General features: G+C 50.9%; 53 protein-coding genes, 1 tRNA gene and 1 riboswitch (2 of these 55 running past the window's edge). Of the genes, 38 read left to right on the forward strand and 16 right to left on the reverse strand.

Going from position 1 to position 57,671, the window contains the following annotated elements; translation table 11 throughout:
• From GWC94_RS01830 to GWC94_RS01855, 6 genes are all read right to left on the reverse strand, one after another.
• Positions 1 to 693: the 5' portion of a serine hydrolase domain-containing protein gene (locus tag GWC94_RS01830; protein ID WP_161833292.1), read on the reverse strand. 501 nt of this gene lie to the left of the window's left edge; only the first 693 of its 1,194 coding nucleotides appear in the window; it begins with the start codon at positions 691 to 693; its stop codon lies off the left edge, out of view.
• Positions 694 to 803: 110 nt separating this feature from the next.
• The gene (locus tag GWC94_RS01835; protein ID WP_235918422.1) at positions 804 to 1,997 is read right to left on the reverse strand and encodes a carbamoyl phosphate synthase preATP-grasp domain-containing protein; all 1,194 of its coding nucleotides are present in this window, start codon (positions 1,995 to 1,997) and stop codon (positions 804 to 806) included.
• Between the two features lie 171 nt (positions 1,998 to 2,168).
• On the reverse strand, positions 2,169 to 2,384 hold the full coding sequence (locus GWC94_RS01840; RefSeq protein ID WP_161833293.1) for a hypothetical protein: 216 nt from the start codon (positions 2,382 to 2,384) through the stop codon (positions 2,169 to 2,171).
• A 144-nt stretch (positions 2,385 to 2,528) separates the two neighbouring features.
• Positions 2,529 to 2,891: a hypothetical protein gene (locus GWC94_RS01845; protein WP_202628603.1), complete on the reverse strand. Its 363-nt coding sequence runs from the start codon at positions 2,889 to 2,891 to the stop codon at positions 2,529 to 2,531.
• 10 nt (positions 2,892 to 2,901) lie between these two features.
• Complete coding sequence (locus tag GWC94_RS01850) at positions 2,902 to 3,471, reverse strand: RNA polymerase sigma factor (RefSeq protein ID WP_235918423.1); 570 nt, start codon at positions 3,469 to 3,471, stop codon at positions 2,902 to 2,904.
• A gap of 66 nt (positions 3,472 to 3,537) precedes the next feature.
• Positions 3,538 to 5,088 carry a sulfatase family protein gene (locus tag GWC94_RS01855; RefSeq protein ID WP_161833295.1) on the reverse strand — a complete coding sequence of 517 codons (1,551 nt, stop codon included), beginning with the start codon at positions 5,086 to 5,088 and terminating at the stop codon, positions 3,538 to 3,540.
• A gap of 200 nt (positions 5,089 to 5,288) precedes the next feature.
• On the opposite strand from GWC94_RS01855, the gene GWC94_RS01860 reads away from it, so the two are divergent.
• Positions 5,289 to 6,200 (forward strand): DUF72 domain-containing protein, encoded by a 912-nt coding sequence (locus tag GWC94_RS01860; protein WP_161833296.1) that lies wholly within the window; start codon positions 5,289 to 5,291, stop codon positions 6,198 to 6,200.
• 54 nt (positions 6,201 to 6,254) lie between these two features.
• On the opposite strand, the gene GWC94_RS01865 is transcribed toward GWC94_RS01860, so the two are convergent.
• Positions 6,255 to 6,653 (reverse strand): LexA family protein, encoded by a 399-nt coding sequence (locus tag GWC94_RS01865; RefSeq protein WP_161833297.1) that lies wholly within the window; start codon positions 6,651 to 6,653, stop codon positions 6,255 to 6,257.
• Positions 6,654 to 6,728: 75 nt separating this feature from the next.
• Between GWC94_RS01865 and GWC94_RS01870 the strand changes: the two genes are divergently transcribed.
• The 3 genes from GWC94_RS01870 to GWC94_RS01880 all read left to right on the forward strand — a co-directional run bounded on the left by GWC94_RS01870 (position 6,729) and on the right by GWC94_RS01880 (position 9,091).
• Positions 6,729 to 7,316: a 2'-5' RNA ligase family protein gene (locus GWC94_RS01870; protein WP_161833298.1), complete on the forward strand. Its 588-nt coding sequence runs from the start codon at positions 6,729 to 6,731 to the stop codon at positions 7,314 to 7,316.
• 33 nt (positions 7,317 to 7,349) lie between these two features.
• Entirely contained in the window at positions 7,350 to 7,934 is a 585-nt protein-coding gene (locus GWC94_RS01875; protein ID WP_235918424.1) for a 2'-5' RNA ligase family protein, read from the forward strand.
• 83 nt (positions 7,935 to 8,017) lie between these two features.
• Positions 8,018 to 9,091, forward strand: a complete 1,074-nt coding sequence (locus GWC94_RS01880) for a PA0069 family radical SAM protein (RefSeq protein WP_161833299.1) — start codon at positions 8,018 to 8,020, stop codon at positions 9,089 to 9,091.
• Positions 9,092 to 9,277: 186 nt separating this feature from the next.
• Here GWC94_RS01880 and GWC94_RS01885 read toward each other — a convergent pair whose 3' ends face one another.
• Positions 9,278 to 10,408 (reverse strand): phosphoglyceromutase, encoded by a 1,131-nt coding sequence (locus GWC94_RS01885; protein ID WP_161833300.1) that lies wholly within the window; start codon positions 10,406 to 10,408, stop codon positions 9,278 to 9,280.
• A 112-nt stretch (positions 10,409 to 10,520) separates the two neighbouring features.
• On the opposite strand from GWC94_RS01885, the gene GWC94_RS01890 reads away from it, so the two are divergent.
• The 4 genes from GWC94_RS01890 (at position 10,521) to GWC94_RS16975 (ending at position 14,802) form a co-directional block, all read left to right on the forward strand.
• The gene (locus tag GWC94_RS01890; RefSeq protein ID WP_161833301.1) at positions 10,521 to 11,948 is read left to right on the forward strand and encodes an APC family permease; all 1,428 of its coding nucleotides are present in this window, start codon (positions 10,521 to 10,523) and stop codon (positions 11,946 to 11,948) included.
• Positions 11,949 to 12,108: 160 nt separating this feature from the next.
• Positions 12,109 to 13,578: a RapZ C-terminal domain-containing protein gene (locus GWC94_RS01895; RefSeq protein ID WP_161833302.1), complete on the forward strand. Its 1,470-nt coding sequence runs from the start codon at positions 12,109 to 12,111 to the stop codon at positions 13,576 to 13,578.
• Positions 13,578 to 14,294: a nucleotidyltransferase family protein gene (locus GWC94_RS01900; RefSeq protein WP_161833303.1), complete on the forward strand. Its 717-nt coding sequence runs from the start codon at positions 13,578 to 13,580 to the stop codon at positions 14,292 to 14,294. Before GWC94_RS01895 ends, GWC94_RS01900 begins: the two co-directional genes overlap by 1 nt.
• A 31-nt stretch (positions 14,295 to 14,325) precedes the next feature.
• Positions 14,326 to 14,802, forward strand: a complete 477-nt coding sequence (locus GWC94_RS16975; protein WP_161833304.1) for an acyltransferase — start codon at positions 14,326 to 14,328, stop codon at positions 14,800 to 14,802.
• Between the two features lie 70 nt (positions 14,803 to 14,872).
• On the opposite strand, the gene GWC94_RS01910 is transcribed toward GWC94_RS16975, so the two are convergent.
• On the reverse strand, positions 14,873 to 16,024 hold the full coding sequence (locus tag GWC94_RS01910; RefSeq protein WP_161833305.1) for an acyltransferase family protein: 1,152 nt from the start codon (positions 16,022 to 16,024) through the stop codon (positions 14,873 to 14,875).
• Positions 16,025 to 16,174: 150 nt separating this feature from the next.
• Here GWC94_RS01910 and rfbB point away from each other — a divergent pair, with 150 nt between their 5' ends.
• From rfbB to GWC94_RS01980, 14 genes are all read left to right on the forward strand, one after another.
• Positions 16,175 to 17,230: a dTDP-glucose 4,6-dehydratase gene (gene rfbB, locus GWC94_RS01915; protein WP_161833306.1), complete on the forward strand. Its 1,056-nt coding sequence runs from the start codon at positions 16,175 to 16,177 to the stop codon at positions 17,228 to 17,230.
• A gap of 4 nt (positions 17,231 to 17,234) precedes the next feature.
• Positions 17,235 to 17,792 carry a dTDP-4-dehydrorhamnose 3,5-epimerase gene (rfbC, locus tag GWC94_RS01920; RefSeq protein WP_161833307.1) on the forward strand — a complete coding sequence of 186 codons (558 nt, stop codon included), beginning with the start codon at positions 17,235 to 17,237 and terminating at the stop codon, positions 17,790 to 17,792.
• A gap of 78 nt (positions 17,793 to 17,870) precedes the next feature.
• Entirely contained in the window at positions 17,871 to 18,731 is an 861-nt protein-coding gene (rfbA, locus tag GWC94_RS01925) for a glucose-1-phosphate thymidylyltransferase RfbA (RefSeq protein ID WP_161833308.1), read from the forward strand.
• 33 nt (positions 18,732 to 18,764) lie between these two features.
• Positions 18,765 to 19,643 carry a MerR family transcriptional regulator gene (locus tag GWC94_RS01930; protein ID WP_161833309.1) on the forward strand — a complete coding sequence of 293 codons (879 nt, stop codon included), beginning with the start codon at positions 18,765 to 18,767 and terminating at the stop codon, positions 19,641 to 19,643.
• Positions 19,644 to 19,731: 88 nt separating this feature from the next.
• The gene (locus GWC94_RS01935; RefSeq protein WP_161833310.1) at positions 19,732 to 20,229 is read left to right on the forward strand and encodes an RNA polymerase sigma factor; all 498 of its coding nucleotides are present in this window, start codon (positions 19,732 to 19,734) and stop codon (positions 20,227 to 20,229) included.
• Between the two features lie 25 nt (positions 20,230 to 20,254).
• Complete coding sequence (locus GWC94_RS01940) at positions 20,255 to 21,748, forward strand: phytoene desaturase family protein (protein ID WP_161833311.1); 1,494 nt, start codon at positions 20,255 to 20,257, stop codon at positions 21,746 to 21,748.
• Between the two features lie 46 nt (positions 21,749 to 21,794).
• A complete protein-coding gene (locus tag GWC94_RS01945) occupies positions 21,795 to 22,631 on the forward strand; it encodes a phytoene/squalene synthase family protein (protein WP_161833312.1) in 837 nt (278 codons plus the stop codon).
• A 138-nt stretch (positions 22,632 to 22,769) separates the two neighbouring features.
• Positions 22,770 to 23,297 (forward strand): isopentenyl-diphosphate Delta-isomerase, encoded by a 528-nt coding sequence (gene idi / locus GWC94_RS01950; RefSeq protein WP_161833313.1) that lies wholly within the window; start codon positions 22,770 to 22,772, stop codon positions 23,295 to 23,297.
• Positions 23,294 to 24,793 (forward strand): 1-hydroxycarotenoid 3,4-desaturase CrtD, encoded by a 1,500-nt coding sequence (gene crtD, locus GWC94_RS01955; RefSeq protein WP_161833314.1) that lies wholly within the window; start codon positions 23,294 to 23,296, stop codon positions 24,791 to 24,793. The genes idi and crtD overlap by 4 nt, the downstream gene beginning before the upstream one ends.
• Before the next feature lie 4 nt (positions 24,794 to 24,797).
• Positions 24,798 to 25,481, forward strand: a complete 684-nt coding sequence (locus GWC94_RS01960; protein WP_161833315.1) for a carotenoid biosynthesis protein — start codon at positions 24,798 to 24,800, stop codon at positions 25,479 to 25,481.
• A gap of 2 nt (positions 25,482 to 25,483) precedes the next feature.
• On the forward strand, positions 25,484 to 25,957 hold the full coding sequence (locus tag GWC94_RS01965) for a sterol desaturase family protein (RefSeq protein ID WP_202628604.1): 474 nt from the start codon (positions 25,484 to 25,486) through the stop codon (positions 25,955 to 25,957).
• Between the two features lie 3 nt (positions 25,958 to 25,960).
• Entirely contained in the window at positions 25,961 to 27,109 is a 1,149-nt protein-coding gene (locus GWC94_RS01970) for a lycopene cyclase family protein (RefSeq protein WP_161833316.1), read from the forward strand.
• Positions 27,106 to 28,035: a 1-phosphofructokinase family hexose kinase gene (locus tag GWC94_RS01975; protein WP_161833317.1), complete on the forward strand. Its 930-nt coding sequence runs from the start codon at positions 27,106 to 27,108 to the stop codon at positions 28,033 to 28,035. Before GWC94_RS01970 ends, GWC94_RS01975 begins: the two co-directional genes overlap by 4 nt.
• A gap of 29 nt (positions 28,036 to 28,064) precedes the next feature.
• Positions 28,065 to 28,136: transfer RNA gene (locus GWC94_RS01980), tRNA-Arg, on the forward strand.
• Positions 28,137 to 28,402: 266 nt separating this feature from the next.
• Here GWC94_RS01980 and GWC94_RS01985 read toward each other — a convergent pair.
• Positions 28,403 to 29,098: a FadR/GntR family transcriptional regulator gene (locus GWC94_RS01985; RefSeq protein WP_161833318.1), complete on the reverse strand. Its 696-nt coding sequence runs from the start codon at positions 29,096 to 29,098 to the stop codon at positions 28,403 to 28,405.
• A gap of 172 nt (positions 29,099 to 29,270) precedes the next feature.
• Here GWC94_RS01985 and GWC94_RS01990 point away from each other — a divergent pair, with 172 nt between their 5' ends.
• The 9 genes from GWC94_RS01990 (at position 29,271) to GWC94_RS02030 (ending at position 44,183) form a co-directional block, all read left to right on the forward strand.
• Positions 29,271 to 32,606: a SusC/RagA family TonB-linked outer membrane protein gene (locus GWC94_RS01990; protein ID WP_161833319.1), complete on the forward strand. Its 3,336-nt coding sequence runs from the start codon at positions 29,271 to 29,273 to the stop codon at positions 32,604 to 32,606.
• Positions 32,607 to 32,630: 24 nt separating this feature from the next.
• On the forward strand, positions 32,631 to 34,157 hold the full coding sequence (locus GWC94_RS01995) for a RagB/SusD family nutrient uptake outer membrane protein (protein ID WP_161833320.1): 1,527 nt from the start codon (positions 32,631 to 32,633) through the stop codon (positions 34,155 to 34,157).
• An 83-nt stretch (positions 34,158 to 34,240) separates the two neighbouring features.
• The gene (locus GWC94_RS02000; RefSeq protein ID WP_161833321.1) at positions 34,241 to 35,191 is read left to right on the forward strand and encodes a dihydrodipicolinate synthase family protein; all 951 of its coding nucleotides are present in this window, start codon (positions 34,241 to 34,243) and stop codon (positions 35,189 to 35,191) included.
• Between the two features lie 5 nt (positions 35,192 to 35,196).
• The gene (locus GWC94_RS02005) at positions 35,197 to 36,354 is read left to right on the forward strand and encodes a hypothetical protein (protein WP_161833322.1); all 1,158 of its coding nucleotides are present in this window, start codon (positions 35,197 to 35,199) and stop codon (positions 36,352 to 36,354) included.
• Positions 36,351 to 37,643 carry an MFS transporter gene (locus tag GWC94_RS02010; RefSeq protein ID WP_235918425.1) on the forward strand — a complete coding sequence of 431 codons (1,293 nt, stop codon included), beginning with the start codon at positions 36,351 to 36,353 and terminating at the stop codon, positions 37,641 to 37,643. The genes GWC94_RS02005 and GWC94_RS02010 overlap by 4 nt, the downstream gene beginning before the upstream one ends.
• Positions 37,640 to 38,800 carry a sialidase family protein gene (locus tag GWC94_RS02015; protein WP_161833323.1) on the forward strand — a complete coding sequence of 387 codons (1,161 nt, stop codon included), beginning with the start codon at positions 37,640 to 37,642 and terminating at the stop codon, positions 38,798 to 38,800. The genes GWC94_RS02010 and GWC94_RS02015 overlap by 4 nt, the downstream gene beginning before the upstream one ends.
• 4 nt (positions 38,801 to 38,804) lie before the next feature.
• Entirely contained in the window at positions 38,805 to 39,983 is a 1,179-nt protein-coding gene (locus GWC94_RS02020) for an AGE family epimerase/isomerase (protein WP_161833324.1), read from the forward strand.
• A 46-nt stretch (positions 39,984 to 40,029) separates the two neighbouring features.
• Entirely contained in the window at positions 40,030 to 41,577 is a 1,548-nt protein-coding gene (locus GWC94_RS02025) for a sialate O-acetylesterase (RefSeq protein ID WP_202628605.1), read from the forward strand.
• A gap of 47 nt (positions 41,578 to 41,624) precedes the next feature.
• Positions 41,625 to 44,183 (forward strand): family 20 glycosylhydrolase, encoded by a 2,559-nt coding sequence (locus GWC94_RS02030; protein ID WP_161833325.1) that lies wholly within the window; start codon positions 41,625 to 41,627, stop codon positions 44,181 to 44,183.
• 59 nt (positions 44,184 to 44,242) lie between these two features.
• Here the strand turns inward: GWC94_RS02030 and GWC94_RS02035 are convergent, their stop codons facing one another.
• From GWC94_RS02035 to GWC94_RS02055, 5 genes are all read right to left on the reverse strand, one after another.
• Positions 44,243 to 44,602: a TM2 domain-containing protein gene (locus tag GWC94_RS02035; protein ID WP_161833326.1), complete on the reverse strand. Its 360-nt coding sequence runs from the start codon at positions 44,600 to 44,602 to the stop codon at positions 44,243 to 44,245.
• Positions 44,583 to 44,885, reverse strand: coding sequence for a DUF2752 domain-containing protein (locus GWC94_RS17060; protein ID WP_161833327.1), 303 nt, complete (start codon positions 44,883 to 44,885; stop codon positions 44,583 to 44,585). Before GWC94_RS17060 ends, GWC94_RS02035 begins: the two co-directional genes overlap by 20 nt.
• 17 nt (positions 44,886 to 44,902) lie before the next feature.
• Positions 44,903 to 45,481 (reverse strand): MarC family protein, encoded by a 579-nt coding sequence (locus GWC94_RS02045; protein ID WP_161833328.1) that lies wholly within the window; start codon positions 45,479 to 45,481, stop codon positions 44,903 to 44,905.
• A gap of 103 nt (positions 45,482 to 45,584) precedes the next feature.
• Positions 45,585 to 45,803: a cysteine-rich CWC family protein gene (locus GWC94_RS02050; protein WP_161833329.1), complete on the reverse strand. Its 219-nt coding sequence runs from the start codon at positions 45,801 to 45,803 to the stop codon at positions 45,585 to 45,587.
• Positions 45,804 to 45,807: 4 nt separating this feature from the next.
• Entirely contained in the window at positions 45,808 to 47,730 is a 1,923-nt protein-coding gene (locus GWC94_RS02055) for a TonB-dependent receptor plug domain-containing protein (protein WP_161833330.1), read from the reverse strand.
• Positions 47,731 to 47,840: 110 nt separating this feature from the next.
• Positions 47,841 to 48,072, reverse strand: a riboswitch (cobalamin riboswitch).
• A gap of 195 nt (positions 48,073 to 48,267) precedes the next feature.
• On the opposite strand from GWC94_RS02055, the gene GWC94_RS02060 reads away from it, so the two are divergent.
• From GWC94_RS02060 to GWC94_RS02080, 5 genes are all read left to right on the forward strand, one after another.
• On the forward strand, positions 48,268 to 49,608 hold the full coding sequence (locus GWC94_RS02060; RefSeq protein WP_161833331.1) for an APC family permease: 1,341 nt from the start codon (positions 48,268 to 48,270) through the stop codon (positions 49,606 to 49,608).
• Positions 49,609 to 49,614: 6 nt separating this feature from the next.
• Positions 49,615 to 50,787, forward strand: a complete 1,173-nt coding sequence (locus GWC94_RS02065; protein ID WP_161833332.1) for a trans-sulfuration enzyme family protein — start codon at positions 49,615 to 49,617, stop codon at positions 50,785 to 50,787.
• Between the two features lie 85 nt (positions 50,788 to 50,872).
• On the forward strand, positions 50,873 to 52,336 hold the full coding sequence (locus GWC94_RS02070; protein WP_161833333.1) for a TolC family protein: 1,464 nt from the start codon (positions 50,873 to 50,875) through the stop codon (positions 52,334 to 52,336).
• Positions 52,337 to 52,381: 45 nt separating this feature from the next.
• A complete protein-coding gene (locus tag GWC94_RS02075) occupies positions 52,382 to 53,746 on the forward strand; it encodes an efflux RND transporter periplasmic adaptor subunit (protein WP_161833334.1) in 1,365 nt (454 codons plus the stop codon).
• A gap of 73 nt (positions 53,747 to 53,819) precedes the next feature.
• Positions 53,820 to 54,818: an NAD(P)H-dependent glycerol-3-phosphate dehydrogenase gene (locus tag GWC94_RS02080; protein ID WP_161833335.1), complete on the forward strand. Its 999-nt coding sequence runs from the start codon at positions 53,820 to 53,822 to the stop codon at positions 54,816 to 54,818.
• A gap of 124 nt (positions 54,819 to 54,942) precedes the next feature.
• On the opposite strand, the gene hemW is transcribed toward GWC94_RS02080, so the two are convergent.
• Positions 54,943 to 56,073, reverse strand: a complete 1,131-nt coding sequence (gene hemW, locus GWC94_RS02085) for a radical SAM family heme chaperone HemW (RefSeq protein ID WP_161833336.1) — start codon at positions 56,071 to 56,073, stop codon at positions 54,943 to 54,945.
• 184 nt (positions 56,074 to 56,257) lie between these two features.
• Here hemW and GWC94_RS02090 point away from each other — a divergent pair, with 184 nt between their 5' ends.
• Positions 56,258 to 57,289 (forward strand): DUF4271 domain-containing protein, encoded by a 1,032-nt coding sequence (locus GWC94_RS02090; protein WP_161833337.1) that lies wholly within the window; start codon positions 56,258 to 56,260, stop codon positions 57,287 to 57,289.
• Between the two features lie 24 nt (positions 57,290 to 57,313).
• Positions 57,314 to 57,671, forward strand: the beginning of a protein-coding gene (locus GWC94_RS02095; protein ID WP_161833338.1) for a uroporphyrinogen-III synthase. 434 nt of this gene lie beyond the right edge of the window; only the first 358 of its 792 coding nucleotides appear in the window; it begins with the start codon at positions 57,314 to 57,316; the stop codon falls past the right edge of the window.

Genomic DNA, 57,671 nt, shown 5'->3' on the forward strand with positions numbered 1-57,671 from the left:
CATACCCAGCGGCTGCCATATTTTCTGCACCAGGTAATCCTGTATTTTTTTACCCGTGGCTTTTTCAACGATCAGCGCCAGCAACTGTGTATTCACGCTTTTGTACTCGTGCTCGCCGGGCGCTTTTTCTACCCGCAGGTGTTTGAGCCTGCCCCAGATATTTTTTGTAAAGCCGAGCTTCAGCACATCGGAAAAAGGATCGCCGTAATTCTCCCTGCTCCTGATGCCGCTGCGCATATCGAGCAGGTGCTGCAGGGTGATGTTGGCAAATCGCGGATCGTTTTTCAGCAGGAAAGGAAGGTAGGCGGTGATGGGGTCCTGCAGGCTTTTGATGACGCCTTCTTCCTGGGCCATTTTCACGAGGGTGGCCACGAAAGATTTGGCAACAGAGAAAGAAGGCATCAGCGTTTTATCGGACAGGTTATCGAAATATTTTTCGTAGAGGATGCTGTCGTTCCTGATCACCAGAAAGGCATAGGTATAGGAATTGGTCAGATTGCTGTCGATAAAGGCGGTCATATCCGGAGAAAGCGCACCCTGTCTGAAATAAAAAGAAGAAGCCGGTGCGTTTAACGGAACCGCGTCAAATTTTTCCAGGTCTTTCAGGTAAAAATTGCGGTGCCGGTAGGCCCTTGTTACATAACAGGAAGAAAAGAACAGAAGTGATATAACGACAAACAGCATCCGCACCATTCCCGAATGTAGCGATGTTTTGGGACATGCCGGGACCGGCGGAAAAGCAAAAACCGCAGATCCGCAGCTGTATGGGTGCTGCGGATCTGCGGTTGAAGCGGTAAATTTTTCTATTTGCTCAGGTTCATGCTGCGCTCCTTATAGAGCGTACGGAAATAGGGATCGCGCAGGTCTTTGATAAAACGGATGGCTTCTCCGGTGCTTTTCATCTCCGGGCCAAGTTCCTTGTTTACACCGGGGAATTTATCAAAACTGAACACAGGTTCCTTGATCGCGTAACCTTCCAGTCTTTTTTCCATCGTAAACTCGGTGAGCTTTTTTGCGCCGAGCATTACTTTGGTAGCTATGTTGAGATAAGGTATCTGGTATGCTTTTGCAATAAAAGGCGTGGTACGCGATGCACGGGGATTGGCTTCGATCACATATACTTTGCCGTCCTTGATGGCGAACTGGATATTGATCAGTCCGCGGATATCCAGTGCGCGTGCGATCTTTTCGGAATAGTATTCCATCGTTTCCACCACCAGCGGAGAAAGATTGAAAGCCGGCAGTACGGCATTGCTGTCGCCGCTATGGATGCCTGCGGGTTCAATATGTTCCATCACGCCCATGATATGGAAGTTCTCGCCATCGAAAATGGCGTCTACCTCGGCTTCCTGACAGCGGTCAAGAAAATGATCGATCAGGATCTTGTTGCCCGGCAGGTGTTTCAGCAGGCTGATCACCGCTTTCTCCACTTCCTCATCGTTGATCACGATACGCATCCGCTGTCCACCCAGTACATAACTCGGACGAACCAGCACCGGGTAACCAACCTTATTGGCCACTTCTATCGCTTCTTCGGCGGAATAAGCGGTACCATATTGGGGATAGGGGATAGTCAGTTCTTTCAGCAGGTCGGAAAAACGGCCGCGGTCTTCGGCGATATCCATGTTATCGAACGAGGTGCCGATGATGGGGATGCCTTTTGCATGCAGGCGTTTGGCCAGCTTCAGCGCCGTCTGGCCGCCAAGCTGCACGATCACGCCCACCGGTTTTTCCAGTTCGATGATCTCCCACAGGTGCTCCCAGTTTACCGGCTCGAAATAGAGCTTATCGGCCATATCGAAGTCGGTAGACACGGTTTCGGGGTTGCAATTGACCATAATCGCCTCATAACCACATTCTTTTATGGCCAGCAGGCCATGCACGCAGCAGTAATCGAATTCGATACCCTGGCCAATACGGTTGGGGCCGCTGCCTAAAACGACGATTTTTTTCTTGCCTGAAGGAAGGGATTCGTTGGAACTAAGTGTAGGATTCATTTCTCGAAAGATTGCGCAAAATTAAGGGTATGGAAGTTTTCTGCGCCGATAAATTTCAGAAATGGGTGGCGGGAGGGAGATATTGTGAAACAGCTGTATTGTTAAACGGTTCAATTGTTAACAGTTGTAAGCATTTTGGCCTTTGCTGTTTTAACAGCGATGCCAATCACCTCAATCCTCCAGTTCCTCGCAAAAATAGCCAGCCTTTTGCAAAGCCTCTTCCACATTGCGCGGAGATACCTGCTCGGCTTCTATCCGTAAAATGAAATCTATATCGTGCATATCCACATTCCACCTGGAAACACCATGCATGGCATCCAGGTGCTCTCCCGCACGCTGCACGAGATCATGATTGAAAAGATTTGTCCTGAATACGAGGATGTCCATGGCACCGGGGTCGTGAGACGTCAGACCTGAAATATTTTTTTGGTTGTTTAGCTAATTTATATGTAATATGTAAGAACCTCCCGACTCACGATAACTCACGTCTGACCTCTCACGTCTGACGTCTCACGTCTGACGTCTTATGTCTCACGATTCCCCCTCCCCGTTCCCGGTATTTTTTCCGCGGCTCTTCCACATATTGCAGCGGTCGCGCCATTCCTGTTTCATTTTTTCGCGGTCTTCGGGACTCATATGCTGCCATTTTTCGCGCATTTCCCTGCCCCAGATATGTCTTGGTCCGCCACCGAATTTTCCTTTGATGCCGCCAAACAGGATCTTTGACAGCAGCAGTATGCCCAGCGCCTGCCAGAAGCTGATCAGGGAAACAGGGAGCACTTCTGCCAGCACATTGTTCCAGAGAGTCATTACCACCCAGCCCAGTAACGCCGCAAAGGCGAGTACGCAGATGGTGAAGCCGATGATCTTTTTGATCCAGAATTTCTTATTCATAATTTTTTGATTAGTCGTTAGTCAATAGCGCTTCTTTTAGTGAACCCAGCCTTTCACGCAGGTGCAGCACCGCATAGCGCTTGCGGCTTAATAATGTGTTGATGGTTTCTCCCGTTTGCTCGGCAATGATCTTAAATGGCACGCCTTCCAGTTCGTTGAGGATAAAAACCTGTTTTTGCGCTTCGGGCAATTCGTTCAATGCCTCATTCAGCGCTTCCCAGAACAGGCTGCGCAGGTATTCGGTCTCGGGGTTCTGCGATTTATCGGGCATCAGGTCGGACCAGTCAAAGCCCGATTCTTCATCGGATTCGGGATACAGGTCTTCCAATAACACCGGTTTCTGCTTGCGCTGTCTGTCTATGATCTTGTTACGCGTAACGGTAAACAGCCAACTGGTCAGTTGTTCTATCGGTTTGGTATTTCCTATGAATTGGTAGAAAACATCCTGCAGGATATCTTCCGCGTCAGCCTCGTTGTTAACCCGTTTTCGAATAAAACCCATCAGCCGCTTGCTGTAAGCGTTAACGACTTCGGTGATATTGTTCGTCCGGGCTTCGGGCATGTCAGTTGCTATCGTCATGACCTTCACCATTGGTGAGGTAGACGGTATGGGGAAAGGAATATTGTAAAACCGGAAAGATTTCTGCTACAGCGCGCCTATTTCCGGGTCATTATCCTCGTACTGCCGCTTCAGTTTTATCAGCTCTTTTTTCATATCGGCCAGCACATTCCGGTACCCGGGGTCATTGACCAGGTTCTTCAGCTCGCTGGGGTCTTTCTGCAGATCGATCAGCTGCCATTCTTTCACCGTATAAAAATAGATCAGCTTGTAGCGGTCGGTGCGCACACCGATATGCGGCAGCACCGAATGGTCCACGGGGTACTCATAGTAGTGGTAGTACAGGCTTTTTCGCGGCAGTTTGCTGCCGGAATGTTCCATGATGCCGGTGAGGGGAATGCCCTGCATAAACGAAGGAACGGCGATGCCCGCCGCCTTCAGCATGGTAGGCGCGATATCGATATTCTGCACCATTTCATCGGTCTGCGTACCCGCGCGGATATGCCCGGGCCATCTTGCCATCAGCGGCGTTCGCATAGACACATCGTACATCCACCGCTTGTCGAACCAGCCGTTCTGTCCCATATAAAATCCCTGGTCGGAAGTATACATAACAAGCGTGTTTTTGGCCAGACCCGACTGGTCGAGGTAATCCAGCACCCTGCCCACGTTCTCATCTACCGAGGCCACACAGGCCAGGTAGTCCTGCATATACCACTGGTACTTGTATTTCAGCAGGTCCTTGCCTTTGGGCTTTTCTTTCTGCAGCAATTCGCCCCGGCTCCTGTATAGTTCCAGCACCCGGGTCCTGTCTTTCTCGGGTATACGGTTCATCGAGAACCGGTAATTGCGGATATCCGCATCGCTGGGTTTCAGCCAGGGGATGTCCATGATATAAGCGGGATCAACTTTCAGATCGCTGCACAGGGTCATATCGTTGAGAATGCTCATGGTCTGCAAACGCCAGGCGCTGCCATGTCCTGCGGTATCCTCGTACAGCGTGGCAGGCTCGGGGAAGGTTTTGTTATGGTATTGTTCCAGGTATTTTATCGCCGGATAAAAATTCCTGTGCGGCGCTTTGTGGTGAAGGTATAAGGCAAAGGGTTTGGACGGATCGCGTTTTTCTTTCAGCCAGCCAAGCGCTTCGTCGGTGATCACATCGGTGGCATAGCCCGGTAGCACGGCGGTATCACGGTTCATACTGATCAGGCTGGGCTGGTAATATACGCCCTGGCCCGGCAGCACTTTCCAGTAATCGAATCCGGTGGGAAGCGTAACCAGGTGCCATTTGCCGATCATAGCGGTCTGGTACCCGGCCTGTCGCATGATCTTGGGTACGGTGGTCTTTGACGAATCAAACCTGCTGCGGTTATCGAGAAACCCGTTTTTGTGAGAGAACTGTCCCGTAAGAACGGTAGCCCTCGCCGGCCCGCAGATGGAATTGGCAACAAAAGCCCGGTTAAACCGGATGCCTTCCCTGGCTATCCTGTCAATATTGGGCGTCTGGATAAATGTTTTGTTATAGGCGCTGATGGCGTTGGCATCATGGTCATCGCTCATGATGTAGATGATATTGGGGCGCTGCTGGGCAGCCAGTGCAAATGGCGCAAACAATAACAGCCCGAAGACTTTTTTCATAGAAGGCGATTAGTCCCGTCTAAGGTATTGAATAGTTCCGTAATGGGGACAGGTCTCTGGCGGGGGTCTGCCGGTCATGTATAACCCTTCAGCCTTTCTACTTTACCCTCCTGATTTTGTGTTTTCAATTCTTCGGCAGGGTGATTGTTGTAAATTGGGCAGCCATTCAGCCGAGCATCCCTTCAAACAAAAATAATCCCATGGAATTTGGCCGTGTACCCGAATCGGAACTGGATCAGATCGATTTCAGTTTGCCCAGGGATCCTGCTTTCAATAAAGAAGTATTGAGCGGCAGCAGGGCAAAGCATCCGAAAGTATACCTGGGCTGCGCCAAGTGGGGACGCACAGAATGGGTGGGCAAGATCTATCCGCCGAAAACAAAGGAAAAAGATTTCCTGGATCACTACGTGAAGCATTACAACAGTATTGAGCTGAATGCCACGCATTATAAGCTATACGGCGCTGCGGGGATCAAAAAATGGGCGGATAAGGCCGGCGACCGCGATTTTACCTTCTGTCCTAAAATGTACCAGGGCATCACGCACCGCGGTAGCCTGCTTAACAAGGATTTTGCCGTTTCCGAATTTCTGCGGGGTATTGTTGCGTTCGAGGACAAACTGGGGCCGGTATTCGTGCAGCTGAGCGATGCGTTTTCTCCCAAACGGAAAGAGGAAGTGTATACTTTCCTGAAGTCGCTGCCCACTGATATCAACTTTTTCCTGGAAGTGCGGCACCCCGACTGGTTTGCCAAAAAAGACATATGGAGCGAACTGATGCAAACCCTGCAATCGCTCAATATGGGCATTGTGATCACCGATACCGCCGGTCGCCGCGACTGTGCGCATATGTACCTGACCATTCCCAAAACATTTATCCGGTATGTGGGCAACAGCCTGCACCCCACCGATTACCCGCGGGTGGATGCCTGGATATCGCGGATGAAAAAATGGCTCGACAAGGGCATGGAAGAACTCTATTTCTTTATGCACATGCACGATGAAGCAAAATCGCCGGAACTGACGGTGTATATGGTTGATAAGATGAACCAGGCATGCGGCCTGAACCTGATCAAACCGCAGTTTGTAACGAATACGCAACCCGGCTTGTTTTGATGGCAGACCGTCTCTGGCCGGTTGCGGACCGGTGCTTTAACCGGTCAGCCGTTTTCACACACTGTGTATCACATACGTCACCGTTCCCCATACCGCATAGCTGCTGAATTCTTCGAGATGGATATTGCCGTAACGTTTGTTCTCCGCCAGCAGGTCAATGCCCTTGATGCCCGTCTGTAACCTTCTTACCAGCAAATCGCCGTTCAGCACGGCCACGATGATCTTGCCGCTGACGGCCTTGATGCTTTTGTCCACGATCAGGATATCGCCGCTGCTGATGCCCGCGTCTGCCATGGCATCGCTGTTCATCCGGAAAAAGAAGGTGGCGGGCCTGTTGCGTACAAGCTGTTCGTTCAGATCAATGCTGCGCTCGCCATGATCGTCTGCGCCAAAGGCAACGGTATTGGTTGCAGAACCCTTGTGGGCGGCTCCATACCAGGGCTGACCATACATAGAAATAAATTTGAATTACTAAATATTTTAGTAAATTTATGCTAAAATATTTGACGCAAAAATTATTTTATGGATATGGGTTTACTGAATCAAGACACAATAACGGCACCGGTGGCCACCGGATTTTATGAATACCTGCTGGTGGCGCAGCCCGATCCGGAGGCTTACGCAAAACTGATGGCGGAAAAACAGTTTTTCTTTGAAAAATTTCAAACGCCGGTGGCCATCAAAACCAAGCCGCATATTACCGTAGCCGGTTTTCTTGCATTTGAGGCCATGGAAGAAACCATGATACGATGGATGGCAAGGGTGATCAGCGCCAAGCAACGTTTTTCCGTTACGCTCGACGGGTACGGGGCATTCAGGCCGCATACACTTTACCTGCATGTAAAAGACCACGAGCCCTTTCTGCAGTTGGCAAAAGAACTGAAAGTGGTTGACCAGTATATTCAGGGATATGGTTGTCCTGAAATGCAGCTTGTCAGCAACCCGCACCTGACAATTGCCCGGCGGCTTGACGCGGTTACCTATGCGCATGCGGTAGAAACCTATGCAGACAAAACCTTCGAAACAAGTTTTCATGTAAAAGAGCTGGTATTGCTCAGAAGGCGGGGCCGGTTCGATACCTGCCGGCAGGTGAATGTATTCGGTCTGCGTCCATAATATCGCCAGCTGTTTCCTAAAGCCATCCTTACCATGTTTCCCTCAGCACAATACCTTATCACCCTGCAGCCGCACGAAGCTTTGTGTGAACAGATACTCGCAGTAAAGAAAAAATTTGCGGAGGCATATGATTGTCCCGCTGCCGTGAAGGGAAAACCCGGTATCACCCTGGTGCGTTTTGAGCAATACGAAATGCAGGAACGCAAGCTGGTTCACCGGCTGGAACTGGTGGCCGCAGCGCAGCCAGGGTTCGGTGTGGAACTGCATGGCTTCGGCAGTTTTCCTACCCACAGCATTTTTCTGCAAGTGACAACACAGACCGGGTTTGCCGAGCTCGTAAAATCGCTGCGGCCCGTGCAGCAGCTGATGAAAATGGATAAGGATCACAAACCGCATTTCATTACCGAGCCCGGTATCCCCATCGCACGCAAACTCCTGCCCTGGCAGTACGAAAAAGGATGGCTGGAACTGAGCAATACCCATTTCTCAGGCCGTTTTGTGGCGGATCATATACTGCTGCTCAAAAAACGGGAGGGCGAAACCTATTATTCCACCGTCAGGAAATTCAGGCTGCTGAACAGGAAGGAAGAAGTGGTTGTGCAGGGTGCACTGTTTTGACATGAAGTTCACCGGGGGATAAGCGATGGATGGCCGCATTATTCAACCCGCTCACCGACTGCCATTCAACCAGACTTTATACCATGAACGAAGAAATAAACGACGCGGAGCAATACCTCAAAGGAAGGGGAGCGCAGTTCAATCCGAAAAACCGGTTTCTGAAGAACCAGCGTATCCGGGACCAGGTGGAAAGCATCGATGACTGGACGGAGCCCAATCCCGCTACCATCTACCTCGAGGACAATGCAAAAAGCATCGTTAATAAAGTAGACAGTCCGGATGTGGGTATGTGGTACAGCATGAATCCATACCAGGGCTGTGAGCATGGCTGCATCTACTGCTATGCCCGTAATGCGCATGAATATTGGGGATACAGCGCCGGACTGGATTTTGAGCGCAAGATCATCGTTAAGAAAAATGCACCGGAGCTGCTCCGGAAGTTCCTGATGAAAAAAGACTGGGAATGTCTTCCGATCGGCTTAAGCGGTAATACCGATTGTTACCAGCCCGCCGAAAAAAAGTTCAGGCTTACACGCGGCCTGCTCGAGGTATGCAATGAGTTCAACCAGCCGGTGGCTATTATCACCAAAAATGCAGGCATACTTCGCGATACGGCTTTGCTGCAGGAAATGGCAAAGAAACAACTCGTGAGTGTGCTGGTCAGTATCACTTCGTTTGAAGAGGACCTGCGGCGCGTGATGGAGCCCCGCACAACCACCGCCAAACAGCGTTTGCGTGTGATACGCGAACTCAGCGATGCCGGTGTGCGCACCGGCGTGATGCTTGGCCCGATGATACCCGGTTTGAACGACCACGAAATGCAGCGTATCATGGAAGCCGCGGGGGCCAGTGGCGCCAGGTTTTCTGCCTATACTTTTATCCGCCTCAACGGTGCGATCAAACTGATCTTTCACGACTGGCTGTACAAGAATTTTCCCGACAGGGCCGATAAGGTATGGCACCTGATCGAGAACGGCCATGGAGGCAAGGTAAACGACAGCAGGTGGGGTCAGCGGATGCGCGGCGAAGGCCCAATCGCAGAAATGGTACGCCAGCAGTTTCGCAAGTACAACAAATTATATAAGCTGGATGCCGAAAGACTGGATTTGGATGGCTCTCATTTCCGCCGGCCGGGCGAACAGGGCAGGTTGTTCTGAAGACCCGGCTAATGTTCCGTCTGGCTGAACCCGACTGTCTGCTTGAACAGAGGAACAAGGAGCAAGGAACGGACGATCGGATTTTGGGGCAACCCTCCCCGCATTCGATATTCATTACTCCATATTCGGTATTCAATACTCCCGCTCCTCTGTTCCTTGCTCCTTGTTCATCTGTTCTTCCTTTCTCTATCTGCCTGCGAATGACCGGATGATTTTTGCGGATTCGGCGGTAACTGTTTCGTGGGCGTTTGTTTGTATTGCGGTGACCGGAATAACCGGGTTATCGCTGCCGCGGAAGCTTTTGCCTAACAGGGCGGCGATCGTTCCTGCGATCTGTTTCTGGTAAGCCTGTTGCTGAATTTTGATCTCCCCCAGTGCCGCAATACCAGGGCCCAAAATGGCCTGCCATGTTTCGCCCGATCCTTTTACAAATAGATTGTGTGCGTACCAGGAAGTGGGCTTTTTGCCGCGGCCATGGTCGGTGGTGATATAGAGGTAAGTGTTGTTCCTGTAAAACGGGTCGGTCTGTATCATATACCAGAGTTCGGCGATCATCCGGTCGATGGCGTTGGCATGCTGCAGGTACATATCGTATTTCCGCTGGTGTGCGTACTCGTCCGTTTCGCCAAAGCCGATCATCGCCACTTTGGGATGGTGTTTCTGTATGTATTCCTTTGCCGCGAGATAGGTAAGCCTGTCGTACCGGCAATGCGACTCGTCGATATTTCCCTGCACCTGGTTAATATATCTATCGGTGCTGTCTGATTCTTCGATGGCTTCATAGCCGCTGTTCACCGGTATGCCGTTTCTTTTTTCGTTGATGATATAGGGAAAGATATTCCAGGAGCTGAACGCCACCACTTTTCCCGTGTATTCTTCTTCCTTATTCAGGTACTCAAGTATGTTGGTGTTGCGGTTGGGTGTGGGTGTGTTCAGCACAGGCCTGGGGTCGGCATATCCGGTCAGCAATTCGTTGTAACCCGGGTAGGAGATCTTGTAAAAATTACTGACGTTAACACGGTTGCCATAAGCCCGGTTGCCGGTAAGCTGGCCTTTCCGGGCGATCACGCTCCAGAAAAAAGGCAGCAGTTTCTGTCTGCGCAGTTCTGCGGTACTGTCGTCGTATAATTCTTTCAGCAGCGCGGTATCGTTTACAAATGCGGTATTATTTACCAGTTCGGGATCTGCGCCGTTGAACAGTTCCTGCCAGCGAAAGCCGTCGATGGTGATGATAAAGATGTTCTTTGGCTTTTCCTGGGCGCAAAGCGCAGATACGAGGCAAAAAGAAAGAAGCAGAACAGTGAGCGGCTGTTTCATCTGATAGGTTTGTCAAAAAAACGGCATCAGTGTTAACAATATGCGATGGGGTATATTAACTTACTGTTATTGAATCGTTGCGATAATATATCTTAGCAACAACACTGCACAGATGGCTTCATTCAAACGTAAACTCTCCCTGCAATCTGCCCTGGCGATCGTTGTAGGCGGTGTGATCGGCTCCGGAATTTTTATGAAACCTGCGGTGATGGCTTCGCAGCTGGGCTCTCCCTGGCTGCTGCTTAGTGTTTGGGTGGTGGCGGGTATCATCACTTTATTCGGCGCGTTATCCAATGCAGAGCTGGCTGCTTTGTTTCCCGAAACGGGCGGGCAGTATGTTTTCTTCCAAAAAATTTACGGCAACGGGTTTGCATTTATTTATGGATGGGCTGCTTTTGCCGTCTTTAACACCGGCGGAAATGCGTCCATCGCCTATGTGTGCGCCCAGTACATCAATTATTTTGTCCGGCTGCCAGAGTTCGACGCCGCAACAGCACATGCTTTGCGGTTGCATATACCGCTGACAGGCGATCTGTATCCCCTGGAAAATATCGGTACAAAATCGGTTACCATCTTTATCGTGCTGCTGCTTACCTGGATCAGTTACCGGAGTATTGCCTATGGCAGCGGTTTGCAAAGGGTATTTACATTTTTAAAGGCGCTGGCCATACTGATGCTTATCGCCGGCGTGATGGGTTCGTCGAAAGGAAGTCTGGCTAACATACATTCCACGCTGCCGGACGCCCCCGGCGGATGGTCGCTGGCGGGCGCCTATATGCTGGCGATCGCGGGTGCTTTCTGGGCCTATGACGGATGGAACAATATCACATTTGTTGCAGGAGAGATCAGGAACCCACAGCAGAATATTCCACGCAGTTTGTTTGTGGGGTTGTTGTTCTGTATTGTTACCTATCTGCTGATCAATCTGGCGTATAGCTATGTTCTGCCCGTAGACCGCCTGGCCGCTTCCCGGTTCGTTGCCTCGGACGCGGCAAATGCGGCCTGGGGAAAAACGGGCGGGATGGTGATCGCCCTGATCGTGGTCATTTCAACATTTGGCACAGCCAATGCCAATATACTTGCAACGGCGCGCGTAACGTTTGCGCTGGGCAGTACCAGTCGTTTTTTATCGGCAGCAGGAAAAGTGGAGCCGCGTTACCATACCCCCGGCAATGCACTCTGGCTGAATGCCGGCTGGACCATAGTGCTGATCGTATCTGGCTCATTCGATATGCTGACGGATATGCTGATCTTTGTCAGCTGGTTCTTTTACGGCATGAGTGCATTGGGTGTTCTGATGCTGCGAAAACGCATGAAAACAGCAGAACGACCCTATAAAGTCTGGGGATACCCCCTGGTGCCGCTGGTGTTTATCCTGTTCACGGCTTGTTTTCAGGTGATCACGCTGGTAACCGATATCAGTCAGTACCGCTCCGGTAAGACCCCCGTGATCAATACTTTGCTGGGCATGCTGATCACGCTTATGGGGTTACCGATCTATTTTTTGTTCGGGAGAAAACAAATGAAGCGAATGGGTTAAACAGCTAAATGGATTAATGGTTTTATTGTCAGAGACCCGGAGCGTAATCATCGAACAGGTAAACCATTAAGCCATACGACCATTCATCTATCCCATTCTCAACCCCCAAATTCTCACATCTTCAAATTCTTCCCCTTATTTTCGCTGCAAACGAAAGACCATGGAGTCAGTGATAGAGGCCATTTCGGCATTGTTTGCGAGGATCAGCCCGATAAAACCAGACAGGATCGAAAAGTTACCGCAGAGCGGAAGCGATCGCACCTATTTCAGGTTGTATTCGGGCGAAAACACGTTTATTGCCACCTATAACCTCAACCGGAAGGAGACGCAGACCTTTGTGTATTTCAGCCGTCATTTTGAAAAAGCCGGCCTGCCCGTTCCGCAGATACTGGCAGTGAATGAAGAGGATACCATTTACCTGCAGCAGGACCTGGGTACCGACTCCTTACTCAACAAACTTGAGCAGCACGGCCACCAGGCCTATGCCTACGGCCTGTTTCAGAAAAGCCTGGCGGCACTGGCCCGGCTGCAGGTGCTGGGAGATAGCGGGCTGGATTATAGCTGGTGTCTTACTGCGCGGGAATTTGGCAAACAGGCGATCCTGAGCGATCTCCTGTATTTTAAATATTATTTTCTCGATACCCTGCAGCTACCTTACGATAAACAGGCGATGCTGGATGATTTTGATGCGCTGAGCACCTACCTGACGCGCACCGAGTACAAGTATTTCATGATGCGCGATTTCCAGAGCCGCAATATTATTGTGAAGGATGATGAAGTGAGTTTTATCGATTACCAGGGCGGAATGAAAGGCGCCCTGCAATACGATGTGGCATCCATGCTCTGGCAGGCCAAGGCGGAGTTGAGCGAGGAATGGAAAGATTCGCTGCTCGAATATTATATGGACAGGGTGGACGAACTGCTGGGCAGAGAGATCGACCGGGTTACGTTTGTAAGCCAGTATAACGGGTATGTGCTGATCAGGCTGATGCAGGTGATGGGCGCATACGGTTTCCGCGGACTGTTTGAACGAAAAGCGCATTTTCTGGCAAGCATACCGCTGGCACTGCGTAACCTGAAATTTTTTATCGAACACAAACGCATCGGTATCGTTACCCCCGAGTTTGACCGTGTGCTGAAACTGGTGGTGACCGATGATATGATCCGCCGTTTTGAACCGCCACAGGCAAATGAGGCAACACCGCTGATGATAGAGATCAACAGTTTCAGTTATAAAAAAGGCATTCCGAAAGACGGCAGCGAAAACGGTGGCGGATTTGTATTCGATATGCGCGGCATACTTAACCCCGGCAGGTTCGATGAATACAAAACCTTAAGCGGTAAAGACAAACCGGTGCAGGATTTTCTCGAGCAGAGAACAAAAATGAACGAATTCCTTAACAGTGTGTGGGACCTGGTGGATATTACCGTGGAAGAGTACCTGCGCAGGGGCTTTGACCACCTGATGATCAATTTTGGCTGTACAGGCGGGCAACACCGCAGTGTATATGCCGCAGAACAAACAGCACGGCACTTGCGTAACAAATACAAACTGAAAATAAAGCTGGATCACACCAATACCGACAATTGGGTGAGAACACTGCCCGCAAACGACAAACCATCTGCGTAATGAAAGCCATGATCTTTGCCGCCGGACTGGGTACCCGGTTAAAACCCTGGACCGATCACCACCCCAAGGCACTGGCGCCGGTGAACGGCAAATCCCTGCTGCAGCGTAATATCGGCTACCTGCAGCAGCACGGTATTTACGATGTGATCATTAATGTGCATCATTTTGCTTCGCAGATAATAGATGCAGTTGACGGGAACAGCGGTTGGGGCAGTCATATTACAATCTCCGACGAAACAGATGCTGTGCTTGAAACCGGCGGTGGCCTGAAAAAAGCAGCCTGGTATTTTTCGGACGAAAAGAATTTTGCAGTGATGAACGCGGATATTCTCACCGATATGGATCTTACCGGTATGATCGCAGCCCACGAACGGTCGGGCAGTATGGCCACATTGGCCGTTACGGAGCGGGAAACCTCCCGTTATTTCCTGTTTGATGAGCGCAATACACTGTGTGGCTGGGAGAATGTAAAAACAGGCGAACAAAAAATTGCCCGCCCGGCAGAACCGCTGCGCAGAAAAGCATTCAGCGGCATGCATATCATCAGCAGTTCGCTGCTTCCCTTGCTGGTTCAGGAGGGCAAGTTTTCCATGGTGGATGTATACCTGTCGCTGGCAGCCAACCATACCATTTCCGCCTATGACCATACGGGCTCCCACCTGATCGATGTTGGCAAGCCCGAAAGCCTGGCAAAAGCGGAAGCATTTTTTTTATGAGTAAATCCGAACTTCGGTTCTAAATTCTTGTATGAGCCAGGCTGAAGAAACAGGCAATGTTCCCCGCGAAACCGGCTCCGGAATACGCGATGTCGTATTCGGAAAAGAGGTGCATATCGTACAACCCTGCAACCTATACGGATGCCGTATCGGCAACAACTGTTTCATAGGCCCCTTCTCCGAGATACAGAAAGACGTGGTGATCGGCAATAACTGCCGCATACAATCGCACAGTTTTATCTGTGAAAAAGTGACGATCGGAGACAACTGTTTTATCGGTCATGGTGTTATGTTCATCAACGATAGTTTTTCAAACAATGGTCCGGCAGGCGATCCCGAACTATGGAAGCCCACCTGTATAGGCAGCCATGTATCCATTGGCAGCAACGCCACTATTTTACCGGTAACGATCTGCGACACTGCGGTTATCGGCGCAGGCGCGGTAGTGACAAAAGATATCCTTGAGCCCGGTGTGTATGCCGGAAACCCGGCGGTGAAACTGCGATAGCGCCACTGCCGTTGTGTCGAACTTAAATGAATGTCGGAAGACCATGACCCGCAAATCCGCCGACCATTCGTTACACCCTGATATAAATTTTCTTCTTATCCAGGATATACACGATCAGCCAGTAGAAGGTGATCATACACAGTGCATACACCAGCGATCCCACGCGCAGGTCGGCGGAGATATTTTTTAGTGCATGTTCATAGAACCAGGGAAAGGCAGAAGTATAGGCCGGTTTTCCTTCGGGCGTAATATGATCCTGCCAGCGGAACATGGACAGCACTCTCGGTAAAAAGCCGCTCAGCACGAAAATGAACAAGGGGTTCTTGCCAAACACGTCAAAGAATTTATTCCAGGCACCCCTGGCTTCTTTGAATTCGATGAGGTAAATAAAAATACCCAGTATCACCATGGCCAGTCCGGAAGTAAAAAGGGTATAGCTGCTGGTCCATATTTTTTTGTTGACGGGGAAGACCATATCCCAGCAGTAGCCGGTGAACAGCAGAACCAGTCCCGCCACAAAAAGATTGGCGAGCATTTCATAGTTCTTGCCTTTCTGCTGGATATACTGTCCGGCAAAAAAACCGAATACCACCTGCACTGCCGCCGCCATGGTGCTGGGAATACCCTCGGGGTCAAACGGTACACCTTCGCCTTTGTACATATGCGAAACACCCAGTATGGTTTTGTCTACATCGGTGCCAAACCATCCCTGCAGGCTGTAGGGGTCTCCGGGAGCGCCAAATGCCAGACAAAGGATCCAGTACAGCAACAACAGGACAGCGCTGACCACGAAAGCCCCTTTTGTTTTGGCATAGTAAACAATTACCGAAGCAAAAAAATAACAAACGGCAATACGCTGCAATACCCCGAATATCCGCACGTTCTCCCAGGTTTTCCACGCAAGTTCTTCGCCGTTCCAGCGCACAAAAGGACTCCAGTTAAGGAAAATGCCGATGGCAAAAATAAGCAGGGTTCTTTTGACCACTTTTTTCCAGAACACCGCCGGACCGGCCTGTTCAAGACGGGGCATAACGAAGGCCATGGCATTTCCAACCGCAAACAGAAAGAAAGGAAATACCAGGTCGGTGGGCGTGCAGCCATGCCAGGCCGCATGTTCCAGCGGTGAAAAGATATGCGACCAGCTTCCGGGGTTGTTGACAAGGATCATCAATGCCACGGTTGCACCGCGGAACACATCGAGGGAATGGTATCGCTGGTTCATGCGATTGAAGATAATTAATCCCCGGGCAAAAAGGAAATTATTGTAGATGACCGAACACTACCACGGCACGCTCCGGGCCTATGGCCGGGCTGATATCCTTCTTCAGAAATCTCACTTAAATCTGTATTTTGCCTGCCCAACTGTGCAACTATGAACAAACACATATTGATCACCGGCGGGGCGGGGTTTATCGGGTCGCATGTAGTGCGTCTTTTTGTAAATAAATACCCTGCCTATCAGATCATTAACCTTGATGCACTGACCTATGCGGGCAATCTTGAAAACCTGGCTGATATCGAGGCAAGTCCCAACTACCGGTTTGTAAAAGCCGATATCCTGGATGCGGCTTCGCTGGAGCAGGTATTTGACGGGGAGAACATAACCGATGTCATTCACCTGGCTGCGGAATCGCATGTTGACCGTTCGATCGAGTCGCCGCTGGATTTTGTATTTACCAATATCATCGGAACGGTAAACCTGCTGAATACTGCCCGGAAAAAATGGACGAACGATCTTTCCGCGCACAGGTTCTACCATATCTCAACGGATGAAGTGTACGGCAGCCTGGGCGAGACCGGTTTTTTTACCGAAACAACGCCTTATGATCCCAATTCGCCCTATTCGGCGAGCAAGGCTTCGTCCGATCATTTTGTACGCGCCTACCATGAAACCTACCAGTTGCCAACGGTGGTTTCCAATTGTTCCAATAACTACGGGCCCAACCATTTTCCTGAAAAACTGATACCGCTTTTTATCAATAATATCATCCATAAAAAACCGCTGCCGGTGTATGGTGATGGCCTGTTTACACGCGATTGGCTCTATGTAAAAGATCATGCCATTGCCATCGATACCATTTTTCACAACGGTGTTATCGGCGAAACTTACAATATTGGCGGATTCAACGAATGGAGAAATATCGACCTGGTGAAATTACTTTGTCGTTTAATGGATGAAAAACTGGCCAGGGCAGCCGGCGAAAGCGAACAGCTTATCAGGTATGTGAAGGACCGGCCGGGACACGACAGACGCTACGCGATCGATGCGGGCAAGATCAACAAGGAACTGGGATGGAAACCCAGTGTTACCTTTGAACAGGGCCTGTCGGAAACCATCGACTGGTACCTGAGCAACACCGAATGGCTGCAGCATGTAACCAGCGGCAGTTACCAGGCTTATTACCAATCCATGTACGCCAACCGTTGAGCAGATGTATATCGAACAGACCGCATTGAAAGATTGTTTTATCGTGCACGATTCTTTTATCGGGGATGCACGCGGGTATTTTTTTGAAAGTTTCAACAAAAGAACTTTTCAGCAGCAAACCGGGATAACCGTGGAGTTTGTGCAGGACAACCAGTCATCCTCCCAGCGCGGCGTTCTTCGCGGTCTGCATTTTCAATATGGTGAGTATGCACAGGCAAAACTGGTGCGCGTATTAAAAGGCAGGGTGCTGGATATAGCGGTGGATCTTCGCAAGTCATCGCCGAGTTTCGGGCAGCATATTTCGGTGGAACTGTCGGAGGAAAGCCATACGCAGTTCTATGTTCCCCGCGGATTTGCACATGGATTTGTGGTGCTGAGCGATACGGCTACTTTTTTTTATAAATGCGATAATTTTTATAACAAATCCATGGAAGGCGGCATCATCTACAACGATGCGGATCTTGGCATCGACTGGGAAATGCAGCCGGATCAGCTGGTGCTGTCTGATAAAGACAAAGTGCTGCCCTGTTTAAAAGATATCGTAGATAAGTTACATTTTTGACCGCGAAACCGGTCGTGGGTATGCGCATAATTCAGAAAACAGACATTTGATGCGCGGCCTTTATTTAAAAAACAGCATATGAAAGGCATCATCCTCGCAGGCGGGTCAGGCACCAGGTTATACCCGATCACCATGGGTGTAAGCAAACAACTGATGCCCGTATACGACAAGCCCATGATCTATTACCCGTTATCGGTTTTAATGCTGGCGGGTATTAACGAAATACTCATCATCACCACACCCGAAGACAGCCAGCAATTTCAGCGTTTGCTCGGAGACGGTTCGGCCATCGGGTGCAGCTTTTCCTATGCCGTTCAGGAAAAGCCAAACGGGCTGGCCCAGGCATTCGTGATCGGCGCCGAATTCGTGGGTAAGGATAAGGTAGCACTGATACTGGGGGATAATATCTTTTATGGTTCCGGTTTCAGCAAACTGGTGCAGTCGTTTAACAACGTAGAGGGTGCTGCGGTATTTGCTTACGAAGTACACGATCCCGAACGGTACGGCGTGGTGGCATTCGACGACCAGAAAAAAGCCATATCCGTCGAAGAAAAACCGGCTGCGCCCAAATCGAATTACGCGGTTCCGGGATTGTATTTTTATGACAACACCGTTATCGATATCGCAAAGAACATTCAGCCTTCCGCAAGAGGCGAATATGAGATTACCGATATCAACAAAACCTATCTGTCGCAGGGAAAACTGCATGTGGGTATCATGAACCGGGGTACCGCCTGGCTCGATACCGGCACTTTTGATTCGCTTGCCGATGCCAGCGAGTTTGTGCGTGTGATCGAGAAAAGACAGAGCCAGAAAATAGGCTGTATCGAAGAAGTGGCATACAGGATGGACTTCATTGACCAGGAGCAATTGCTGCGGCTGGCCGACAAATATGCAAAAAGCGGTTACGGCGAATACCTGCGCCGGATAAAAAAGTAGCGAACAAAAACCGCACGCCGTTGTTATAACGGTATGGATGTTTTCACGATAAAAGACATCGAAAACCTTACGGGCATCAAGGCGCATACCATCCGGGTATGGGAACAGCGCTATTCCTTTCTCCAGCCCAGGCGCACCACTACCAATATCCGCTTCTATTCGGGCAACCAGCTGCAGAAAATCCTGGGCATTGCCCTGCTGAACAAATACGGGTATAAAATATCCCATATAGACCGGATGAGCACCGCGGAGATCGACCGCAGGATCAGCGAGCTCCCCCACGAACAGGCGCAGCAGGAACGGCTTGTAAATGACCTGCTCACTGCCATGACATCGCTGCAGCTGGAAGCGTTCGGCGAAATACTCGACAGCGATATCCGCAAAAAAGGCATTGAACACACCATTCTCCAGCTTATTTTCCCTTTTCTTGACAGACTGGGATTGTTATGGCTGACCAACCATGTTCAACCGGCACACGAACACCTGGTGAGTAATATCATCCGTCAGAAACTGATCCTGGGCATCGAAAAACTGGGTGTTCGCTCTTCGGCCCAGTCGGCGGTGTTGCTGTTGCCGGAAGGTGAGCACCATGAACTGGCATTGCTGTTTATTCAGTATCTCCTGAAACGCCGGGGTATAAAGACCTGGTACCTGGGTGCAGATACCCCTTTTACCGAATTCCTGTACATCGCAAAAAAAGTAAAACCGGATTTCGTATTCACACATATCACGGCCCCCGCGGGTAATTTTAAACTGGCCAGGTATATCGCCGACATACATACCGGTCTTCCGGGTGTACAAGCCATCCTGTCGGGCGCGTTTGTACATGGCTACCACCGTAAAACACCCGGCAGTATCCACCTCATGCGCACGCTGGAGTCCATCACCGCTTTTATCGATACCCTGCCCTGACCAATCTTTTGTGGAATTTACAGGATACCCGTTTACGGGTCTGTTTTTTTGTTTAACTTTATTATGCTAAACCTTAAACAGAATAAACATGTCTATCCTGGAATTTAACCGCATGCTGGAGAACCAGTCCGAGGCGCTCAGGCCATTTGCGATCACGCTGACCCGTGACCACGAAGCCGCCCAGGACCTGTACCAGGAAACCCTGTTCCGTGCATTGGCCAATAAGGATAAATACCATATGGGCACCAATCTCAAAGCCTGGCTGTATACCATCATGCGGAATATTTTTATCAATAACTACCGCAAAAAAACCAGGCACGACGAGCTGTTCGATACCAGGCAATCTGTTGAAAATATGTCGGGCCGGGCGCAGGCGGTGGAGAACGACGCGATCGCCGGTTTGCATATAAAAGAGATCAAAAAAGCGATACACGGTTTGCCCGAGATATTCCGTAACCCATTCCTTTTGTATTTTGACGGTTACCGGTATCACGAGATCGCCCGGATGATGCGGGAGCCGCTGGGAACGATCAAAAGCCGTATCCATTTTGCCCGCAAATTGCTGAAGACAGAAATCGACCGCTAATATAAAACCACAATCACCCACGCCGTTGAACAAAAAAGCGATCATTATCGGAAGCGGTTTTGCCGGGCTATCAGCAGCCAGTTTTTTGGCCAAAGCCGGCTGGGAGGTTACCGTGCTCGAGAAACAGCCTGGTCCGGGTGGCCGCGCGGGACAATGGATAGCCGAAGGCTTCCGTTTTGATATGGGCCCCAGCTGGTACTGGATGCCTGAGGTATTTGACAGGTATTTTGCTCAGTTCGGAAAAAAAACAGGCGATTATTACACGCTGCAAAGACTCGACCCTTCGTACCGCATATACGATACGGACGGGGCCATGGATATTCCGGCAGATTATGAGGCATTGAAACGGTTGTTTGCTTCTATCGAAAAAGGCGCCGACCACCAGCTTGATCGTTTTTTGAACGGGGCTGCTTACAAATACCGCGTGGGTATGGAAAAACTGGTGTTCAGGCCCGGCAGGTCTTTGACAGAATTTTTGGACCGCGACCTGCTTACCGGTTTGTTCAAACTGGATGTGTTCCGCTCTATGCGTTCGCATGTAAAACAGTATTTCAGGCACCAGAAACTCCGCCGACTTATGGAATTTCCGGTGCTTTTTCTCGGAGCGATGCCCGATCAGATACCCGCCCTCTACAGTCTGATGAACTATGCCGATATCAGGGGCGGTACCTGGTATCCGGAAAAAGGAATGTACCAGGTGGTGGAAGCCATGTATACGCTGGCCCTTGCACTGGGCGTCCGTTTTCATTTTGAAGAAGCGGCCGAGGCAATCACGGTACAGGACCATGTAGCCACAGGTGTGGTAACGAACAGACAGGGAAACCGCGTTACGCATACGGCGGATGCGGTGATCGCCGCAGCGGATTACCACCATGTGGAAACCTGTTTGTTACCGGCGCAGTACCGGAGTTATTCAGATGCATACTGGAACAAGCGGGTAATGGCGCCTTCCTGTTTGTTGTATTATGTGGGACTGTCAACCAGGCTCAGTGGTATTACGCATCATTCCCTGTTCCTGGATGCGGATTTTGATATGCATGGGCGGCAGATCTACCACGAGCCGCAATGGCCCAGCAATCCGTTGTTCTATGCCTGCGCCAGTGCCGTTACCGATCCCGGCGCGGCGCCTGCGGGCTGCGAAAATCTGTTTTTGTTGGTACCCGTGGCGGCCGGTTTGCAAAACGATGACGAGGCGCTGCGCGAAGATTATTTCCGTCGCATCATCAGGCGGATGGAAAAACATACCGGGCAACAGATCGAAAAACACATCATGTATAAAAAAACTTTTGCCAACAGCGATTTCGTATATGCTTATAACTCTTTTAAAGGCAATGCTTACGGACTGGCGAATACGCTGCTTCAGACAGCGCTGCTGAAACCCGCATGTAAAAGCAAAAAAGTCAGCAACCTGTTTTTTACAGGGCAGCTGACGGTTCCGGGGCCGGGTGTGCCGCCAAGCCTGATCAGCGGGGAGGTAGTGGCCGGGGAAGTACAGAAAATGTTTGACCGTAAAAAATGATTACAGGCAGATCGATCGCTATCGCAGACCTTATAAAACCTATTGTATGATGCAACTCTTTCACCAGGTGAGCCAGGATTGCAGCAGGATCACCACCGAGCAGTACAGCACCAGTTTTTCGGGGGCAATCAGGCTGCTGCACAAAGACCTGCGCGCACATATCTGTAATATCTACGGGTTTGTTCGCCTGGCGGATGAAGTGGTGGACAGCTTCCACGATTTTAATAAAGCCGCGTTGCTGCTGCAGCTGCGCAACGAAACGCTGGATGCGATCGACCAGGGCATCAGCATCAATCCCATCCTGCATAGTTTTCAGCTTACGGTAAACCGCTATGCGATCGACCGGGCGCTGGTACTCGATTTTCTCCGGAGTATGGAAATGGATCTTACCAGCCGTACCTATGATCGCACGGGCTACGATACCTATATCTATGGCAGCGCAGAAGTGGTGGGCCTGATGTGTCTCCATGTTTTTTGCGATGGAAATATGTCGTTGTACCCTCAGCTGGCTCCCTACGCCAGAAGCCTTGGCGCCGCCTTTCAGAAAGTGAATTTTCTCAGGGATATCAAGGCCGATAACGAAGAACTGAAACGCATGTATTTTCCGCACTGCGATTTCGGCAATTTCACCGCCAAGGATAAACTTGCCATAGAGGCCGATATCCAGAAAGATTTTGAACATGCCTACGAGGGTATCATATACCTTCCCTGGAAAGCCAGATTTGGGGTGTATGTGGCCTATAAATATTACCTGTCGCTTTTCCGCAAGATCCGCAGGCTGCAGCCACAGTCCATCCTGCATACCAGGATACGTATTCCCGATTACGGCAAACTGTTCATTCTTGCCAAAGCCGGCATACGGCAGCAATTAAATCTCCTGTAAACGGAATTGGTATGCGTGGTACACATGTCGTTTTTTGACAAGGCCTTTTATGCAGGGAAGACTATCGCGGAGCGGTTGCCGCTTATGTTTAACCACCCTTTTCACCAACAACCTACAACTTATCGCTTAATTTTAAGTATGGAACAGGTGATTCTCGTAGACGAACAGGATAATGCCATCGGTGCCATGGAAAAAATGGAAGCGCATCGCAACGGATCCCTGCACCGTGCGTTTTCTGTATTTGTGTTTAATGGCAGTAATGAAATGCTGCTGCAGAAACGCGCAGTGGGCAAATACCATAGCGGCGGTTTGTGGACGAACAGCTGCTGCAGTCACCCCAAACCCGGCGAGGCTACCGCAGAAGCGGCTGCGAGAAGGCTGCGCGAAGAGATGGGGTTCACGGTTCCATTGCAGCCCGTATTCTCATTCGTATACAGGGCCGATTTTGAGAACGGCCTTACAGAACATGAATACGATCATGTGCTGGCCGGATTTTATAACGGGCCCGTTGACCCCGATCCGCAGGAAGTGGGCGGGTATGCCTGGTGGACGATGACCCAGGTAGAAAACCGGTTGCAGCAATCGCCCGATTGTTTCACGGCCTGGTTCCGTATTGCTTTTCCGAAGATCCGGGGTTGGTGGGAACAAAATACGGCGCTTGTATGAGCCATTCTCCACGGGCAGTGATCATCGGCGCCGGTATCGCCGGCATCGCCAGCGCCATCCGGCTGGTCATGCAGGGCATGGCCGTAACCGTTTTTGAAAAGAACGACCATCCCGGCGGAAAAATACATGCATTTGAACGGAACGGATATCATTTTGATGCAGGCCCCAGCCTGTTCACCATGCCGGAAAACATAGAAGAACTGTTTGCCCTGGCGGGCGAACCCATACAGGATTATTTCCGGTACGAAAAACTGCCGGTTACCTGCCGCTATGTATACGAAGACGGGTCAGTGATCAATGCCTATGCCGATAAAGAACGGCTGGCTGCAGAGATAGCAGAAAAAACAGGCGAGTCGCCACAGGCGCTTGCATCGTACCTCGAAGCGTCGGCATCCATCTTTCAACATATCGGCGATATATTTATCAATCATTCCCTGCATAAGCGATCCACTTTACTGAAAGCGCCGGTGGCCAAAGCCCTGCTGAAAACAAAATGGTCCTACCTGTTCCATTCGCTCGACAGGTACAACAGGCATGCTTTCCGGCATCCCGCACTGGTGCAGCTGTTCAACCGCTTTGCCACCTATAACGGCAGCGATCCTTACCGCGCGCCGGGTATGCTGGGACTGATACCGCACCTGGAGTTCAATAGCGGTGTATATTATCCCCGCGGTGGAATGGTCAGCATCGCCACTGCGCTCCACCAACTGGCGCTTCGTAAAGGCGTGCAGTTTCATTTCGGCACCCCGGTGCAGCGGATCATCTGTCACGAAAGAAAAGCGAGGGGTGTGGTGGTCAATAATGAAAACATCATGTGCGACCTGGTCGTCAGCAACCTCGATGTGTATTTTACTTACGGGAGACTGCTGAACGATGGTCTTATGGCGCAGAAACTGCTGCGTCAGGAGCGAAGCAGCAGCGCGCTGATATTTTACTGGGGCATCAACCGGTCTTTCCCGGAATTGCAGCTGCACAATATTTTTTTCTCGGGCGATTATGCCAAGGAGTTCAGGCATATTTTCGGCCTGCAGCAACCCTATGCCGATCCCACCGTGTATGTGAATATCACCGCCAAACAGGAACCCGGCGTACAGGCCCCCGGGGGCAGGGAGAACTGGTTTGTGATGGTGAACGCGCCTGCCAACCGCGGCCAGAACTGGCCGGTATTCCGGCAGCAGTACCGCGCATCGGTGATCGGAAAACTGAACCGGCTGCTGGGCGTTTCGCTGGAACAATATATAGAAACAGAAGAAATACTCGATCCAGTTCAGATAGAAGAACAAACGGGTTCGTTCATGGGTTCTCTGTATGGAACGAGTTCCAACTCGCGTCTATCGGCTTTCCTCCGTCACCCGAACTTCAGTGAGCGGATCAGGGGATTGTATTTTGTGGGTGGCAGCGTACACCCTGGCGGCGGTATTCCCCTCTGTTTAAAAAGTGCGAAGATCATGAGCGATATTGTGCACCACGATATGCGTAAAGCAGACCGTCACTGAACCCATGCGTTTTTCCAAAGAACATACCGCCAGTTTTCTTGCCGTGCTTTTCCACGCCTGCGGCGCCATCGGTATTCTGTGCACGCCATACCGGGAATGGTTTATCCGCAGCACACCGTTCAATCTGTTGCTGATGACCCTGTTGCTGGTATGGAACCAGAAGGAAAAAACGGTGCGCTTTTTTTTATTCCTGGGGCTAAGTTTTTGTACGGGTATGTTCACCGAAATGCTGGGTGTGCATACCGGCTGGCTGTTTGGCAACTATGTTTACGGTGATGCCATGGGCTGGAAATGGAACGGCGTGCCACTGCTGATAGGGTTGAACTGGTTCCTGATCCTATTCTGCTGCGGCTCGGTCATAACCCGCCTCACAGAATGGGTGCGGGAAAAAGCGGCTGCTGAAGGACGGGTATTACCCGAACGGCTGGCGAAAATATCCTTTGTGCTCGACGGCGCGTTACTGGCGGTATGCTTCGACTGGCTGATGGAGCCGGTGGCCGCAAAGCTGGGTTTCTGGCAGTGGGAGCATGATGATATACCGTTTTATAATTACGCGTCCTGGTTTTTGATCAGCCTGGTGTTGCTGGTGGTTTTGCGTATTTTTTCCTTTAAACATACCAACCATTTCGCGGTACATTTGTTTATCATACAGGCGCTTTTTTTCCTTGCGTTGCGAACATTTTTATAATCATGTGGGCATACCTGGTCATAGCACTGATAAGTTTTTGCCTGATGGAAGGCATTACCTGGCTCACGCACCGGTATGTGATGCATGGGTTTCTCTGGTACCTGCACGAAGACCACCATCGAAAACGCCCCGGATTTTTTGAGAAGAACGATGCTTTCTTTGTCATATTCGCCATACCAAGCTGGCTATGCATTATGCTGGGCAGTATGTACGGGGCCCACTGGGTGGTGAGCATCGGGGCGGGCATTGCGTTATACGGACTGGCGTATTTTCTTGTACACGAAGTGATCATACACCAGCGGTTCAAATGGTTTTCCCGCAGCACCAACCGTTATATACGCGCCATCCGCCGGGCCCATAAAATGCATCACAAACATCTCGACAGGCACGAAGGAGAGAGTTTCGGGATGTTGTTCGTGGCAAAAAAATACTGGGATAAAGTGCGGGACGGCGAAAAACACCCACAACAGGCCTGACCATTGCAGCAGGACTACGACTATATCATCACCGGTGCAGGCTGCGCGGGCATGAGCCTGCTGATGCGGATGCTGTCCGATCCTTTTTTCGGGGATAAGAAGATACTGCTCATCGATCAATCGGAAAAAAAAGCAGACGATCATACCTGGTGTTTCTGGGAAAAGGAAGACGATGTTTTTGAAGCGGTGGTCTCTTCCCGGTGGGAGCAGGCCCGGTTTGTCTCAACCGGTTTTTCGGCAACACTCGATCTGTCGCCTTACTGCTATAAAATGATCCGCAGTGCCGATCTCTATCGGCTTGTTCAGCAGAAACAAAAATTGTTTCCCAACTCGGTATGGCTGCAGTCTGCCGTACGATCGGTGCAAACCCGGGGGGAAATAGCGGTTGTTGAAACGGAAGCCGGGCGTTTTACCGCTGCCTATGTTTTTAACAGCATTTTTTTTGAACCGCCCGTTATAGGCGGCAATACCTATTTTCTCTGGCAGCATTTTACCGGCTGGTTTATAGAAACCCCCGAGCCGTGTTTTGATAAAAAAACGGCCACGCTGATGGATTTTACCACCGATCAGTCTGCCGGCACCAGTTTTCTGTATGTGCTTCCGCTTTCTGCCCGGGCGGCGCTGGTTGAGTATACGGTATTTTCCGAGCAGTTGCTTCCGCCGCAGGCGTATGAAAAAGGACTGAAGCAATACATCAGCAACACACTGGGAATAACGGCTTATACGATCACGCATACGGAACAGGGAAAGATACCCATGACCAGCCACCGGTTTCCCGCCTGTAAGGGAAGAGTGGTCAATATAGGCACGGCGGGCGGCGATATTAAACCGAGTACGGGTTATGGGTTCAGCTCCATACAGCGGCGAACCAAAAATATCGTTGCCTCACTCAAAACAAAAGGGCACCCGTTTGTTGCAGGGGACAGCAAAAGATTCTTTTTTTACGACAGCGTGCTGCTGCATGTACTGCAGCGGAAATTATTGCCGGGCAATGCGGTGTTTACGGCTATTTTCCGGCATAACCCGCCGGAACGGGTTTTGTGTTTTCTTGATAACAGCTCTGTCATATGGCAGGATATACGGCTTATGCGCAGTGTTCCGCAGCGTATCTTCCTTTCCGCCGCCTGGCAGGTATTAACCCGCAAAACATGAAAAAGATACTTACGCTTACCACCAACCCCGCGCTCGATAAAAGTATTACAGTGCCTGAACTGGTTCCCGATAAAAAACTAAGGGCCTCGGAAGGAAAAACAGAACCGGGCGGTGGCGGCATCAATGTTTCGCGGGCATTGAAAAAACTGGGTATGGATAGCCTCGCCGTTTATTTTTCCGGCGGATATACCGGTAAACAGTTCGATTCACTGTTATCGGCCGAAGGCATTGCTGTCAAACCCTTTCCCATAGCGGCCGCAACCAGGGAAAATTTTATCGTTGTGGATACCTCCACCCGGCAGCAATACCGTTTTGGTATGGAAGGCCCCGACATAAAAGCCTCCGAATGGGCGCCCTGTCTGGACTGGATCGGCGGGCAAACCGGTATGGATTTTCTGGTGGCAAGCGGCAGTCTTGCGCCCGGTGTGCCGCCAGATAGCATGGGCAGGCTGGCGGCGATTGCCAGAAAAGCGAACGCAAAACTGGTGGTGGACACTTCCGGCGATGCGCTGGCGCATGCGGTGCAGGAAGGTGTGTTCCTGCTCAAACCCAACCTGGGCGAACTGGGCAAACTGATTGGCCGCGAAAAAATTGCCGCACACGAAGTCGCCGATGCAGCGCTTAGCGTTATACAAAAAGGCGGCTGCGAAATCATGGTGGTGTCTATGGGCGCTGACGGAGCGGCGTTGGTAACCGCCAGGGATCGTTTTACCGTACAGGCCCCGCAGGTGGAGAAAAAAAGTACGGTGGGTGCGGGCGACAGTATGGTGGCGGGAATACTGGCGGCCTTAACCAATGGCTGGCCTTTGCAGGATGTATTGCGCTATGGCGTTGCCTGCGGCGCCGCCGCTGCCATGAACGAGGGTACGGAACTTTGCAAAAAAACGGATGCCGACCGCTTATTTTCACAAATGAAGCGGGGATAAGGTTTCTTCTGTTATTTTTGCTGCCTTCCGGCCTCGTAGTACAATGGATAGTATATGAGTTTCCGAAGCTCCGGATCCAGGTTCGATTCCTGGCGAGGCCACAGATTTTTTGGAAAGGCGCCAATTTCACGGCGCCTTTCGCCTTTTAGCAGCCTTGTCTTCAGTGAAATTAAAAGTGTAAGGCAATGCAGGGAACCACCCATTTTTGCCAACTGATCGCAATTAATTGCTTTTACCTTAAACCCCAGTACATCAAAACCGGATTTACTGGATCAATGCAATCGGATTTCGCAGCCCATACTCGTTAGACCGGATTTTTCCAGACACCTCCGGTTACTGCGCACAACGCGTGGGGGAATTGTTGCCACTAATCAAATAAACGGGCAAAATGGTTCTCCAGGTGTTTACGCATACCGTTGCGGAACAGTTCGGGTGTGCCCGTTTCCAGGATATCAACCAGTTCCTTGTGCGAGACGAACATTTTCAGCATGGGCTGTCTTTTCAGTAAGCCGCTGTTGTGCACATAATCAAAAACCGGCAGCAGCATTTTCTGGAATTTTTTCATGGTCTTGTTGCCGGTGATCTCGTACAGTTTTCCGTGAAACGCGATCTCGTGTTCGATATTGAAAAGATGGTATTGCGTGGCTTCGGGCTCGTTGTTCACGATCTTCCTGAGTTCGGCAATATCGTTTTTGGTGATGCGGTGAAACAACAGATCGGCCATCCCTATCTCGAGTACCAGCCGGATCTCAAAGATCTCTTTCAGCGTTTCCTGGTCAAGGATATGTGGGTTCATACTCTTGCTCATCATACCGAACAGATCGGGATTGGTGATAACGGAACCTTTTTTCTTTTTTGATTCGATCAGTCCCATAATACGCAGCCTTGTCAGCGCTTCTCTGATCACAGTGCGGCTCACACCCAGGGTCTGGGCAAGTTCCATTTCCTTGGGTATTACATCGCCCACCCGCAGCTTTTTCTGCTGCAGCAATTCCACCAGACTGGCTTCTACTTTGTCTACCAGCGTACTGGTGTCGAGGGATTTCAGATCCGCTATTACCATTATGTCCTACTTAATTCTGAAATAAAATAACTGAGAAGGGTTTAGTATGCCAAATAAATTCTGTTATTTATTGATTATCAATTGTAAACATCTTTCGTAAAAGAATATTTCGCGGAATGGGAAAATTCATACTACATTTATTATGTCATACATAATACAAATTTAACTGCTCATGAAAACGACTTGCCTTAAAGTATGTATGTTGCTAACATGCTTTATCACCGCTGCGACTGTATTGGCGCAGACCCGGAGGATCTCGGGTAAAGTAGTATCCACAGAAGACAGCCAGCCAGTTGCGGGTGTCAATGTATTTCTCAAAGGAAAAACAGCCGGTACCCAAACCGGCGCCGAAGGTGCTTTCTCCATCGATGCATCTCCTTCGGACATTCTTGTATTCAGCTATGTAGGGTACCTGTCGCAGGAAATACCCGTTGCTGCCCAAACCAGCCTCCAGGTTTCCCTGAGACCTGATGCGGCCAAACTGGCGGATGTGGTGGTCATCGGCTACGGCACCCAAACCCGCCGTAACCTGACCGCCGCCGTATCAACCGTAAGTCCGCAGGCTTTTGAACACTCTCCCAGCAGCAATGTGGCTACCGCACTGCAGGGAACGGTGCCTGGTTTACGGGTACAGCAGTCCACCGGCCAGCCCGGAACCTCCCCCTCGATTGTTTTCAGGGGCGGCACCGATTTTGGCGGAAACGGAACGCCTTTGTTTGTGGTTGACGGCGTGATCGTTCCCACCCTGTTTGGTCTGGATATGAACGATATCGCCTCGATCGATCTCCTGAAAGATGCCGCCTCAACCGCCATCTATGGTGCAAGGGCTGCCAACGGCGTGGTACTCGTTTCCACGAAAAGAGGAAAAAAGGGTAGGTCGCAGGTAACCTATTCTGTGGGTCATACAACAAATTACATCCGCAGAAATGCTTCGGAATACCTGAGCGCTGCAGATTATATCCGGATGAACCGTATCGGTATCCGTTCGAGGTACCTGGGCGATTCACTTGACAACAATACCAACGCCATGAACACCGACAGAAGCCAGTTACTCGGTTCCTGGGGCTGGGCGTTAAACAGTGGCTGGACAGGCGCCGCAGGTTTGTATTCCACACAACTGGTTAGTGGTACCAACCGGAAATACCTGACCGATCCGGCCTGGAAACTGCTTATCGATGAAAATCCATTCGCGCCAGGGCAAAAAGACAGTATTCTATATCGCGAACTGGACGTGCGCACGCGTGAGAACCTGATCCTGCAACGCAATACCAGTACCGAACACAGCGTCGGTTTTTCCGGTGCCAACGAACAGGGAGATTTTGCACTCAGCCTGGGTACGGTCAACGACCAGGGTATGATCATCGGCTCTTCACTGAAACGCTGGAATGTGAATTTCAACGGAGGACTGAATGTGGGCAAAAAGCTCAGGCTCACCACCAATATCAGCGCTTACACGGTTAACCAGGCCCTGCCCTATACCGATCCAATGGGCGGCGGCGCAGGCGGACTGATGCAGCGGTTTATTGGTGTGGCACCCACGGTGCGGTATACAAACGACACCTCGGGTGTAATGCTGCCGGGGCCAAACGATATTACCCTGGGTAACCCGCTTTACTGGAGCACACTGTTCGTGAACACCACCAACCAGCAGCGCTTTATGGGCGGTGTTAACCTGGAATACAGCATCCTTCCTTCGCTGAAATTCCTGGTAAGCGGTTCTGGCTATTTCCTGTATACCACCAATAATTTCTTCACCAAGGCATTCCAGCAGGGAAACAACGGGGCCTTTAATAACAACAGGTCGGCTTCGTTTAACCAGACAAAAGACATACAGTTTACCACCAACGCCTTTCTGCAGTTCAACAAAAACTTCAACGGCCATAACCTGACCGTATTGGGTGGCGGTGAATTTTATGATTTCAAAAGATATGTCCTATCCGGTTTTGCACAGGGCGCGCCCACCGATCTTATTCCCTGGCTGAGCGCATCCACTTCGCCAAGTGTGATCAACGGAACCATTGTGAATCCTGCGGGCGCTTCCTCTAATTTTTCCGCATGGGAGCGACTGGCTTCACTGATAGGCAGGGTGAATTATCACTATAAAAACCGTTACCTGCTTACCGGTATCGTACGTTACGACGGATCAAGCAGGCTGAACTCGGCCAATTTTTACGGACTGTTCCCCGGTATCTCTGCGGGATGGAACCTTTCGAACGAAGACTTCTTCCTGAAATCATCGCTCTCGAGGTATATCAGTCTTGTGAAACCCCGTATCAGCTACGGTGTGAACGGAAATCTTTCTTCGCTGGGTTATTTCGCCACGGCGCAGATCTACAACAACGCAGGCGTTTATAACGGGCAGGGAGGTACTTACGCGGCTTCCTATATCAACCCCGATCTGCGCTGGGAGAGATCCAACACGCTCAATATGGGCGCAGACCTTGGTTTTTTACAGAACCGGATCAATGTTTCCTTTGATTATTTTATCCGGAATGTGTACGACAAAATTGCCAGCCTGGGTATCTCTGCACAAACCGGTTTCACAGGCTATACCACCAATCTTGCCCAGCTGCAGAACAGGGGTATCGAACTTGGCATCAATGCGCAGGTACTTGTGCCCAGAAAAGCGGACGGACTGAGTGTTACCGTCGGTGCTACGCTGTCGACCGCCAAAACCTATGCAGTTAAGTTGCCGTACAACGGTTTGCCGGGCAACAGGCAGGGTACTTTCCAGGTATGGGACCCGAAAAACCCGGGCCAGCTGTTACAGGTCAGCGGACTCATCGAAGGCCAGCGGTCCGGTCTTGACGAAGTGTGGGTACCAAGGTATGCAGGCATTTACACAGCACAGGCCGATCTTGCCAAAGACGCAGCCGTTTACAATTCTTTCCTTCCCTATACCAACAAGCGGATCAAACAGCTTGGCGATGCAAGATGGGAGCAGACATACAGGAACGATACCATCGATTCAAGACAGTTTGTTTATGTGGGCAGAACCACGCCGCAGGTGGTGGGCAGTTTTTACCTGAATACCGGCTGGAAGGGATGGCATCTTTATGCAGGCTTTGATTATGCGCTCGGTTTTGTGGTGCTCAACAACGAGATTGCGCGGGGACTGAACCAGGTGCAGGGTTCGCAGAACTCAACGATCGATGTGCTGAAAACATGGGCGCCGTCCAATCCCAATGGTACGCTGCCCAGGTATTACTGGGCCAACCAGGGCAGGAACTTTGCAACAGACGCATCTGGCAACAACGTGCCGGCCAATATGTGGGAAAAAGGCGACTACCTCTCGCTGCGCGAGCTGACGCTGAGTTACGACCTGAGCCAGAACCTGATAACCGGGGCACTGAAGAACAAGATCAAGTCTATACAGGTTTACCTGACCGGAAGCAACCTGACGTATTTCACACGTTACAGCGGCAACTTCCCCGAAGTGGGTGGTGTTGATAACGGCAAATATCCCCTGCCACGCCGCTTTACCATTGGCGCAAAACTGACACTGTAAACCTCTGACGCTAAAAACATGAACATGAAAACCAATCAATACATTTACCTGCTGCTGGGTGTACTTGTTAGCTTCCAGCTCGGCTCCTGTAAAAAAGACCTTGCGGAGGTAGCCCCGCAGGACGCCATCAGCAAAGAACAGGTGCTCTCAGACCCCAATGCCGCATTAACGCTGTACAACGGTCTTTATTCGCTTATGCGCTCCAACAATGCCACCCTGTTTCAACTGGGTGAAATGCGCTCCGAAATATGGACCGACGGACTGTTCACCGAGTCTGCCGATGCAGGTCTGCAGAACCTAAGCCGCCATAACATCAGCGCGCTGAATGTGCCGTTTGCCAACTGGGGCGGCTTTTATAATATGATCTACAACCTCAATAACCTGATCACCTTATTTCCTAAAACACAGCTGTCGCAGGCTAACAAAGACCGGATGATGGCCGAAGCTTATGGATTAAGGGCCTACCTCTACTACACCATGGTCAGAACCTGGGGCGATGTGCCGCTGACGACAACGCCGATTCAAACGATCAACAATACGGCCGAAACATACAAGGCAAGAACCCCCGCGGATTCTGTGATGATGCAGGTGAAAAAGGACATCGAATCCTCGTTGCAGCTGTTCGGTTCATCCAACACATTATCGACCGATAAACGTGTGTACTGGAACCGGGTGGCAACCCTGGTATTGAAAGGAGATGTGTATATATGGTCGGGCACGCATATGAACGGCGGCGCCACGGATTTCACCACGGCCATGAATGTGCTCCAGGAAGTGCAGACGCTGCAGGGCAGTTCTTTACAGCTCAATGCGAACTACACCGATATTTTCGACCCCGCAAAAAAAGCAAATAACCGGGAGCTGATCTTCGCCATCAATTATGAGATAGGTCAGTCAACCATGGGTGCGTTTTCCAGTTTCCAGGTAAATGCCATACAGGCCGCTACGCTGTCGCTGGCACAGGCGCCCACGCCCCTGGTATCTGCCACTTACCCGTACGTAAACGGCGCCAACAGGGTGGGTATGAATGCGGCCATGATCACAAAGCTTACCGGTGGCGCCGCAGACCAGCGCATCAGCAACAGCTTTAAGGTACTGTACTCCAATTCATCCCCATACGCCGTGCGCGGGGTATTGCTTTCAAAATGGCTGGGCTCAACATCGGGCACCTCGCAGGTATATAACAACGATTACCCCGTTTACCGTTATGCAGATGTGCTGCTTTTACTGGCAGAGGCAAAAGCAAAACTGGGCGCGGATCCGTCAACTGAGATAAATTTGATCAGGCAAAGGGCATACGGCGCCGGCTTTACGCCTTATGTAAGCGGCTCCCTGTCTGCCAATATGGACGCGATACTGGACGAGTACCAGCGCGAATTCATTGGAGAAGGCAGGTACTGGTGGGCAATGAGAAGGGCGGGAGACAGTTATGTATATGCGCGTGTAAACCCCGCGTATCTGTCTGCTTCCACAACCGCTAAACTTTTACTGCCGATATCTGTTTCCATGCTGAACAACGATCCGTTGCTTCAGCAGACTAAAGGATATTAAGCAGATGGTTTATATATACAGCAAGCCGGGAATAGTCTTGTTCCCGGATATTTCAATCATTCAATGAAAAGCAGAGTTAGTTTATGGACATACAGCATTTATCGGGATTGATCGCCGCTCCTTTTACGCCGATGAAGCGAAACGGGTTGCTGAACCTGTCGGTTATTCCCGGTTACTACAGGATGTTAAAGGCCAACGGCGTGAATGGCGCCTTTATCTGCGGCTCCACGGGCGAAGGCGTTTCTATGACCACGGCAGAAAAAATGCTGGTGGCGGAGGAATGGGCGGCCTGCGCAAAAGGCGACAGCGATTTCAGGATCATGACCCTTGTAGGCGGCACCTCCCTCTCCGACTGCAGGGAACTTGCCAAACATGCCGCGTCTACAGGATTGTATGCGGTATCCTTTACCTCTCCGTTCTATTTTAAACCCGCCACGGTTCAGCAACTTGCCGAATGCTGCAGGACGGTTGCTGAAGTCGTTCCGGATATGCCTTTTTATTATTACCATATTCCTGTACTGACCGGTGTGGATTTCCCGATGATCGATCTGCTGAAAGCGGTGGATGGGCATATTCCCAATTTCGCCGGTATCAAATACACACACGAAGACTTCATGGATTTTCTCTCCTGTCTGCACTTTGCAGACGGCAGGTACGATATGTTATGGGGCAGGGATGAAAATATGCTTTCTGCACTTGCCGTAGGCGCCCAGGCCGCGGTGGGCAGTACCTTTAATTATGCCGCACCACTTTACTATGCCATTATAGACGCTTTTCAGAAAGGCAATCTTTCCGAAGCCCGCCGGCTGCAGCAGCAGTCTGTGGACATGATTTCCCTGCTGGGTAAATACGGTGGCATCGCCACGGGAAAGGCCTATATGAAATTGCTTGGACTGGACTGCGGCGAATTCCGGCTGCCGGTAAAAAATATGAACGAAGAGCAGTTCCGTCTTTTTAAGGCGGATACCGACCAACTTGGTTTCGGGAGTTTTTCTTCCAGGCTGCCGGATCTGTCAACCGCTGTTAACGCCTGATGCCTATGATCAGATTATTCAAGACCGGTTTGTTTGCCGCTTCTCTTTTTGCCATGGACCATGTTATCGCCCAAAAAGGAAAACCGGAGCTGAGCTGGCGGGAAGCCGGAAGCCTGCCCATGTCGGACGGACTGCGCGGAGACCTCGCAGGCGCCGTTATTGGCATACACGACAACAAACTGATCGTGGCGGGCGGCACCAATTTTCCCGACAGCATGCCATGGGCGGGCGGAAAGAAAAAATATTATACCACCGGTTTTGTACTGACAAAAAACGCAGCCGCCCAGTTCGAAACGGAGCAACAGTTTTCCTTACCCTATCCTTTGGGTTACTCAGCCAATTGCTCGGTTCCCGGTGGGATAGTGGTGGCAGGCGGAGAAAACGACGCCGGTATCAGTAAACAGGTTTTTCTGCTTCAGTGGAATGCCGGTGAGCGCAGGCCCGTCATCACCGGTCTGCCCGATCTGCCGCTGCCGCTCACCAATGCGGCCATAACGGCAAGCCGGGGTAAAGTATATATTCTGGGAGGAGAAACGGTTAACGCCGTATCCGACTTAATGCTGGTGCTGGACCTGAAGCATACCGAAAAAGGATGGAAACGACTTCCGTCTTTACCATACCCTGTTTCGCATGCAGTGGCTGTGGTACAGCAGAACGGCAGACACGAGTGTCTTTACCTGGTGGGTGGAAGAAAGAAAAATACCGGAAGCACAAGTAAACTATATACCTCTCTCTGGCAGTTCAGCCTGGAGAAACAGCAGTGGCATCAAAAAGCATCATTGCCGCTGGCGCTTGCCGCGGGAACCGGCGCATCTGTGGGCAAAACAGGTATTTTGTTATTCGGTGGAGACGATGGAACAACATTCCATGCCGTGGAACAGCTGATAGCTTCCATTGCTGCCGAAAAAGACCCGCGCAGGCAGCAGGCGCTCATTACGCGCAAGGCAAGATTACAATCAACGCATCCGGGGTTTAACAGACAGGTGTTGCTGTACCGTACCGCAGCAGACAGCTGGGAAACGGCGGGACAAATTCCCTGCGAAGCACCGGTAACAACAACCGCGGTGACATGGGATCATGAAATCATCATTCCCGGCGGAGAAACCAGGGCGGGTATCAGAACGCCCCGTATTCTTGCAGCCAGGATAACCGACCCGAAATGAGTACAGCAACCGATATCGGATTACAGGCGGCGCCCGGAAAGAAAATGCCGGCGCCGTTCTATGCATGGGCGGTAGTGGCCCTGCTATGGGGTGTTGCCTTGCTGAATTATATGGACAGGCAAATGCTTTCCACCATGCGGCCTTCGATGCAGACCGATATCAGCGAACTGCAGTCGGCTGCGAATTTCGGCTACCTGATGGGTATTTTTTTATGGGTCTATGGATTGATGAGCCCCATATCCGGTATTGTGGCCGACAGGTTCAACCGAAAAACACTCATCGTCTGCAGTTTGTTTGTATGGAGCGGCGTAACCTTTGCGATGGGCTATGCCACCACATTCGACCAGCTGTACTGGCTGCGGGCGCTGATGGGCATCAGCGAAGCGCTGTACCTGCCGGCGGGCTTATCGCTTATTGCGGATTACCATACGGGAAAAACCAGATCGCTGGCCATTGGCATTCATATGACGGGTTTGTATACCGGGCAGGCTATCGGCGGGTTTGGCGCTACCATTGCGGAAAACATTTCCTGGCATGCAGCTTTCCAGTGGTTTGGTATGATCGGTATCGGCTATGCACTTGTACTGCTGTTATTCTTAAAGGAAAAAAAATCAACCAATCATACTGCCGGTGCCACAGGTCCTAAACCGGCCGCCTCTTTAAAAGGATTGAGGTTGCTGCTCACCAATACTTCTTTCTGGATCATCCTGTTCTATTTCGCCATTTCATCGCTGCCGGGATGGGGTGTCAAGAACTGGCTCCCCACTTTGTTTGCAGAAAATCTCTCTATCGATATGTCGAAGGCAGGTCCCCTTTCCACGATCACCATTGCGGTATCATCCTTCCTGGGTGTGGTCTTCGGGGGAATCCTGTCAGACCGCTGGGTGCAGAAACAATACAGGGGAAGGGTGTATACCAGCGCCATCGGTCTCGGTTTAACCATTCCCGCTTTGCTGCTGATCGGTTTCGGTCATTCCATCTGGGGTGTTGTTGCCGCGGGCTTCTGTTTTGGTTTTGGGTATGGTATGTTTGATGCAAACAATATGCCCATACTCTGCCAGTTCGTGGCGCCGCATAACCGTGCCAAAGCGTATGGCCTGCTGAATATGACAGGCGTTTTTGCGGGTGCATTTATTACCGACTGGCTGGGCAGATCAACAGATGCCGGCGAACTGGGCAAAAGCTTTTCCATTTTCTCGGTGGTGGTATTGCTGGCACTGATCCTGCAACTGGGTTTTCTGCGTCCCCGTACAAACGATTTTCAGGAATCCTCAAATCCGCTCAAATGAAAAATACAGGTCTCTTCCTGCTTTGTATTGCTTGTTTTTTTTGCGCCGCCGCACAGCAGGCCGTGCCTGTGTTTGTTTCCGGTACGGAAGGGCATAAAAGCTACCGCATACCCGCCATACTGCAGCTTCCGGGAAAAGACCTGATTGCCTTCTGTGAAGGCAGGGTAAATGGCGCCGGCGATTTTGGCGATATCAATATCGTTATGAAAAGAAGCGCTGATGGGGGAAAGACTTGGAGTTCCCTGCAAACCATTGTGGATGCCGATTCGCTGCAGGCAGGCAATCCCGCACCTGTCATCGATCTCACCGACCCGGTTTATCCGCAGGGCAGGATATTTCTTTTTTACAATACCGGTAACAACCACGAAGGCGAAGTAAGAAAAGGAAAAGGATTACGCGAGGTATGGTATAAAACCTCTGTCGATAACGGGCAGAGCTGGTCGCCGGCGGTAAACATAACCGTGCAGGTTCACCGGCCCAGGCAACCCGCGGTGAACAGGGCCTACGATTTTGCAGAAGACTGGAGAAGCTATGCCAACACACCGGGCCATGCCATGCAGTTCCGCCAGGGCAGGTACAGGGGCAGGATATTTGTAGCGGCCAATCACTCTGCCGGTGATCCGCAGAAACAGTTTATGGATTACCGGGCATTCGGTTTTTATACAGACGATCACGGCAGCTCATTTCATGTCGGTAAAGAACTCAGTGTTGCCGGAAGCAATGAATCGATGGCGGCCGAACTTGGTAACAGCAGGCTTATGATGAACAGCCGCAACCAGCGGGGCGATATACGGGCCCGGATCGTTTCTGTCAGCAGCGATGGCGGCGCCACCTGGGACAGCACTTTTTTCGATCATAACCTGCCCGACCCCGTAAACCAGGGAAGCTTATTGAACATCGGCGTGCGCAAAGGAAAAAATATCCTCGCCTTCTGTAATGCCGCGGATGAAAAACGAAGAGATAACCTCACGCTGCGGATCAGTTTTGATGAGGGAAGAACCTGGGCGCGTACGATACCCATAGACAAAAGCGCCGGTAACACAGGCGATTTTACCGCCTATTCAGACCTGGCAAAGATCTCCGGCAGAAAACTGGGCGTATTGTACGAACGCAACGGATACAGGGAGATCGTATTCAGAACAGTAAAATGGAAGTAGCTGTATGCAGTATACAAAAGAACGGCTGGAAAAGCTGCGTGATTTTTACCAGGACCAGTTATTGAACGATACGGTGCCATTTTGGTTTCCGCGTTCGTTTGATAAAACCCATGGGGGTTTTTTACTGATGCGTGATGCGGATGGCACACTGTTAGACGACGACAAAGCGGTATGGATACAGGGAAGGGCAACCTGGCTGTTGTCCACACTCTATAACACGATGGGCCCACGGCAGGAATGGCTGGATGGCGCGGGACTTGGTTACCGGTTTCTCAACGAGCATTGCTTTGACACCGATGGGCAGATGTTCTTTCATGTTACCCGCGATGGCCGGCCGATCCGGAAAAGAAGGTATTTTTTCTCCGAAACATTTTATGTGATAGCCGCCGCCGCCTACGCAAAAGCCAGCGGCGATCAGGATGCCGCCAACAGGGCGAGAAAGGTATTTGGTGATTGCATCGCTTATGCAAGCGGTGAAAAGCAACTTCCCACCAAATTCACGGGCACACGTCCGGCAAAAGGCATCGGCGTGCCTATGATCATGATCAATACGGCCCAGCAATTGCGCGAAACCATCGGCGACGAACGCTGTACCGAATGGATCAGCAGGTGGATCGCGGAGATTGAGCGTGATTTTGTCAAAGACGATCTCAAATGCGTTATGGAACAGGTGGCGCCCGATGGCGGCATCATCGATCATATAGATGGAAGAACGCTGAACCCGGGTCATGCAATGGAAGGCGCCTGGTTTATTTTACACGAAGCACGTTACCGTAACAACGACCCGCATCTGATAGCACTTGGCTGCAGGATGCTGGACTATATGTGGGACAGAGGATGGGACAGCGAGCAGGGAGGTATCCTGTATTTCCGCGATCTGTATAACAAACCCGTGCAGGAATACTGGCAGGATATGAAATTCTGGTGGCCGCATAATGAAGTCATCATCGCCACACTGCTTGCGTACCTGATGACAGGCAACGAAAAATACGCCACATGGCACAGGCATGTGCACGACTACGCCTACAAACATTTTCACGATAAATTACACGGCGAATGGTTCGGTTACCTGCACAGGGACGGCACCATAGCCCAGACCGCAAAGGGGAATCTGTTCAAAGGGCCGTTTCATCTGCCAAGACAGGAATGGTATTGCACACAGATACTGAACGCGTATATCTGATATCTAACTGCTGTTGATCATGTCAGTAAAAACAACACAACCGGCTATGCGCAGGACAATGGTAAAAACAGCAACCTGTCTTCCTTCTTTCAGAATCAGCAGCTGGCTGCTTTTCGCACTCCTGTTGCCATTTGTTTGCCCGGCCCAGCTTCGGCTGGCCTCCGTATTTTCAGACAATATGGTTTTGCAGCGCGATAAGCCGGTCTGCATCTGGGGCACCGGCATACCCGGAAGCAACATCAGGGTCCGGTTTGCCGGGGAAGAATTAAACACGGTTGTTGCGGCTGATTCTGCCTGGCGGGTATATGGCAAAAAACGAAAACCCGGCAACAGGTCTTATACGTTATCCGTCAGTTCTGGCAAGGAAGTGCTGGTGCTTGAGAATATTCTGATAGGCGATGTCTGGATCGTATCGGGCCAGTCGAATATGGAATGGCCCATGGTCAGGGAAATGCACTGGAAAGCGGAAGCGGGTAAAATCGCCAGCCCTCTCATCCGGTTCAATAATCCGCCGCCCGCTGGCAGGTATGTGTATGGAACCGTATACACGGATTCTTTGCGGAGACGATTAACCCCAGACAGTTTTTATTTGTGGAACCGATGGCAGGTATGCGACAGCAGCACCGCGAGAAACATGAGCGCCGTAGCGTATTATTTTGCCAGGACGATTGTTGACGCAAAGAATATTCCCATCGGTGTTATCAATCTGTCTATCGGCGGCGCGCCGATAGAGACTTTTATCAGGGCCGGGACGCTCCGGGACGATGCGCGGTTCAACGCAAAGGTTTCGGGGAACTGGCTGGAGAATACCGCGCTGCCGCAATGGATCAGGCAGAGGGGAAAAGAAAATATCGGCGTTTTCACAGATACCTCCGGTGATCTTACAGGGCCTGGTCATGCGTATAAACCCGGTTTTGCGTACGAAGGTGGCATACAACCGCTGCGACTGTTTCCCATTAAAGGACTGATCTGGTACCAGGGCGAAAGCAATTCGCTCGAGGCGGAGCGTGCCGGGGAATATCCCGACCTGATGCGTTTGCTGATCTCCGATTACCGAAAAGAATGGAAAGACCCCCGCATGCCTGTTTACTGGGTGCAGCTGTCCTCGATCGATACACCGTATTACCAGTCGCAGTTCTGGCCCTTGTTCAGGGATGGGCAAAGAAAACTGCTGATGGAAACGACTAACACGGGTATGGCGGTAAGCAGCGACATAGGCCTGGCCAGCAACGTACACCCCACCAATAAGAAAGCGGTGGGCGAGAGACTTGCCCGGTGGGCGCTGAAACAGGAATACGGATTACCGCTGGTGCCTTCGGGCCCCTTACCGGTAAATGCGGTGTACCGGAACGGCGGGGTTGTACTGACATTTCAATATGCAGAAAAACTGCGGGCATCCGATGGAACTGCGCTGCATGGATTTTCGCTGGATGGCAAAAAAGAAGCGGAAGCTTTTATACGCGGGAATACCGTTGTTATTCCCTGCGCAGAAAAACCGGTTCAGGTGTATTACGGATGGAAGCCTTTTTCAGACGGCAACCTGGTCAACGGCGAAAACCTGCCGGCTTCCACCTTCCTGCTTCAGGTGAAATAAATAAAATGGGCGGACCAACATCCGTCTCAACAAAATACAAACCGTATATGCAGAAAGCGATCACGGGCATAACCGTATTTGTTTGGTTTTTTGTGACAGGCCATCTCATGGCCCAGGCCGTACCCCCTTTTGGAACCTATTACCAGCAGCGGGCAACGCATTTTGCCACGCTTCCGCAAACGGCGGACGATATCATCTTCCTTGGTAACAGCCTCACCGATGGCGCCGAATGGTCGGAACTGTTCGGCGACCTGCGCATAAAGAACAGAGGTATCAGCGGTGATCTGTCGGCCGGCGTGCTGAACCGTATCGACGAAATCATTACACGCAAACCCGCCAAAATATTTTTGCTGATCGGAACAAACGACCTGGCGGGTAAGGTTTCACCCGACACGGTGTTGCAGCGTATTCTCCGCATGGCGGATCTGTTGAAGACGGCCACACCCGGCACGCACCTGTTTGTGCAGGGTATTCTGCCGGTGAACGCAGCGTTCAAAAAATTTCCTTCACATACAGGCAATGGCGCATTGATACGTGCGCTCAATGCAGCATTGCAAACAGCGGCGGCAGCGCATCGGTATACATTTATTGATATATACAGGCGGTTTGCCGATGCCGCGGGCGATCTTGATGCGGCATATACCAACGACGGGCTTCACCTGACCGGCAAGGGGTATATGTTCTGGAAGCATTGCATTTATCCATACGTATACGACCTGGAGCCAAGGGCCGCATTGCTTCCGCTTCCGGTGCAACTGAGATGGGAAGAAGGTTTTTTTCCCGTATATGCATGCAGCACAATCTATGTTACAGACAGCTCGCTGCTAAAAGAAGCGTGGCACCTGCAGAAGCGGCTGCGGGAAAAAGGAATGGCAATGGCAGTGAAAAACAGCAGGCCTTCGGGAGAGCCGTATATAGAACTGGCTATACCGGCAGGCGCCGGTTACAAATCAACCGACGAAAACTACCGGCTGTCAGTGAAAACGGAAGCTGTGGTGCTGACCGCAAACAGCGCCCATGGCATATTTAACGGTCTGCAAACGCTTTTACAGCTGGCCCGTAGCGGCGCAATGATCGATGCATGTGATATCACCGACCGGCCAGCATTTGCCTGGCGGGGCTATATGGTGGATGTGGGAAGAAATTATATGTCGCTCGATCTGTTAAAACAGCAGATCGATATCATGAGCCGTTACAAGCTGAACGTATTTCATTTTCATTTTACAGAAGACATTGCCTGGCGGCTTGCATCGGAAAGCTATCCCCGGTTAACCGAACCGGAAAATATGCTGCGCGATAAAGGGCTTTACTATACAAAAGCCGATATGAAGGAACTGATCGCTTACTGCGCCGAGCGGCATATCACACTGCTGCCCGAAATAGATATGCCGGGGCACAGCGCGGCATTCCGGCGGGCAACGGGATGGGATATGCAATCGGATTCCGGTATGGTGATCGTCAAACGCATACTCGAAGAGTTTATGACCGACTTCGACCTGCCTTACCTGCATATCGGTGCAGACGAAGTGAAGATCACGAATAAGGATTTTATCCCGGCGATCACTGAATTTATCCGCAGCCATGGCAAGCAGGTGGTAGGCTGGCAGCCCGGAGGCAATTTCTTACCCGGCACAATACTTCAGTTGTGGAAGGAAGACGGTAAAACGGCAAAGGAATCTTTTTCTTTTCCTGTGCTCGATTCCAGGCATCTTTACCTGAACCATTTTGACCCGCTGGAAAGCGTGGTCACTATCTTCAACCGCAGGATAGCCAACAAGGCATACGGCGATTCAATGACGCTGGGCGGTATTATTTGCCTGTGGAACGACCGTGCAGTGGGTAAGGAAGAGGACCTGCTGACGATGAACCCGGTATATCCATCGATGCTCGCTTTTGCGGAGAGAACCTGGTTGGGCGGGGGACAGGAAAAATGGATTGCCAATCTGAGCGATGGCGATACGACCGCTTTCGCCCACTTTGAGAAAAGAATGCTCGATCACAGGCAGACCGTTTTTGCAGGATATCCCTTTCCTTACACACGGCAGTCACAGCTATCCTGGCAGCTCTATGGTCCGTATCCAAACGATGGCGGTAAGAACAAACAATTTCGGCCGGAATATACACACCCGCCATACCGGAAGGAATGGTATGCAAATGTTACGGGCGGAACCGTTGTACTCAGGCACTGGTGGTACCCGTTGATCAGTGGTGCAATCAGCCAGCCACGGGAAAATGAAACCTTTTATGCAGTTACCGGTATTCAGAGCGATGAGGATGGTGAACGGGATTTCTGGATCGGGTTTAACAATCTTTCGCGGTCAATGGCCACTGATTCTCCGCCCAAAGACGCATGGGATGATCGGGGAAGCCGTATCTGGGTAAATGGAGAGGAGATCAAGCCGCCGGTATGGAAACATGCCGGTAAAAAAGGCAACCTGGAAATGCCGTTGACCGATGAAGGGTATGAATACCGTAGCCCGGTAAAAATCCGGCTGGTGAAAGGAATGAACGAGGTGAAGATCAAACTGCCGGTAACCTCTTTCCGGAGCCGCGGCTGGGAGAACCCGGTGAAATGGATGTTTACGTTTGCGCCTGTTGGCGATTGATCATAACCGTTGGTCCTGACCGCGGGTTGCTCGCTTTGTTTTTGAATGGCGAATGAGTGCTATTGAAAACCCGCGGATACCATGGCCATGCTTTCCCTGGCCATTTGCTGGTTGTACTCGAACGTGAGTCTTTTATGATTGACGGTGTCCATGATCGTTCCGATAAAACACAGCCCCCCGGTAAACAGGTACAGCAATCCCATACCCATCTGGCCCAGCATGAACCGCTGAACGCCCGCCACCAGTACAAAACCAAGAACGCAGCCCAGGAGTATCTGGTCGGTCTTTCTTCTCTTGCCATTATAAACAGCAATAAACATATTGAGCTGATCGGGGCCAAGGTCCCTGGTAACAGACTGGAGATAGATCAATTCCTCTCCTTCGAGTGCAGGGATCAGATTAATCAGATTGGGTTTCATAATGGTTTGTTGAAAGATGCAACAATTGTTTGATCCTGCTAAATATAATAATAACGGCGGGTATTCCCATCATATGATTTTGCCAGGACTGCCCCCATTCAAAATGCAAAGCGTAATGAATGGCACGGCCGATACCGCACCCGGGGCAGGGCCCCAGTCCGGTTAATACAGAAGGACAGAAAGAAATCCGGGCTTGTTTTTCAGGAAGAAAATACAGCAGCAGCAAAGCCGCTGTCCAGCAGATCAGTTCGCGCTGTTTGTATACCCGTTTCAGTGTTTGCATGTTTGCAGGAGTTGGCACTATTTTCCAAAAGCGCCGATATTGCTGCTGAATATTTTCACCGCGATGGCAAGCAAGATCACGCCAAAGAATTTTCTGACAGCCAGCAACCCGGCCGGCCCGAGCGCTTTTTCAATCACCTTAAGCGATTTTAATACGATGTAAACGATCAGCAGGTTCAGCAGTATGCCAAGCAGTATATTGAGTTCTTCGAAATTGGCTTTTAATGACATGATGGTGGTAAGGGTACCGCTGCCGGCAATGATCGGGAAGGCAATAGGTACCACGGTTCCGGACTTGGCATCTTTATCGCCCTTGAATATCTCGTGCCCCAGCACCATTTCCAGCCCCAGTAAAAATATCACGATCGAGCCGCCTACGGCAAAGGAGCGTACATCGAGTCCCAGCATTTTCAACAGCGGTTTTCCCGCGTACAGGAACAGGATCATCAGCGCGCCGGAAACCAGTGTTGCCTGCATGGCGCGGATGCCGCCGATCTTTTCCTTGAGCGAGATCAGCAACGGTATGGAGCCGACGATATCGATCACCGCAAACAGGGTGAACGTTACCGTGATCAATTGTTCCAGCTCAAAATTCATAACCGCTTTTCATTAAAGATAGTGAATAGTAGGTAGTGAAAAGCGAAAAGTCAGCCGCAAAGGGGCGAGCCCTCACAGCTGACTTTTCGCTTTTATTTTCGCCTTATGCCTGGCGCTTCAGGTGGTGCTTCGCAAGCTGCTGTTCAAACTGCAATGCCTGCAGGCATTGCGCGCAGAGACAGTCGGTATACTGCAATTCGATATAGGCTTTCTGCTCATAGCTGAGCGTTACCTGGCTGCACTGGCATTCGGCGATATTGCCCACCTTGCATTCAAAAGGCCTGGCGCAACGCGGGCATTTTTTGGTCTCATGGGTTGGCATGTTATTACCAGTTAAGCGTAAGACCGGTGTTGAACATCGAAGGAATGCCGCTGTAGCCGCGTATCTCGAAGAATTTACGGTTGCCGATATTCTGCCAGTCAAAGAACAGTTTGAACTTATCGAGGAAGTGGTATTCGGCATAAGCGCCCACGATGAAATAACTGTCCATCGGCACATCCGGTTTTTTGTAAGAACCCACATCGTTCCGCTCGCCAACATAACGCCCGTTGATGCTTGCGTAAAAATGCTCACCGAACTGGTATCCGGCCGTGATGTTGAACATATGTGCGGGGCGGCGTAAAGAATAATTGTACACCGTGTCCTTGAAATTCACCCTGCTCTGCGTGGTTTCCTGCGCGGCGATAAAGGTATAGTTACCCGTGATGGTCAAACGCTGCAGGGGCTGGATATTCACTTCGTACTCGATACCCCTGGTCATCTGCTTCACATAATTGAAGTATTTGAATGTAACAGAATTGTAATCGATGCCATTGTCCGTATTGCGGTAGAAGAAAACCAGCCTGTCGCTGAATCCTTTGTAACTGTGCTGTAAGCCGGCTTCGTAATTGGTGGCCAGTTCTGCTTTCAGATCCGGATTGCCGCTGCCGGAATACAGCTGGTAAATGGACGGCGCTTTAAAGCCTGTGGCGATGCTTCCGAAAATACGGAAATGTTCATCGAATGCATAAGCAGGGTTGATCGTATACGTATAATGCGTTCCGTATTTGGAATGATTGGTAAGTCTTCCGCCGATCTCTGCAGAGAAACGCTGGTTGTTATAATGCAGGGAAAGATACCCCGAGGTCTGGCTCATCGATGTGTCATTGAACTTGCTGTTGTAAGGACCGAATGCGCTTACAGAGCGGTATTCGTTATTCATCCGCGCGTAACGGTAGTCGCCACCTGCGAGCAGGGTAAAGCCGGCGCCGAGTTTTGCAGAGGTATACAGCTCGGCATAATGCGTGATCGCATTGTAATCGTTCATCGAGAACAGCGGAGCACCTATTGAAGCATTGTCGTCGTAGTTGCGGCTTTGCTTGCTGTACTGGTAGTTGCCGGTAAGCGAAAGCATTCCTGGCTTATATACAAAACCCGAGCCCGATGTATGGTTTTTGTTGTTGATATTGTAAAAATTTTTATCGGTAAAACCGCTCGCATCGATACCGGCAGTGTATGCGCTGTATTGTGTAAACGCCTTCAAAAGCAGTTGTGTATTGGCCTGGTATTGCAGGGCTGCGTTGGCGGTTGTGCCGTTGTAGCCGTCTTTGTCGAAATTCTTGCTGCCGGTGCTGTCGTAGGCTGCGGAAAAACCGTCGCTTACCAGGTGCGCATAACGCGTGGTATAACTCAGCTTGCCTGTTTTGCCGTATACCTGCAGGTTTGTCTTCCAGGTATTGAAGCTTCCGCCTGAAACGGTTGCCTTGACATTGACCGGTTTCGTGATATGGCTCTTGGTGGTGATGATGTTGATCACACCCGCAATGGCATCGCTTCCATACAGGGTAGACTGCGCGCCCTTGCAGATCTCGATGCGCTCCACATCGTTGATGGAGAAAAAATTCAGATCGAAATCGCTGGTGATCTGCGAGGGATCGTTTACCGGTATGCCATCCATCAGGATCAGTGTACGGCCCGATGCTGCGCCGCGCATGAATACGGTTTGTGTGCTGCCCGCATTACTCAAAGCGCCGTTGATCTGCACGCCGGCCTGTTCGTTCAGTAATTGCGCGATGGTTTTGCCCGCGCTTTTCTCGATCTGCTGTTTGGTGATAACGGTCACCACTTTGCCCGTGGTGCTTTGTTTTTGTTCTGTTTTGTTGGCGGTAACCACCACCTCGTCCAGCAGCCTTGTGCGGACGCTGTCTGTTTGCGCTGTGGCGCACAGGCCGGTCAGCAGTGTGGAAAGGAGCGTGAATGTTTTGCTCATTGTTTTGGTTTTTAAAATGGAACAATGAGCTTCCAGGAATAGAAAAATGGAGAATGTTGTCAGACTGCTGCAGCAGCCATCCATTCCATGCTTTTCACCCGAAAGCTTTGAATCGTTGTTTGCTTCTGGCAGGTCTTCTGGCTCGCTTTCTCCGGATCACCTTCCCATTCCGCCATAGCGGGACAGTGGTATTGAGGATCCGAAGTCTTGCCGGGTAAGAACCAAAGCGCGAGGTTTCAGTCACAGCCGGCAAGTGCAGCTTACAGCTACGGGGATAGCGCCGGAATCACACCGGACTTCCCATTTTCATCCCTTACGGGAACCAAAGGCGGAGCAAATGTAAGCAGGGGGATTGAGACCCGCAAGGAAATTGTGAAGCCCGAGGCGGACCGTGAGTTATAGTGAGTTATTATGAAACACATCAGACCTCCCCAATCCAACCAACTCATGCCAACTCACGTCAACTCACGATAACTCGTCCCAAGACTGACATCTCTCGTCCCCTCCTCACCTCAATAAAGTTTCCTACATTAGCCTATGCACGGCAAACAAAAACTCAACCTCTTCAGCTTTACGATGATCGTGGTTGGACTGGTGATCGGGATGGGTATATTCAGAACGGCGGCCACCAGCGCCAAGGATGCGATAGAACCTTCGGTTTATTTTACAGCCTGGATACTGGGCGGCTGTATCGCGCTGTGCGGGGCGCTTACCTATGCGGAAATCGGCAGCCGTTACCCGGTAACGGGAGGGTATTACAAGGTGTTTTCCTATGCCTACCACCCCAGTATCGCATTTGCGATTAACTGTATCATCCTGATCAGTAATGCGGCCAGCCTGAGCAGTGTTGCGCTGATCGGCAGCGGGTATATCACCAAATTGTTTCCGCAGGTGGCCTGGACAGATATCGACAAGGCGCTCATCAGCAGTGTGGCCATTGTTATTTTTTACGGGGTGAACCTGATGGGTCTGCGTATGAGCTCGCGCGCACAGAATATCCTGATGATGATCAAGATCACGATGATCGCCGTGCTTATCATCGCGCTGGTGTTTCCGCATGAAGCGCCGGTACAAACGGCGGCTGTTGTTGAAACACCTTCGATGGGCTGGATACAAAGCCTGGGTGTGAGCCTGATAGCCGTATCGTTTACCTATGGCGGCTACCAGCAAACGATCAATTTCGGTAACGAGGTAGACAGGCCCGCAAAAAATATCCCACGGGGTATTTTTATCGGCATTGCCATCATCATCGTGTTGTACCTGCTGGTAAACCTGAGTTATTATACCATCGTAGGTTTTGGGAATATGAAAGCGGAAAGGGAGATTGCCTACGTGGTAATGGAAAGAACATTCGGCAAAACAGGCGCCGATATTTTTTCCTTCCTGCTGTTCTTCGGCGTGCTGGCATATGTGAATGCACTGCTGATGAGCAACCCCCGTGTTATGTACGCAATGAGCGGCGAGGGCGTACTGCCGAAAGTGTTTTCAAAACAGAACCCTAAAAATGATGTGCTCACGGTATCGTTAACCGTGTTTTCGGCGCTGTGTATCATCATCCTTTTCTTTGCACAGACATTCGAGAAAATACTCAACTTCACCATCTTTCTCGACTGTTTTGGCATGGTGGCATCCAGTGCCAGTATTTTTGTATTGCGCAAACGCACCAGGCACCTCGACGGTACGGGTATTTTCAAAATGAAACTGTATCCCTTGCTGCCGCTGATCTTTATGGCAGCTTATTGTTTTGTAGGGATCAGCATCACCATACAGACACCTTACACGGCGCTCACGGGTGTGATCGTACTGCTTGCATTCATGATCATCTACTTTGTGGCCCGCAGGATCGGCAGCAAAAATTCCGGGCAAACAGCTATCTAACCAACCATGGAGATCTCTTATATACTTAATGAACTGGCCGAGGAGCGCGACGATTATTTCCGTGCCATTGCGCCACCGATCATGCAGACCAGCAATTTCGCATTTTCAAAAGTGGCCGATCTGCGCAACGCTTTTGCAGATGAGTATTCTACCTGGCTGTACAGCCGTGGACTTAATCCCACCGTTGACATACTGCGGAAAAAACTGGCCGCACTGGATGGCGCGGAAGACTGTCTTGTATTCAACAGCGGCGCCGCGGCCATATTTGCAGCCGTGCTGGCAAATGTCAAAGCCGGTGATCATATCGTCAGCGTAAAGAATCCGTATACCTGGGCGCAGCGAACGTTCGATGTGATTTTGAAGCGATTCCAGGTAACAACAACCTATGTTGACGGAACGGACACCGATAATTTCAGGAAGGCCATCCAGCCCAATACCACGCTGATCTATCTTGAGTCACCCAACAGCTGGTTCCTCGATCTGCAGGACCTGCCGGCTGTTGCAGCGCTTGCCAAACAGCATAACCTTATTACCATCTGCGATAACAGCTATTGTACCCCGCTTTACCAGCAGCCCATCGCCATGGGCATAGACCTGGTGCTGCAATCGGCCACCAAATACATCGGCGGGCACAGCGATACCGTAGCCGGCGTGTTATCGGGCAGCAGTACCATTATGGCGCGGATATTCAACAGCGAATACATGACCGTCGGCTCCGGCATCCAGCCCTTTAACGCCTGGTTGCTGATACGCGGACTTCGTACACTGCCGGCCCGCCTGGAAAGGATTGACAGAAGCACCCGCGAAGTGCTGCAGTTTTTGAAAACACAGCCGCGCATAGAAAAAGTATGTTTTCCGCTTGATCCGGGTTTTCCGCAATACAAGCTGGCGCAGCGGCAGATGAAAGGGGCCTGCGGACTGGTTACTTTTTACCTGAAAGCGCAGTCGGCGGCCACCATCGAAGCTTTCTGTGAGTCGCTCAAACATATCCTGATGGCGGTAAGCTGGGGCGGTCATGAATCGCTGATCCTACCCAAATGCGCGGGCATGCAGCCCGGGGAATTCAACCCTTCGGACCCGGCGCACCGGTCGCTAAGATTATATGTAGGACTGGAGGATCCCGCTTACCTGGTAGCCGATATTGCCGCGGCGCTGGAGGCGATCAGTCACCTTTCATAAGCTTTTTTTAAGGGTAAAGACCCCTGCCCGTCCACCTGTCTAAAAATTCCGCAAGTGCAGGGGAAACCTTTATTTTTGTTTACTTATGAAGAAGTTCCTGACCCTTGTGGGTTGCACCATGCTGCTGCAATCGTATGGCCAGCGGCCGTCCGACGACTGGGATCTGCGCCACTGTATCGAGCACGCGATACAATTTAATATTTCCATACAGCAGGCCGATGTGCAGGCCAGGATAGCCGCTCTTCAGGCAAAGCAGGCCAAATACAACAGCTATCCCAACGTAAACGGAAACAGCTCCACGGGCGTGCGTTTCGGCCGGTCTATCGACCCCACCACGAATACCTTTTCCACCCAGCAGTTTCTTTACCAGAACTTTGGTATCAATGCAGGGTTTCAACTGTATAACCAGGGCCGGTTAAAGTATGTAAAACAGGCCGCCGAGTTCAACGCCCAGGCGGCACTGGCCGATGTGGAAAGGGCCAAAAACGATATTGCCTTTAATGTGGCAACGTATTATTTACAGGTATTATCCGCAAAAGAACAGATTAAAATATCCGAAGTTCAGCTGGCGCTCACCCAGAACCAGGTAGACATCACCCGGAAAAGGGTAGACGCCGGTGCGTTGCCCGAGCTCAACTATGCGGAGATGGAAGCGCAGCTGGCGCTGGACAGCAGTAACTATTATACCGCAAAAGGCAACTACCAGCAAAGCCTGCTTGCCCTGCGTGCACTGCTTAACCTGGATACCGAAGTGCTGTTTGGCATCGCCACCCCTCCGGTAGACCAGATACCCCTGGAGCCCCTGTCGGAACTGCAGCCGGATGCGGTATACCAGTCTGCCCTGACCCTGCAGCCCGCCCAGAAAGTGAATGAGCTGCGCATCAAAGCCGCGCAGAAAGATGTGCGCGCGGCCAAAGCCCTGATGTATCCCACAGTAACTGTTGGCGGTAACCTGTCTACCAACTTTTCCAATTCCTTCAAACGTATTTCCGGCGCCACTTTCCTGGGGTACACACCCATTACGGGCGCGGAGAACATCGTCAATATCAGCAATGTCACTTATTATATACAGTCGCCCGTATACAAGGTAACGCAGTCGAGCCGCGACTTCGGCAGTTTATGGGACGGATGGAGCAACCAGCTGAGCAATAACTTCGGACAGAATGTGGGATTGAGCATCAGCGTACCCATCTTCAATAATTTCCAGGCGCGCACCGGTTACCGCCAGTCGCAGCTGAACCTGAAATACAGCGAGCTTACCAAGAAACAGGGAGACCAGACCCTTCGGCAGAATGTGTACACGGCATATGCCAACGCACTGACTGCCCTGCAGAAATTCAATGCCGGTGCAAAGACCGTGGAGAGTGCACAAAAAGCCTATGATTATGCATCCAAACGGTATGAAGTGGGTATGCTGAGTTCGCTGGACCTGCTGACCAACCAGAACAATCTTTTAAGGGCTAAATTGCAGCAGTTGACGAACCAGTACGACTATGTATTTAAAATGAAACTGCTGGAGTTCTACAAAGGCAAAGGACTGAAACTCTAAAAACCAAAACATAAACCTGCTTCGGGCAGAAAATCCCTTGTTACTATGAATAAGAAACTGATTTGGATCATAGTCGGATTGGCGGTGGTGATCGTTGCGGTGATCCTGGCGAAAAAGAACGGCATGCTGGGTAAGGAAGAAGGTATCAAAGTCTCTTCCGAAAAAGTAGCGCAGCGCACCATAACCGAAACCGTCAATGCCAGCGGTAAAATATACCCCGAAGTGGAAGTGAAAGTCAGCCCGGATATCAGCGGCGAGATCGTTGAACTGCCGGTTAGTGAGGGCGACAGCGTTCGCCGCGGACAGATCCTCGCACGCATCTATGCAGATATTTACCAGACACAGCGCGACCAGGTGGCGGCCGGCGTAAGCCAGAACCAGGCCATGCTGGCCAATTCAGAAGCCAGTATCGTTGGGTTGAAAGCCACTGTTGATAACCTGAAAGCAACCTATGACCGCCAGAGAAAATTATTGGACAGCAAAGTGATCTCCCGCGCGGAATATGAGCAGGCCGAGCAGGCATACCGTACCGCCGAAGCCAACTATAATGCAGCCAGGATCGGGCTCAAAAGCAACCAGGCTGCCATCCAGGGCGCGCAGGCCCAGCTGCAGAAAGCAAACAAAGACCTTTCCAGAACGGTTATCGTGGCGCCGATGGACGGTGTGATCAGCCTGCTGAATGTAAAAAAAGGAGAACGCGTGGCCGGTAACAGCTTTAACATAGGCACTGAAATGATGCGTGTTGCCGATATGCGCAGCATAGAGGCACAGGTGGAAGTGGGCGAGAACGATATTCCCAAAGTAAAACTCGGCGATACGGCCATCGTGGAAGTGGATGCCTATACCAACCGCAAATTCAAAGGCATCGTGTACAAGATCGCCAACCCGAATACAGGACTCTCTGCATCGGCGGTTTCTTCGAACACCGAAGTAACCAATTATAAAGTGCATATCCGGCTGCTGCCCTCCAGCTATGCCGATCTGGCCGGCCGGGGCAGAAAATATCCTTTCCGTCCGGGTATGAGCGCCAGTGCGGATATCCAGACACAGACAAAAGTGAACGTGATCTCCGTGCCGCTCAATGCGGTTACAACAAGGGATAAGAAAAGCGATAAAGCGCCCGCCGATAAAAAAGAAGACGCAAAACCCGATGCCAATGCAGAAAGATCGGCCAGCAGCATGGACGATATAGAAGAAGTGGTATTTGTATTGCAGAAAGACAATAAGGTGAAGAAAGTAAAAGTGAAAACAGGCATACAGGATATCAACCATATAGAGATAACCGAGGGATTGAAAACAGGCGAGGAAGTGATCACCGGGCCGTATGCCACTGTCAGCAAAACACTGAAAGACGGTATGCTGGTGAAGATCGTTCCCAAAGACAAACTGTTTGAAGAGAAAAAACCGTAAACAGTAACGCGACTGAATAAAAAAGAGGGGAGCTCCCCCTCTTTTGCATCTTTGCACATTTATACCACAGCGTATGCAATTTGGCATTATAGGAGGAGGAAGCTGGGCAACAGCGCTTGCAAAGATCCTGACCGACAGGGGCAATACCATTCACTGGTGGATAAGGAATGCGGATACGATACAGTACCTGCGTAAACGCCATCACAACCCGCATTACCTTAACTCGGTTTATTTTCACGACGAGCAGCTGCAGCTGTCGGATGATATCGCAACGGTGGTGCAGCGGTCCGATGCACTGGTTGTCTGCGTGCCCTCTGCCTATGCCGAGCAGGTGCTGCAGCAGCTTTCGCCCGGCATGCTGAACGGTAAAAAGATCATCTCCGCCATCAAAGGCATCCTGCCAACGGAGAACGAATTGCTCAACAGCTATCTGGCCAGGCATTTTTCTGTTGGCATCGGCGATTATTTTGCGGTACTGGGTCCCTGCCATGCCGAAGAAGTGGCGGCCGAAAAGCTTTCCTATCTCACTTTTTCAGGAACGGATACGGCTATGGCTTCAACAATAGCCGACTGTTTCCGTACCGAGTACCTCACACCCATGGTCAACGACGATATCTGGGGGGTACAGTATGCCGCGGTGCTGAAAAACATCTACGCGCTCGGCGCGGGTATTGCACACGGGCTTGAATACGGCGATAACTTTCTCAGTGTATACATCGCCAACAGCGCCAGGGAACTGGTGAACTTCCTGCGTAAGGTTAATGAAGGAATGGAGACCGCCAAACCCAATTATGCCGCATCGGTATACCTAGGCGATCTGCTGGTTACCTGCTATTCGTTATACAGCCGCAACCGCACTTTCGGTAATATGATCGGTAAGGGATATTCGGTAAAAGCCGCGCAGCTGGAACTGAATATGGTTGCCGAAGGCTATAACGCCAGCAAATGCATGCACAGAACAAACCAGGCCGTGGGCGCCGATATGCCCATTGCAGCGGCCATCTACGGGATACTCTGGGAGCATGTTGCGGCCAGGGAAGGATTTAAGAAAATTGAAACATTTCTTGTATAAAGGAAACCGTAATTTTAGGTATGCCAGTCTCGTTCACCTTATTCAGCCCCGCAACCCTGCTCGTCCTGGTTGGATGTGTGGTTGCCGTTAACCTGCTGAAGAAGGCGCTGGGGCATCATTCGCATCACTGATCATCCCTGAACAGGTCTGCCGCTATCCCGTCTGCCAGGAATTTTCCCTCCGGCGCAAGTACATAATGCCCTTTCTGTAAAACGATATGCCCCGCCCGCAGGTGTTTTTCGGCAGCTACCCTGAACCGGTTAAGCACCTCATCGCCCCAATGGCTTCCGATTTTTTGTTGCGAGATCCCTTCCGCCGTGCGTAAGGCAGTCATTACATACTCATTGAACTGCTGTGCCGGGGTAAGGATTTCTTTTTCAAACGGTGCCGTATTTTTTTCTATCGCCTGCAGGTACAAGGCATTGTTGGCGATATTCCACTGCCTGCTCACACCATCGAAAGAGTGGGCGGAAGGCCCCAGTCCCAGGTAAGGTTTGCCCTGCCAGTAGCTGCTGTTATGCCTGCTCCTGAAACCGGGTCTGGCGAAATTGGAGATCTCATACTGTTCAAACCCCGCCGCCCCCAGCCGCCGGGTAAGCAGCTGGAATTGCCTGGCCTGTTTATCCGGATCGATGTCCTCGGCTGTATGTGTTTCGATCATATGGGCCAGCGCTGTTCTGGGCTCCACGGTCAATGCATAGCAGGACACATGCGGAATGCCCAGGCGCAATACCTGTGCCAGGTTCTTTTCCCATTTTTCATCGGTGAGCCCGGGACTGCCATAGATCAGGTCTACAGTGATATTGGTAAAACCATGTGTTTGCGCCAGTTCAATGGATTGCAAGGCCTGCGCTGCATCGTGCGCACGGTTCATCCACCGCAGGTCTTCCTCAAAAAAAGACTGCACGCCAATGCTCAGCCGGTTGATGCCTGCCTCTTTCCATTGCTGCAGGGCGGCGGGCGAAATATCATCGGGGTTGGTTTCCAGCGTAACCTCTGCATGGCCGGTAACGGCAAACCGGGCATGCAGCGAAGCCAGTATCCTGGTCAGCGCCGTATCGGTCAGCAAAGACGGTGTGCCGCCTCCGAAGTAAACGGTGTCAACCGGCTCGGCCAGGTAATCGCTTCTCAGCGAAGCTTCCCTGCAAATGGCGTCCACCATTTGCTGCATCTGCCCGGTGGAAGTGGAAAAATGAAAATTACAATAGTGGCAGGCTTTTTTACAGAAAGGAATATGCAGATAGATACCAGCCATCCCGCAAAATTAGGCTTGAAATTTGAAAGAGTGAATCGGGACTGCTTCCGGCAGGTGTAACCATGCGGAAAGAAAGTAAATTGCAGCCCGTTGATGGTAGGGTATGGCTCGGAGCGGTGAGCAAGGGTTGTACAATAAGCTTTTTTAACCAGGGTAAGCCCGGCAATTCAATACATTTGCTTCAATGCGTTTGATCAGCGTTTATTTTCTTTTCCTGTTACTGTCCGGTGTTGTTTGCTATGGACAAACAGACAGCATCCAGCAACCGGAAACCACGCGTACGGCGCCGCCTATGGAGCCGGTTCGTCCGAAACCCAGGGATACCGCGGCCCGCACCAGGCGCATCAGCCGGGTAAAAACGGATAGCGCGGTCATCATCGCAGCCGCGGGAAAAAAGGATAGCCTGCGCGCCGACAGTATACGCACCGACTCGCTCCGTAAAACCGCTGAAGAAAACCGCTCGCCGGTAACAGACACCACTACCTATCGCAAATACAGTACACATCCCGCGCTGGCCCTGAACCAGCCCGCCGTATACAGGCTTACCGAATACCGGAAGGCATCGCCCAAGGATGAATTGTTTTACCTGATGATCGGGGTGGTCTTTTTACTCGCATTTGTCAAAGCGGGGTTCCCGCGGTATTTCAAAAACCTGTTTGTACTGTTCTTTCAGACCAACCTGCGGCAAAAACAGACAAGGGATCAATTGCTGCAGGATAATTTTGCTTCCCTGCTGATCAATGTCTTGTTCTTTATCACCGGCGGACTTTACATAGCCCTGCTGGTGCGGCAGATGGGCTGGACGGATTTTTCATTCTGGCTGCTGGCGGCGGCCGGAGCCGCGGTATTGCTGCTGGTATACCTTGGCAAGTACCTGTTCCTGCTGTTCTCGGGCTGGGTATTCAACAGCAGGGAGGCCGCAGGCTCCTATATTTTCATGGTGTTTATGGTGAACAAGGTAATGGGTGTACTGCTGATTCCGTTCCTGCTGCTACTGGCTTTTGCCGATGCCACGGTGGTAAAATACGCGGCAACGGTTTCTATGGGACTGGTAGCGCTGCTGTTTATATATCGTTATTTTGTATCGTTTACCGCCATCCGGGGGCGGTTACGGGTAAATGTCTTCCATTTTTTACTGTACCTTTGCTCCGTCGAAATACTTCCGCTATTATTGATTTATAAGCTGTTGCTGAATTATTTTAACGGAAGTTTGTAATTTTGCACAATTCTCGTACGCAGTATGGTAAAAAACGGCTCCAAAAATTCAGCGGTAAGCGTTGCTCCCAAGAAAATTCTGATTTCCCAGCCGCGTCCCGAAAGTGATAAGTCACCTTATTTTGATCTGGCCAAAAAACACAATGTGGAACTGGTATTCCATCCTTTCATCAAACTGGAAGGTATAGCAGCCAAAGAGTTCCGCAAGCAGAAAATAGACATCATGTACTATTCTGCCGTGATGTTCACCAGCCGCAACGCCATCGATCATTTTTTCCGTATGTGCGATGAGATGAAAGTGACCATCAGCCAGGATACCAAATATTTCTGCATCACCGAAGCGGTTGCCCTTTACCTGCAGAAATTCATCCTCTACCGCAAAC

It is taken from the genome of Sediminibacterium soli, from assembly GCF_009939225.1.
Taxonomy (GTDB): Bacteria; Bacteroidota; Bacteroidia; order Chitinophagales; family Chitinophagaceae; genus Sediminibacterium; species Sediminibacterium soli.

Excerpts from the sequence above, each read along its gene's own strand:
- GWC94_RS02090 (WP_161833337.1), top strand. The coding sequence starts at position 56,258 with ATGCGTTTGATCAGCGTTTATTTTCTTTTCCTGTTACTGTCCGGTGTT.
- GWC94_RS01870 (WP_161833298.1), top strand. The coding sequence starts at position 6,729 with ATGGGTTTACTGAATCAAGACACAATAACGGCACCGGTGGCCACCGGA.
- GWC94_RS02075 (WP_161833334.1), top strand. The coding sequence starts at position 52,382 with ATGAATAAGAAACTGATTTGGATCATAGTCGGATTGGCGGTGGTGATC.
- rfbB (WP_161833306.1), top strand. The coding sequence starts at position 16,175 with ATGAACAAACACATATTGATCACCGGCGGGGCGGGGTTTATCGGGTCG.
- GWC94_RS02000 (WP_161833321.1), top strand. The coding sequence starts at position 34,241 with ATGGACATACAGCATTTATCGGGATTGATCGCCGCTCCTTTTACGCCG.
- GWC94_RS01995 (WP_161833320.1), top strand. The coding sequence starts at position 32,631 with ATGAAAACCAATCAATACATTTACCTGCTGCTGGGTGTACTTGTTAGC.
- GWC94_RS01895 (WP_161833302.1), top strand. The coding sequence starts at position 12,109 with ATGGAGTCAGTGATAGAGGCCATTTCGGCATTGTTTGCGAGGATCAGC.
- GWC94_RS01935 (WP_161833310.1), top strand. The coding sequence starts at position 19,732 with ATGTCTATCCTGGAATTTAACCGCATGCTGGAGAACCAGTCCGAGGCG.
- GWC94_RS01990 (WP_161833319.1), top strand. The coding sequence starts at position 29,271 with ATGAAAACGACTTGCCTTAAAGTATGTATGTTGCTAACATGCTTTATC.
- GWC94_RS02060 (WP_161833331.1), top strand. The coding sequence starts at position 48,268 with ATGCACGGCAAACAAAAACTCAACCTCTTCAGCTTTACGATGATCGTG.
- GWC94_RS02050 (WP_161833329.1), bottom strand. The coding sequence starts at position 45,803 with ATGCCAACCCATGAGACCAAAAAATGCCCGCGTTGCGCCAGGCCTTTT.
- GWC94_RS01960 (WP_161833315.1), top strand. The coding sequence starts at position 24,798 with ATGCGTTTTTCCAAAGAACATACCGCCAGTTTTCTTGCCGTGCTTTTC.
- GWC94_RS17060 (WP_161833327.1), bottom strand. The coding sequence starts at position 44,885 with ATGCAAACACTGAAACGGGTATACAAACAGCGCGAACTGATCTGCTGG.
- GWC94_RS01965 (WP_202628604.1), top strand. The coding sequence starts at position 25,484 with ATGTGGGCATACCTGGTCATAGCACTGATAAGTTTTTGCCTGATGGAA.
- GWC94_RS01890 (WP_161833301.1), top strand. The coding sequence starts at position 10,521 with ATGGCTTCATTCAAACGTAAACTCTCCCTGCAATCTGCCCTGGCGATC.
- GWC94_RS02010 (WP_235918425.1), top strand. The coding sequence starts at position 36,351 with ATGAGTACAGCAACCGATATCGGATTACAGGCGGCGCCCGGAAAGAAA.
- GWC94_RS02030 (WP_161833325.1), top strand. The coding sequence starts at position 41,625 with ATGCAGAAAGCGATCACGGGCATAACCGTATTTGTTTGGTTTTTTGTG.
- GWC94_RS02015 (WP_161833323.1), top strand. The coding sequence starts at position 37,640 with ATGAAAAATACAGGTCTCTTCCTGCTTTGTATTGCTTGTTTTTTTTGC.
- GWC94_RS01865 (WP_161833297.1), bottom strand. The coding sequence starts at position 6,653 with ATGTATGGTCAGCCCTGGTATGGAGCCGCCCACAAGGGTTCTGCAACC.
- GWC94_RS01855 (WP_161833295.1), bottom strand. The coding sequence starts at position 5,088 with ATGAAAAAAGTCTTCGGGCTGTTATTGTTTGCGCCATTTGCACTGGCT.
- GWC94_RS01885 (WP_161833300.1), bottom strand. The coding sequence starts at position 10,408 with ATGAAACAGCCGCTCACTGTTCTGCTTCTTTCTTTTTGCCTCGTATCT.
- GWC94_RS02045 (WP_161833328.1), bottom strand. The coding sequence starts at position 45,481 with ATGAATTTTGAGCTGGAACAATTGATCACGGTAACGTTCACCCTGTTT.
- GWC94_RS01875 (WP_235918424.1), top strand. The coding sequence starts at position 7,350 with ATGTTTCCCTCAGCACAATACCTTATCACCCTGCAGCCGCACGAAGCT.
- GWC94_RS01985 (WP_161833318.1), bottom strand. The coding sequence starts at position 29,098 with ATGGTAATAGCGGATCTGAAATCCCTCGACACCAGTACGCTGGTAGAC.
- rfbC (WP_161833307.1), top strand. The coding sequence starts at position 17,235 with ATGTATATCGAACAGACCGCATTGAAAGATTGTTTTATCGTGCACGAT.
- crtD (WP_161833314.1), top strand. The coding sequence starts at position 23,294 with ATGAGCCATTCTCCACGGGCAGTGATCATCGGCGCCGGTATCGCCGGC.
- GWC94_RS01910 (WP_161833305.1), bottom strand. The coding sequence starts at position 16,024 with ATGAACCAGCGATACCATTCCCTCGATGTGTTCCGCGGTGCAACCGTG.
- GWC94_RS02065 (WP_161833332.1), top strand. The coding sequence starts at position 49,615 with ATGGAGATCTCTTATATACTTAATGAACTGGCCGAGGAGCGCGACGAT.
- GWC94_RS01850 (WP_235918423.1), bottom strand. The coding sequence starts at position 3,471 with ATGACGATAGCAACTGACATGCCCGAAGCCCGGACGAACAATATCACC.
- rfbA (WP_161833308.1), top strand. The coding sequence starts at position 17,871 with ATGAAAGGCATCATCCTCGCAGGCGGGTCAGGCACCAGGTTATACCCG.
- GWC94_RS01975 (WP_161833317.1), top strand. The coding sequence starts at position 27,106 with ATGAAAAAGATACTTACGCTTACCACCAACCCCGCGCTCGATAAAAGT.
- GWC94_RS02025 (WP_202628605.1), top strand. The coding sequence starts at position 40,030 with ATGCGCAGGACAATGGTAAAAACAGCAACCTGTCTTCCTTCTTTCAGA.
- GWC94_RS01930 (WP_161833309.1), top strand. The coding sequence starts at position 18,765 with ATGGATGTTTTCACGATAAAAGACATCGAAAACCTTACGGGCATCAAG.
- GWC94_RS01945 (WP_161833312.1), top strand. The coding sequence starts at position 21,795 with ATGATGCAACTCTTTCACCAGGTGAGCCAGGATTGCAGCAGGATCACC.
- GWC94_RS02070 (WP_161833333.1), top strand. The coding sequence starts at position 50,873 with ATGAAGAAGTTCCTGACCCTTGTGGGTTGCACCATGCTGCTGCAATCG.
- GWC94_RS02005 (WP_161833322.1), top strand. The coding sequence starts at position 35,197 with ATGATCAGATTATTCAAGACCGGTTTGTTTGCCGCTTCTCTTTTTGCC.
- idi (WP_161833313.1), top strand. The coding sequence starts at position 22,770 with ATGGAACAGGTGATTCTCGTAGACGAACAGGATAATGCCATCGGTGCC.
- GWC94_RS02020 (WP_161833324.1), top strand. The coding sequence starts at position 38,805 with ATGCAGTATACAAAAGAACGGCTGGAAAAGCTGCGTGATTTTTACCAG.
- GWC94_RS01880 (WP_161833299.1), top strand. The coding sequence starts at position 8,018 with ATGAACGAAGAAATAAACGACGCGGAGCAATACCTCAAAGGAAGGGGA.
- hemW (WP_161833336.1), bottom strand. The coding sequence starts at position 56,073 with ATGGCTGGTATCTATCTGCATATTCCTTTCTGTAAAAAAGCCTGCCAC.
- GWC94_RS01900 (WP_161833303.1), top strand. The coding sequence starts at position 13,578 with ATGAAAGCCATGATCTTTGCCGCCGGACTGGGTACCCGGTTAAAACCC.
- GWC94_RS16975 (WP_161833304.1), top strand. The coding sequence starts at position 14,326 with ATGAGCCAGGCTGAAGAAACAGGCAATGTTCCCCGCGAAACCGGCTCC.
- GWC94_RS01860 (WP_161833296.1), top strand. The coding sequence starts at position 5,289 with ATGGAATTTGGCCGTGTACCCGAATCGGAACTGGATCAGATCGATTTC.
- GWC94_RS01835 (WP_235918422.1), bottom strand. The coding sequence starts at position 1,997 with ATGAATCCTACACTTAGTTCCAACGAATCCCTTCCTTCAGGCAAGAAA.
- GWC94_RS02055 (WP_161833330.1), bottom strand. The coding sequence starts at position 47,730 with ATGAGCAAAACATTCACGCTCCTTTCCACACTGCTGACCGGCCTGTGC.
- GWC94_RS02080 (WP_161833335.1), top strand. The coding sequence starts at position 53,820 with ATGCAATTTGGCATTATAGGAGGAGGAAGCTGGGCAACAGCGCTTGCA.
- GWC94_RS01840 (WP_161833293.1), bottom strand. The coding sequence starts at position 2,384 with ATGGACATCCTCGTATTCAGGACAAATCTTTTCAATCATGATCTCGTG.
- GWC94_RS02035 (WP_161833326.1), bottom strand. The coding sequence starts at position 44,602 with ATGAAACCCAATCTGATTAATCTGATCCCTGCACTCGAAGGAGAGGAA.
- GWC94_RS01845 (WP_202628603.1), bottom strand. The coding sequence starts at position 2,891 with ATGAATAAGAAATTCTGGATCAAAAAGATCATCGGCTTCACCATCTGC.